54 protein-coding genes and 1 pseudogene (2 of these 55 only partly in view) are annotated in these 55,951 nt (G+C 73.2%); 35 read left to right on the plus strand and 20 right to left on the minus strand.

The genetic code is table 11. The features are described 5' to 3' along the window. Positions 1-415, minus strand: partial view of a hypothetical protein gene (locus JW613_RS01540; RefSeq protein WP_209208857.1) — the 5' portion only. The gene continues 257 nt to the left of window position 1, outside the view; only the first 415 of its 672 coding nucleotides appear in the window; its start codon is at positions 413-415; its stop codon lies off the left edge, out of view. An 842-nt stretch (positions 416-1,257) separates the two neighbouring features. On the opposite strand from JW613_RS01540, the gene JW613_RS01545 reads away from it, so the two are divergent. Both JW613_RS01545 and JW613_RS01550 read left to right on the plus strand, forming a co-directional pair. Then, positions 1,258-3,204, plus strand: a complete 1,947-nt coding sequence (locus JW613_RS01545) for an AMP-dependent synthetase/ligase (protein WP_209208858.1) — start codon at positions 1,258-1,260, stop codon at positions 3,202-3,204. 137 nt (positions 3,205-3,341) lie between these two features. Next, a complete protein-coding gene (locus tag JW613_RS01550) occupies positions 3,342-4,430 on the plus strand; it encodes an isoaspartyl peptidase/L-asparaginase family protein (protein ID WP_307865744.1) in 1,089 nt (362 codons plus the stop codon). Positions 4,431-4,448: 18 nt separating this feature from the next. On the opposite strand, the gene JW613_RS01555 is transcribed toward JW613_RS01550, so the two are convergent. Together JW613_RS01555 and JW613_RS01560 are read right to left on the minus strand one after the other, a co-directional pair. Next, positions 4,449-5,621 (minus strand): acyl-CoA dehydrogenase family protein, encoded by a 1,173-nt coding sequence (locus tag JW613_RS01555; RefSeq protein ID WP_209208860.1) that lies wholly within the window; start codon positions 5,619-5,621, stop codon positions 4,449-4,451. 47 nt (positions 5,622-5,668) lie between these two features. After that, positions 5,669-7,156, minus strand: a complete 1,488-nt coding sequence (locus JW613_RS01560; RefSeq protein ID WP_209208861.1) for a 3-hydroxyacyl-CoA dehydrogenase — start codon at positions 7,154-7,156, stop codon at positions 5,669-5,671. 145 nt (positions 7,157-7,301) lie between these two features. On the opposite strand from JW613_RS01560, the gene JW613_RS01565 reads away from it, so the two are divergent. Then, positions 7,302-8,228, plus strand: coding sequence for a LysR family transcriptional regulator (locus JW613_RS01565; protein ID WP_209208862.1), 927 nt, complete (start codon positions 7,302-7,304; stop codon positions 8,226-8,228). Positions 8,229-8,271: 43 nt separating this feature from the next. After that, the gene (locus JW613_RS01570; RefSeq protein ID WP_209208863.1) at positions 8,272-9,513 is read left to right on the plus strand and encodes an acetyl-CoA C-acetyltransferase; all 1,242 of its coding nucleotides are present in this window, start codon (positions 8,272-8,274) and stop codon (positions 9,511-9,513) included. A gap of 83 nt (positions 9,514-9,596) precedes the next feature. On the opposite strand, the gene JW613_RS01575 is transcribed toward JW613_RS01570, so the two are convergent. Next, complete coding sequence (locus JW613_RS01575; RefSeq protein WP_245224776.1) at positions 9,597-10,577, minus strand: Sco1979 family transcriptional regulator; 981 nt, start codon at positions 10,575-10,577, stop codon at positions 9,597-9,599. A gap of 427 nt (positions 10,578-11,004) precedes the next feature. Between JW613_RS01575 and JW613_RS01580 the strand changes: the two genes are divergently transcribed. Together JW613_RS01580 and JW613_RS01585 are read left to right on the plus strand one after the other, a co-directional pair. Next, complete coding sequence (locus tag JW613_RS01580; protein ID WP_307865774.1) at positions 11,005-12,330, plus strand: type I glutamate--ammonia ligase; 1,326 nt, start codon at positions 11,005-11,007, stop codon at positions 12,328-12,330. Beyond that, positions 12,331-13,485 (plus strand): amidohydrolase family protein, encoded by a 1,155-nt coding sequence (locus JW613_RS01585; RefSeq protein WP_209208865.1) that lies wholly within the window; start codon positions 12,331-12,333, stop codon positions 13,483-13,485. A 107-nt stretch (positions 13,486-13,592) separates the two neighbouring features. On the opposite strand, the gene JW613_RS01590 is transcribed toward JW613_RS01585, so the two are convergent. From JW613_RS01590 to JW613_RS01600, 3 genes are all read right to left on the minus strand, one after another. Further along, positions 13,593-14,108, minus strand: coding sequence for a lytic polysaccharide monooxygenase auxiliary activity family 9 protein (locus JW613_RS01590; RefSeq protein WP_209208866.1), 516 nt, complete (start codon positions 14,106-14,108; stop codon positions 13,593-13,595). Positions 14,109-14,281: 173 nt separating this feature from the next. Then, entirely contained in the window at positions 14,282-15,361 is a 1,080-nt protein-coding gene (locus tag JW613_RS01595; protein ID WP_209208867.1) for a PP2C family protein-serine/threonine phosphatase, read from the minus strand. A gap of 195 nt (positions 15,362-15,556) precedes the next feature. Then, positions 15,557-16,429, minus strand: coding sequence for an NmrA family NAD(P)-binding protein (locus JW613_RS01600; protein ID WP_209208868.1), 873 nt, complete (start codon positions 16,427-16,429; stop codon positions 15,557-15,559). A gap of 166 nt (positions 16,430-16,595) precedes the next feature. Here JW613_RS01600 and JW613_RS01605 point away from each other — a divergent pair, with 166 nt between their 5' ends. From JW613_RS01605 to JW613_RS01655, 11 genes are all read left to right on the plus strand, one after another. Continuing rightward, positions 16,596-18,377, plus strand: a complete 1,782-nt coding sequence (locus tag JW613_RS01605; protein WP_209208869.1) for an AMP-binding protein — start codon at positions 16,596-16,598, stop codon at positions 18,375-18,377. 28 nt (positions 18,378-18,405) lie between these two features. Further along, positions 18,406-19,374, plus strand: a complete 969-nt coding sequence (locus tag JW613_RS01610; protein ID WP_245224778.1) for a helix-turn-helix transcriptional regulator — start codon at positions 18,406-18,408, stop codon at positions 19,372-19,374. A 194-nt stretch (positions 19,375-19,568) separates the two neighbouring features. Then, positions 19,569-20,180: a helix-turn-helix transcriptional regulator gene (locus JW613_RS01615; protein WP_209208870.1), complete on the plus strand. Its 612-nt coding sequence runs from the start codon at positions 19,569-19,571 to the stop codon at positions 20,178-20,180. 85 nt (positions 20,181-20,265) lie between these two features. Next, entirely contained in the window at positions 20,266-20,892 is a 627-nt protein-coding gene (locus JW613_RS01620) for a hydrogenase maturation protease (RefSeq protein ID WP_209208871.1), read from the plus strand. A gap of 46 nt (positions 20,893-20,938) precedes the next feature. Then, positions 20,939-21,319, plus strand: a complete 381-nt coding sequence (gene hypA, locus JW613_RS01625) for a hydrogenase maturation nickel metallochaperone HypA (RefSeq protein WP_099885393.1) — start codon at positions 20,939-20,941, stop codon at positions 21,317-21,319. A gap of 4 nt (positions 21,320-21,323) precedes the next feature. Next, entirely contained in the window at positions 21,324-22,118 is a 795-nt protein-coding gene (gene hypB, locus JW613_RS01630) for a hydrogenase nickel incorporation protein HypB (protein WP_209208872.1), read from the plus strand. Beyond that, complete coding sequence (hypF, locus tag JW613_RS01635; protein ID WP_209208873.1) at positions 22,105-24,501, plus strand: carbamoyltransferase HypF; 2,397 nt, start codon at positions 22,105-22,107, stop codon at positions 24,499-24,501. The genes hypB and hypF overlap by 14 nt, the downstream gene beginning before the upstream one ends. A 24-nt stretch (positions 24,502-24,525) precedes the next feature. Next, positions 24,526-24,831 (plus strand): HypC/HybG/HupF family hydrogenase formation chaperone, encoded by a 306-nt coding sequence (locus JW613_RS01640; protein ID WP_209208874.1) that lies wholly within the window; start codon positions 24,526-24,528, stop codon positions 24,829-24,831. Next, a complete protein-coding gene (hypD, locus tag JW613_RS01645) occupies positions 24,828-25,952 on the plus strand; it encodes a hydrogenase formation protein HypD (RefSeq protein ID WP_209208875.1) in 1,125 nt (374 codons plus the stop codon). The genes JW613_RS01640 and hypD overlap by 4 nt, the downstream gene beginning before the upstream one ends. 113 nt (positions 25,953-26,065) lie before the next feature. Continuing rightward, on the plus strand, positions 26,066-27,106 hold the full coding sequence (gene hypE / locus JW613_RS01650; protein ID WP_209209196.1) for a hydrogenase expression/formation protein HypE: 1,041 nt from the start codon (positions 26,066-26,068) through the stop codon (positions 27,104-27,106). Positions 27,107-27,156: 50 nt separating this feature from the next. Continuing rightward, complete coding sequence (locus JW613_RS01655; RefSeq protein ID WP_209208876.1) at positions 27,157-28,839, plus strand: enoyl-CoA hydratase-related protein; 1,683 nt, start codon at positions 27,157-27,159, stop codon at positions 28,837-28,839. Between the two features lie 154 nt (positions 28,840-28,993). Here the strand turns inward: JW613_RS01655 and JW613_RS01660 are convergent, their stop codons facing one another. Then, complete coding sequence (locus tag JW613_RS01660) at positions 28,994-29,230, minus strand: chaplin (protein WP_209208877.1); 237 nt, start codon at positions 29,228-29,230, stop codon at positions 28,994-28,996. 407 nt (positions 29,231-29,637) lie between these two features. Here JW613_RS01660 and JW613_RS01665 point away from each other — a divergent pair, with 407 nt between their 5' ends. Continuing rightward, positions 29,638-29,841 carry a hypothetical protein gene (locus JW613_RS01665; RefSeq protein ID WP_209208878.1) on the plus strand — a complete coding sequence of 68 codons (204 nt, stop codon included), beginning with the start codon at positions 29,638-29,640 and terminating at the stop codon, positions 29,839-29,841. A 142-nt stretch (positions 29,842-29,983) separates the two neighbouring features. Here the strand turns inward: JW613_RS01665 and rpsN are convergent, their stop codons facing one another. Continuing rightward, complete coding sequence (gene rpsN, locus JW613_RS01670; RefSeq protein WP_209208879.1) at positions 29,984-30,289, minus strand: 30S ribosomal protein S14; 306 nt, start codon at positions 30,287-30,289, stop codon at positions 29,984-29,986. Beyond that, the gene (rpmB, locus tag JW613_RS01675; RefSeq protein WP_209208880.1) at positions 30,289-30,525 is read right to left on the minus strand and encodes a 50S ribosomal protein L28; all 237 of its coding nucleotides are present in this window, start codon (positions 30,523-30,525) and stop codon (positions 30,289-30,291) included. The genes rpsN and rpmB overlap by 1 nt, the downstream gene beginning before the upstream one ends. Positions 30,526-30,590: 65 nt before the next feature. Here rpmB and rpmG point away from each other — a divergent pair, with 65 nt between their 5' ends. The 4 genes and pseudogenes from rpmG (at position 30,591) to rpsR (ending at position 32,546) form a co-directional block, all read left to right on the plus strand. Further along, the gene (rpmG, locus tag JW613_RS01680) at positions 30,591-30,755 is read left to right on the plus strand and encodes a 50S ribosomal protein L33 (RefSeq protein ID WP_099885384.1); all 165 of its coding nucleotides are present in this window, start codon (positions 30,591-30,593) and stop codon (positions 30,753-30,755) included. A 55-nt stretch (positions 30,756-30,810) separates the two neighbouring features. After that, positions 30,811-31,056, plus strand: a pseudogene (locus JW613_RS01685) (type B 50S ribosomal protein L31); the annotation flags it as partial. Between the two features lie 71 nt (positions 31,057-31,127). Next, complete coding sequence (locus JW613_RS01690; protein ID WP_209208882.1) at positions 31,128-32,285, plus strand: CobW family GTP-binding protein; 1,158 nt, start codon at positions 31,128-31,130, stop codon at positions 32,283-32,285. A gap of 24 nt (positions 32,286-32,309) precedes the next feature. Further along, positions 32,310-32,546 (plus strand): 30S ribosomal protein S18, encoded by a 237-nt coding sequence (gene rpsR, locus JW613_RS01695; protein WP_209208883.1) that lies wholly within the window; start codon positions 32,310-32,312, stop codon positions 32,544-32,546. Between the two features lie 130 nt (positions 32,547-32,676). Here the strand turns inward: rpsR and JW613_RS01700 are convergent, their stop codons facing one another. Further along, entirely contained in the window at positions 32,677-34,488 is a 1,812-nt protein-coding gene (locus tag JW613_RS01700) for an IclR family transcriptional regulator domain-containing protein (RefSeq protein ID WP_209208884.1), read from the minus strand. Positions 34,489-34,695: 207 nt separating this feature from the next. On the opposite strand from JW613_RS01700, the gene JW613_RS01705 reads away from it, so the two are divergent. From JW613_RS01705 to JW613_RS01740, 8 genes are all read left to right on the plus strand, one after another. Then, on the plus strand, positions 34,696-35,514 hold the full coding sequence (locus JW613_RS01705; RefSeq protein WP_209208885.1) for a CoA transferase subunit A: 819 nt from the start codon (positions 34,696-34,698) through the stop codon (positions 35,512-35,514). Beyond that, a complete protein-coding gene (locus JW613_RS01710) occupies positions 35,514-36,158 on the plus strand; it encodes a CoA transferase subunit B (RefSeq protein WP_209208886.1) in 645 nt (214 codons plus the stop codon). The genes JW613_RS01705 and JW613_RS01710 overlap by 1 nt, the downstream gene beginning before the upstream one ends. Continuing rightward, positions 36,155-36,985 carry a protocatechuate 3,4-dioxygenase subunit beta gene (gene pcaH / locus JW613_RS01715; RefSeq protein WP_209208887.1) on the plus strand — a complete coding sequence of 277 codons (831 nt, stop codon included), beginning with the start codon at positions 36,155-36,157 and terminating at the stop codon, positions 36,983-36,985. Before JW613_RS01710 ends, pcaH begins: the two co-directional genes overlap by 4 nt. Next, complete coding sequence (pcaG, locus tag JW613_RS01720) at positions 36,982-37,641, plus strand: protocatechuate 3,4-dioxygenase subunit alpha (protein WP_372447883.1); 660 nt, start codon at positions 36,982-36,984, stop codon at positions 37,639-37,641. The genes pcaH and pcaG overlap by 4 nt, the downstream gene beginning before the upstream one ends. A gap of 61 nt (positions 37,642-37,702) precedes the next feature. Further along, on the plus strand, positions 37,703-39,097 hold the full coding sequence (pcaB, locus tag JW613_RS01725; protein WP_307865776.1) for a 3-carboxy-cis,cis-muconate cycloisomerase: 1,395 nt from the start codon (positions 37,703-37,705) through the stop codon (positions 39,095-39,097). Next, positions 39,094-39,906, plus strand: a complete 813-nt coding sequence (locus JW613_RS01730) for an alpha/beta fold hydrolase (RefSeq protein WP_307865747.1) — start codon at positions 39,094-39,096, stop codon at positions 39,904-39,906. The genes pcaB and JW613_RS01730 overlap by 4 nt, the downstream gene beginning before the upstream one ends. Then, entirely contained in the window at positions 39,903-41,099 is a 1,197-nt protein-coding gene (locus JW613_RS01735) for a 4-hydroxybenzoate 3-monooxygenase (protein WP_209208889.1), read from the plus strand. Before JW613_RS01730 ends, JW613_RS01735 begins: the two co-directional genes overlap by 4 nt. 64 nt (positions 41,100-41,163) lie before the next feature. Beyond that, entirely contained in the window at positions 41,164-41,556 is a 393-nt protein-coding gene (locus JW613_RS01740; protein WP_099885372.1) for a DUF2267 domain-containing protein, read from the plus strand. 114 nt (positions 41,557-41,670) lie between these two features. Here the strand turns inward: JW613_RS01740 and JW613_RS01745 are convergent, their stop codons facing one another. From JW613_RS01745 to JW613_RS01775, 7 genes are all read right to left on the minus strand, one after another. Continuing rightward, the gene (locus tag JW613_RS01745; RefSeq protein ID WP_209208890.1) at positions 41,671-41,958 is read right to left on the minus strand and encodes a hypothetical protein; all 288 of its coding nucleotides are present in this window, start codon (positions 41,956-41,958) and stop codon (positions 41,671-41,673) included. Positions 41,959-41,983: 25 nt separating this feature from the next. Further along, the gene (gene egtD, locus JW613_RS01750; RefSeq protein WP_209208891.1) at positions 41,984-42,967 is read right to left on the minus strand and encodes an L-histidine N(alpha)-methyltransferase; all 984 of its coding nucleotides are present in this window, start codon (positions 42,965-42,967) and stop codon (positions 41,984-41,986) included. Beyond that, positions 42,964-43,719: an ergothioneine biosynthesis protein EgtC gene (egtC, locus tag JW613_RS01755; RefSeq protein WP_209208892.1), complete on the minus strand. Its 756-nt coding sequence runs from the start codon at positions 43,717-43,719 to the stop codon at positions 42,964-42,966. The genes egtD and egtC overlap by 4 nt, the downstream gene beginning before the upstream one ends. Positions 43,720-43,759: 40 nt before the next feature. Further along, positions 43,760-45,094, minus strand: coding sequence for an ergothioneine biosynthesis protein EgtB (egtB, locus tag JW613_RS01760; protein ID WP_209208893.1), 1,335 nt, complete (start codon positions 45,092-45,094; stop codon positions 43,760-43,762). Then, a complete protein-coding gene (egtA, locus tag JW613_RS01765) occupies positions 45,088-46,605 on the minus strand; it encodes an ergothioneine biosynthesis glutamate--cysteine ligase EgtA (protein WP_209208894.1) in 1,518 nt (505 codons plus the stop codon). The genes egtB and egtA overlap by 7 nt, the downstream gene beginning before the upstream one ends. Positions 46,606-46,811: 206 nt before the next feature. Then, the gene (locus JW613_RS01770; RefSeq protein WP_209208895.1) at positions 46,812-48,206 is read right to left on the minus strand and encodes an MFS transporter; all 1,395 of its coding nucleotides are present in this window, start codon (positions 48,204-48,206) and stop codon (positions 46,812-46,814) included. 170 nt (positions 48,207-48,376) lie between these two features. Continuing rightward, entirely contained in the window at positions 48,377-49,273 is an 897-nt protein-coding gene (locus tag JW613_RS01775) for a LysR substrate-binding domain-containing protein (protein WP_209208896.1), read from the minus strand. A 173-nt stretch (positions 49,274-49,446) separates the two neighbouring features. Between JW613_RS01775 and JW613_RS01780 the strand changes: the two genes are divergently transcribed. The 3 genes from JW613_RS01780 (at position 49,447) to JW613_RS01790 (ending at position 52,311) form a co-directional block, all read left to right on the plus strand. Next, positions 49,447-50,640, plus strand: a complete 1,194-nt coding sequence (locus tag JW613_RS01780; protein WP_307865749.1) for an L-talarate/galactarate dehydratase — start codon at positions 49,447-49,449, stop codon at positions 50,638-50,640. Positions 50,641-50,748: 108 nt separating this feature from the next. Beyond that, positions 50,749-51,666: a 5-dehydro-4-deoxyglucarate dehydratase gene (gene kdgD / locus JW613_RS01785; RefSeq protein WP_209208898.1), complete on the plus strand. Its 918-nt coding sequence runs from the start codon at positions 50,749-50,751 to the stop codon at positions 51,664-51,666. Between the two features lie 108 nt (positions 51,667-51,774). Further along, positions 51,775-52,311, plus strand: coding sequence for an AAA family ATPase (locus JW613_RS01790; protein ID WP_307865750.1), 537 nt, complete (start codon positions 51,775-51,777; stop codon positions 52,309-52,311). A 31-nt stretch (positions 52,312-52,342) separates the two neighbouring features. Here JW613_RS01790 and JW613_RS01795 read toward each other — a convergent pair whose 3' ends face one another. Next, positions 52,343-53,218, minus strand: a complete 876-nt coding sequence (locus tag JW613_RS01795; RefSeq protein WP_209208899.1) for an endonuclease/exonuclease/phosphatase family protein — start codon at positions 53,216-53,218, stop codon at positions 52,343-52,345. A 192-nt stretch (positions 53,219-53,410) separates the two neighbouring features. Here JW613_RS01795 and trxA point away from each other — a divergent pair, with 192 nt between their 5' ends. After that, the gene (gene trxA / locus JW613_RS01800) at positions 53,411-53,800 is read left to right on the plus strand and encodes a thioredoxin (RefSeq protein ID WP_099885363.1); all 390 of its coding nucleotides are present in this window, start codon (positions 53,411-53,413) and stop codon (positions 53,798-53,800) included. Positions 53,801-53,940: 140 nt separating this feature from the next. On the opposite strand, the gene JW613_RS01805 is transcribed toward trxA, so the two are convergent. After that, on the minus strand, positions 53,941-55,368 hold the full coding sequence (locus JW613_RS01805) for a carboxypeptidase regulatory-like domain-containing protein (protein ID WP_209208900.1): 1,428 nt from the start codon (positions 55,366-55,368) through the stop codon (positions 53,941-53,943). Positions 55,369-55,536: 168 nt separating this feature from the next. Between JW613_RS01805 and JW613_RS01810 the strand changes: the two genes are divergently transcribed. After that, positions 55,537-55,951 carry the 5' portion of a TetR/AcrR family transcriptional regulator gene (locus tag JW613_RS01810; protein ID WP_209208901.1) on the plus strand. 239 nt of this gene lie beyond the right edge of the window, so the window shows 415 of its 654 coding nt (coding positions 1-415); the start codon lies at positions 55,537-55,539; its stop codon lies beyond the right edge, outside the window.

Consider the following 55,951-nt stretch of genomic DNA (forward strand, 5'->3'; position numbering starts at 1 on the left):
TCTTCAGCCGCAGCGTCAGATGCGAGGTGGTGCTGACGGCGCCGGTTCGCACGTCGAGGGTCCCGGTGGTCGGCTCCTCCTCGATGAACTCCGTGGTGACCGTGACGGGGATGCCGAGCGCTCTGAACGAGCCCGGCGCGTCCGGGAGTTGGGTGCGCGCGGTCAAAGCGCCGGTGGTCATGTCGGTCGAGGTCTTCAGGGTCCCGGGGCCCAGCGTCAGATCGCTGTCGGTACCGGCGAGGTGGGTGGTGCCGCTGAGCGGGTAGTCGAGCTGGACGGGTGCGGCGGCACCGGATTCCGCGTGCGCGGTACCGGCGGCCAGGGCGGGGGCCACACAGCCGAGCGCGGCGGCGACGGCCACACCGGCGCGGCGCGCGGCTTTGGAGCGCGGGGATGCGGACAGCGTGCGTCTCATATCAGCTCCTGAATGTCGAGGAACGCACTTACGCGCATGAGCGGACCCCGTGGCCGACACGGGCCGGGCCACGGGGTCCGGGCCGCGGATAGCGGCCAGGGATATGACTCGCGAGCCATGACGCCGACGGAATGGCGGCGCCCCGGTGAAAACGAACGCTACGGACGGGTAACCGGTCTTGCAACAGCCATTTCTTGATTTCTTCGCAGCCGTCGAAATGGACGGCGATTCTTGTCTGTGCCCGCGCAATGCGAGGGATTTCTTCATCGACCGCTGAGCAGCCGCGGCGGCCATACGGCCGCCGCGCCCCGCACCAACGGTGGCGGCCGCACCGACGCACACGAGTCAGCGCCGGTCGCACCGGCCGTGGCAGCAAGGGGCGACCGCATGGCATCGGTCCGCGTCGGCCCGCACCGGTCCGGGCCCGGGCGCCGTCATACGTCGACCGGTACCGGCCGCGTCGGCTCGCGCCGCGGCCCCCACCGGCACACATCCGCCGTGTCGGCCCGCATCGGTCCGCGTTCGCACACGTCAACCAGCGGCGGCCGCACCGCCGCTGTCGTCCCGCACCGACCCGCGTCGGCACGATTCCGGCGGTGTCGGCACGCACCGTCAGCCCGGGATGCGTCCGCGCGCACCTCGTCGGCCGCACCGGTGCGCAGTCGGCGGCGTCGACCCGCATCCGTCGGCAGCGGTCCGCCTCGACCCGCGTCGGCGGCGGCTCGCGGGACGGCTTGTGTCGGGGGCATTGATTTCTCCTTACGCGTGAGTAAGTTGACTCTCCCGTCACCAAGCGCACCACCCCAGGCACCACACCCGCACCCGCGAACAGGAGCCGAAAGATGGGCGTCTGGAAGGACCTCAGGACAGTGAAGCGCCGCAGCGAGTTGGCGAGCCGCGGCCCGGTGAAGGTGATCAAGGAGGGCGGCACGGTACGCGAGGCCCGCGCCGACCCGCTGGTCCCGCCCGCCACCTCCGGAAGCCTCGCCGATCTTCCCTTCACCAACGCCGCCGAGGCACCCGAGGCGATCGTCGTGCGCCGCAAGGTCGGGGACGAATGGCTTCCGGTGTCCGCCGCCGCCTTCGCCCGGGAGGTCGGCGAAACCGCGAAGGGGCTGGTCGCGGCCGGGTTGGAGCCCGGGGCCAGGGTCGGGCTGATGTGCCGTACGCGCTACGAGTGGTGCGTGCTGGACTTCGCCGTCTGGGCGGCCGGCGGCCAGACGGTGCCCATCTATGCCACCTCCTCCACCGAACAGGTCGAGTGGATCCTGCGCGACTCGCAGGCCGCCTTCCTGTTCGTGGAGACGGCCGAGCACGCCGCCACGGCCGAACCCGCGCTGGCGGCGCAGCCGAGGCGGCCACGGCTGTGGCAGATCGACCCGTCCGCCGGCAGTCGACCCGCGCTCGACCAACTCGCCGAGGAGGGGCGGCGGATATCCGACGAGGAGATCACCGAGCGCCGTTCGGCCCTCGGCCCCGACACCGTCGCCACCCTCTGCTACACCTCCGGCACCACCGGAAAGCCCAAGGGCTGTGTGCTCAGCCACGGCAATCTGCACGCCGAGGCCGCCAACACCGTGGAGTTGCTGCACCCGATCTTCAAAGAGGTCACCGGTCAGACGGCGTCCACCCTGCTCTTCCTGCCTCTCGCGCACATCCTCGGCCGCACCATCCAGATCGCCTGTCTGTTCGCCCGGATCGAGTTCGGGCACTGCCCCAGCATCAAACCGGCCGAGCTGCGGCCAGAACTTCGCTCCTACCGGCCGACGTTCGTCGTCGGTGTGCCCTATCTCTTCGAGAAGATCCACGACACCGGCCGGGAGACGGCGGAGAAGCTGGGGCGCGGCTCCTCCTTCGACCGCGCCGACCGGATCGCGGTGCGCTTCGGTGAGGCGTATCTGCACAAGTTCCTCGGCACCGGCAAGGGCCCCTCGCCGGGCCTGTATCTGGCCTGGGGCCTGTACGACCTGCTGGTCTACCGCCGCGTCCGCAAGGAGCTGGGCGGCAGGCTGCGCTACGCCATCAGCGGCGGCTCACCGCTCGACCGCCGCCTCAGCCTGTTCTTCCACGCGGCCGGCGTCGTCATCTACGAGGGCTACGGGCTCACCGAGACATCGGCCGCCGCCACGGTCACCCCACCGCTCGACCCGCGCCCCGGCACCGTCGGCCGCCCGATCCCCGGCACGGCCGTGCGCATCGCGGACGACGGCGAGGTCCTGATCAAGGGCGGCATCGTCTTCGGCTCGTACTGGAACCGGCCCCAAGAGAGTGCCGAGGTGCTGACCGACGGCTGGTTCGCCACCGGCGACCTCGGGACGCTGGACGAGGACGGGTATCTGACCATCGTCGGCCGCAAGAAGGACATCCTCATCACCAGCGGCGGCAAGAACGTCTCCCCGGCGCCGCTGGAGGACCGGCTGCGCAGCCGCCCACCGGTCGCGCAGTGCATGGTCGTCGGCGACGGCCGCCGCTATGTGGCGGCTCTCATCACCCTGGACCCGGAGGCGGTGGCGCACTGGCTCCAGGTGCGCAAGCGGCCCCTCGACACCCCGCTCGCCGAGCTGCGCGAGGACCCCGAGATGGTCGCCGGTGTGCAGCGGGCCGTCGACCATGCGAACGAAGCCGTCTCCAGGTCCGAGTCCATCCGCCGGTTCCGCATCGTCGACGGTGAGTTCACCGAGGAGAACGGGCTGCTGACCCCCTCGCTGAAGGTGAAGCGCCAGGCGGTGGCTGAGGCGTACGCGGACGAGATCGAGGCCCTCTACAGCGAACGGGGTGCTGAGCAGTAGGGTGCGCGCGTTCCCAGGTCACGGACCGAGGAGGGATGGGCATGCGTGCTCGGATACGGCTACGTCCACGCTCAGGTTCACATCCACGCTCAAGTCCACGTCCGCGCTCGGGTCCACTCCCTCGTCGCGGAGCACGGGTGTTCGCGGCGTTGGCGGGGGCGACCGCGCTCGCGGTGGTACTCGTCGCCGTGCCCCGGGACGGTGGCGGATCGCCGGGTGGCCCGCGCGGCGCCTCCGCCGGCTCCCCCGCGGCAGCCGCCGCGCCCGCGCCCGCCGGGAGGGCGAAGCCGGACGCGCGCGACGTGGTGCTCGCCGTGCACGGTGGCGCCGGGACCGCGCTGAAGCGGGAGGAGACGAGCCCCCAGAAGGAGAAGGCCTACCGGGACGGCCTCCGGCGTGCGCTGCGCGCCGGAGGCCGGGTGCTGGACGCGGGTGGCAGCAGCACCGAGGCCGTGGAGAAGGCGGTACGCGTCCTGGAGGACGACCCGCTGTTCAACGCGGGCAAGGGCGCGGTCTTCACCGCCGACGCCGGCCACGAGTTGGACGCCTCGATCATGCGCGGCTCGGACATGAAGGCCGGTGCGGTCGCCGGGGTGAAGCACGTACGCAACCCGATCACCGCGGCCCGGCTGGTCATGAAGGAGACCCGGCATGTGCTGCTCGCGGGGCAGGGCGCCGACGACTTCGCCGCCCAGCAGGGCCTCAAGCCGGTGACGCAGGACTACTTCTGGACCCAGCGGCGCTGGGACCAGCTGATGGAGGCCAAGGGCGACAAGTCCGTGAAGGACGTCACCAAGGGCACGGTGGGCGCGGTGGCCAGGGACAAGAAGCGGAACCTGGCCGCCGCCACCTCCACCGGCGGGCTCACCGACAAGATGGCGGGGCGCGTCGGTGACTCGCCCGTGGTCGGGGCCGGGACGTACGCGAAGAACAGCACGGTCGCCGCCAGCGCCACCGGGCAGGGGGAGGTGTTCATCCGCGGGGCCGCCACCGCGACGATCTCCGCCCTGATGGAGTTCGAGCGCAAGGACGTCGCCTCGGCAGCGTACGAGGTGCTGATCCGGCGGCTGCCGAAGCTGGGCGGCGACGGCGGGGTCATCGCGCTGGACCGCGACGGCACCTTCGACGCACCGCACAGCAGCGAGGGCATGCTGACCGGCCATCTCACCCGGGACGGCAAGCTCGTCACCCGTATCTTCGCCGACGAGTCGCCGCCCAACCGGTGAACGGCCCGCCCCGTGCGGTCACGTCAGGGCGTCGACCCCGGTCAGCGCCCTGCCGATGATCAGCTTCTGCACCTGGCTCGTGCCCTCGTAGAGCGTGAGCACGCGGGCGTCGCGCAGGTACTTGCCCGCCGGGTACTCGTCGATGAAGCCGTAGCCGCCGAAGGTCTGCAGGCAGTTGTTGCTGACCTTCACTGCCGTCTCGCTGGCGTGGTACTTGGCGATCGAGGCCTCGGTGGCGTACTGCCTCGGCGTGGCGCCCGCGTCCGCCATCCGCGCGACCTGGTAGGTGAGCAGCCGGGCGGCACGGATGTCCACCTCCGACTCGGCCAGCAGTTCCTGCACCAACTGGAAGGAGGCGACGGGCTTGCCGAACTGCTCGCGCTCGGTGGCATGGCGCACGGCCGCATCCAGCGCGCCCTGCGCGAGCCCCACCGAACCGGCCGCCACCGAGATCCGCCCCCGGGAGAGCGCACCCAGCGCGATGCCGAGCCCCTTGCCGACCTCACCGAGGCGTGCGGAGTCGGGCACCCGCACGCCGTCGTAGGTGAGTTCGGCGGTGGCCTGACCGCGCAGGCCGAGCTTGCCGTGGATCTCCGTCGCGGTGAAGCCCGGTGTGTCGGTCGGTACGAGGAAGGCGGTGATGCCGTCCTCGCCGGTGCGGGCGAAGGTGAGGGCCACGTCGGCGACGGTGCCGTTGGTGATGAACATCTTGGCGCCGTCGATGATCCAGTCCCCGGACTCCGCCCCGCCGTCCCGGCGGGCGCGGGTGCGCAGCGAGCCCGCGTCGGAGCCGGTCTCCGGCTCGGTCAGCCCGAAGCAGCCGAGGGCCGTACCGGCGGCGAGCCGTGGCAGCCACTGCTGCTTCTGTTCCCCGGTGCCGTGCGCGGCGATCGTCTTGGCCACGAGGCCGAGCGAGACGGAGACGATGCCGCGCACCGACGAGTCGCCACGGCCGAGCTCTTCGGTGACCACCGCGTAGGACAGCGTGTCGACCGGTACCCCGCCGTACTCCTCCGGCAGGGTCAGGCCGAGGAAGCCCAGCTCCCCCAGCCGCCTGGGGATCGCGGGGTCCACCGCCTCCTCGCGGTCCCACTCCCTGGCGTGCGGTATCACCTCCCGCTCCACGAAGTCGCGCGCCATGCCGCGCATGTCCCGCTGTGTCTCGCTCAGCCCGAAGTCCCGGTGATCCATGTGGCTCCAACTCTCCTGAGGGGGCGGAAGAAAGGGGGGGCCGGGTCTCATTCCGGCAGGCTCGCCATGGGCGTGCTCAGCGGGAGGCCCAGAGCGGCTCGATGGGTGAGCCAGGGGGTGGGGCGGTAGCGGGGGTCGCCGGTTTCCTGGGCGAGGGCCCGCAGCAGGGCGAGGATCCGGGCGGAGCCCACGGTGTCCGCCCAGGCCAGCGGGCCTCGCGGGTAGCCCAGGCCCAGGGTGACGGCGGTGTCGATGTCGTCGGGCGCGGCGATACCGCGCTCGGCGATCCCGGTGGCGACGTTCACCACGGAGGCCAGCAGCCGCTGCGCGACCGAGCCGGCGGTGTCCCGGACGACGGTGACCGGGTGGCCGTCCCTGGCGAGAACGGCGACGGCGTCGCGTACGGCGTCCTCGCGCGTGGCCGGGGTCACCGCCAGGACCCGGCGCGGCGTGCCCAACGACAGCGGGTCCACCCCCAGGGTGCGCTCAGCGGGCAGCCCTTCGTCGGCCACCGCGGCGGCGACCGAGGTGCCCCAGGTCGGCACCAGGACCAGGGCATCGTCCGGGGTGGCGCCGGACGTGGCGAGGCCGGCCAGTTCGCTGCCGGTGACCCGGACGGCCCGCTCGGCGTCTCCGCCCTCGATGCGGGGTTCGGGCAGCGAGGGCCCCGCCTCGCCGTCGCCGTACGCGTAGAAACCCCGCCGGGACTTGCGTCCGTACAGCCCGGCCGCGACCCGGTTGGCCGGCAGATAGGAGGGGCGCAGCCGGTCCGCGTGCCGGAAGCCGTCCCAGACGGTGTCCATCACGGAGGCCGTCACATCGAGCCCCGTCAGGTCCATCAGTTCGAACGGGCCCATCCGCAGGCCGAGCACGTCGCGGGCGATGCGGTCGATCGCCGGGTGCCCCGCGACGGACTCCTCCAGCAGGGCGAACGCCTCGGTCACCAGTCCGCGCCCGGCGTGGTTGACGAGGAAGCCGGGGGTGTCGGCCACCGTGACCGGGCGGTGTCCCGAGTTCGCCACCAGGGCGACCAGCAGTTCGACCAGACTCTCGCGGGTGGCGGCGCCGGGCACCACCTCGACGAGCCGCATCAGGGGGACGGGGTTGAAGAAGTGCAGCCCGGCCAGCCGTCCGGGGTCGGCGAGCCGGGCGCCGATCCGGGTGACGGACAGCGAGGAGGTGTTGGTCGCGAAGACGGTCGAGGCGGGCAGCGCCCGCTCCAGGCCGGTGAACAGCTCCGCCTTGACCTCCAGGTCCTCCAGCACCGCCTCGATCACCAGCTCGGGGGCCGCCCCGTCCCCGGGGGTGGCGTACGGCGAGTCGAGTGCCAGCAGGGCGGCCGTCGCGCGGTCGGCCTCGGCGCGGCTCGTCCGGCCCTTCTCCACCGCCCGCTCCAGCATGGCGCGTACGAAGGAGACCGCTTCGGCCACCGCCTCGGGCCGTGCGTCGGCGAGTTCCACCGTGTGTCCGGCCATGACGGCCCACTGAGCGATGCCACGGCCCATGGTGCCGGCTCCGACCACCCTGATCCGCATGTAGGGCTTCCTCTCCTCAAGTCCGCGCGGTCCCACGCTGTCAGTGACCATTGATCTGCGTCCAATACCAAATTAGAGTCTTTTTGAGACGAGCAACAGATCAGTGGCCTCTCTTGGGGCCGCCCCTCTCGGAAGTGAGCCCACCGTGGAGCTGCGCTACCTCGCCGCGTTCGTCGCCGTGGCGGAGGAACTGCACTTCGGCCGGGCCGCCAAGCGGCTGCACATGGCCCAGCCGCCGCTCAGCCAGCAGATCCGCCAGCTGGAGAAGGAGCTGGGGGTGCAGCTGTTCGAGCGCAGCACCCGTTCGGTGCGGCTGACCAGCGCGGGCGAGTCCTTCCTGGCACCGGTCCGCAAGGTGCTGGCCGATCTGGACGCCGCCACCCGGGTCGCCAAGGCCGCGGGGCGGGGCGAGTTCGGGCGGGTCAGCGTGGGCTTCGCGGGGGCCTCCAGCCACACCTCACTGCCCCTGCTGACCCGGGCGGTCCGCACCGCACATCCCGGCATCGAGCTGGTGATGCAGGGTCAGAACTACGCCGACCGGGCCCTCGCCCGAGTCGCCGAGGGCTCCCTCGACCTCGGCTTCGTGAGGCTGCCGGTGACCCGGCCGGGAGTGGAGACCCGGGTGATCGCCGAGGAGGAGCTGATCTGCGCCCTCGCCTCGGACCATCCGCTGGCCCGCCAGGAGCGGGTGGACGTCGCGGACCTGGCGGGCGAGCCGTTCGTCAGCTTCCCCGCCGACGCCGGCTCCAGCCTGCGCGATGCGACGTTCCGGACCTGCGAGCGCGCCGGGCACATCCCCCGTGTCGTACAGGAGGCACCGGACTCGTACACCATCCTGGCGCTGGTGGCGATGGGCGTCGGCGTCACCCTCACGCTCACCTCCTGCACCCACATCCAGCAGACGGGCCTGGTCTACCGCCCGTTGGCCGGGCCGCCCGTGGTGCTGCGTTCGGCACTCGCATGGCGCGCGGACAACCCGTCGGCCGCGCTGCGCAGCGTGCTGGACGTGGCCCGAGAGGTGCTGCCCGCCCCCTCACCGCCGGCGCCTCACCCCCGAGGGGGGACCGAGTGACCGGCACAGCCCGCCCCCGCCCGGAGAACCAGGAAGGCTTCCCATGTCCGACAGCCCCGGCAGCGCCGACATCGTCATCTGCGCACCCGTGCGCACCCCGATCGGCCGGTTCGGCGGCGCGCTGGCCGGGCAGCGCCCGCAGGCGCTGGCCGCGCAGGTGATCTCCGAGATCGTGTCGCGTACCGGCATCGACCCGGCACGGGTGGACGAGGTGATCCTCGGCCACGCCTACCCCACCTCGGAGGCGCCCGCCCTGGGGCGGGTGGCCGCCCTGGACGCGGGATTGCCCGAGTCGGTGACCGGCACCCAGATCGACCGGCGCTGCGGTTCCGGCCTGCAGGCTGTGCTGGATGCCGCGATGCAGATACGGGCCGGGTTCAGCGAGGTGGTCATCGCGGGCGGCGCCGAGGTGATGAGCGCTGCTCCGTACTACACCCACGAGGGCCGCTGGGGCATCAGGGGGCCCGGCCTGACGCTGCACGACTCCCTGGCCCGCGGCCGGGTCACCGCGGGCGGCGAGAACCATCCGGTACCCGGCGGGATGATCGAGACCGCCGAGAACCTGCGCCGGGAGTTCTCCGTCAGCCGCGCGGACCAGGACGCGCTGGCGCTCCGCTCCCAGCGGCGGGCCGCACGGGCGCTGGCCGAGGGCAGGTTCGAGGCGGAGACGGTCGCGGTGACCGTACGCAGCCGCAAGGGCGACACGCGGGTCGACACGGACGAGCACCCCCGTCCGGAGACCACCGCCGAACAGCTCGCCGGGCTGCGCCCCGTCCGGCTCAAGGAGGACCCGGAGGCCACCGTGACCGCAGGCAACGCCAGCGGCCAGAACGACGCGGCGGCCGGCTGCCTGGTCACCAGCGCGGCGACCGCCGAGCGGCTGGGACTGCGGCCGCTGGTGCGGCTGGTCTCCTTCGCCCGGGCAGGCGTGCCCGCACGGACGATGGGCCTCGGCCCGGTGCAGGCCACCCGGGACGCCCTCGCCAAGGCCGGGCTCGAACTGGCGGACCTGGACCTCATCGAGCTGAACGAGGCGTTCGCCGCGCAGGTCCTCGCCTGCACCCGGGCCCTCGGCCTGACCGAGCGGGACCACGAGCAGCGGATCAACGTCAACGGCTCCGGCATCTCGCTGGGCCACCCGGTGGGCGCGACGGGCGCGCGCATCCTGACCACGCTGGCCCACGAGATGCGGCGCGGTGGCGCCCGCTTCGGCCTGGAGACGATGTGCATCGGCGGCGGCCAGGGGCTGGCTGCCGTCTTCGAACGCGTGCCCGACGCGGGCTGATCCGCGGGGCGGGGCTGCTCTCCTGCTGGAAGCCGGGCCGCGGAATCCGGGCCGTCGCACGCGCCGGCCGGGAACCCGGGCGGCTAGGAGCGGGAGAAGCGCCCCGCCAGCGGCTCGGCGGGCTCGGCGGGCTCCGCGTCGGGCAGCTCGTCGGCGATCTGCCGGAGCATCTCCCGGGTCTGGGACGGCGGCATCGAGCGGGTCACCAGCCGGTCGGTGACGCGGCGGTACGCCTCGATGTCGGCGTCGTCCTCGAGGTAGGTGGCGCTGTGCAGCTGCTCCAGATACACGATGTCGGGCAGCTCGCTCTCCGGCAGCCGCAGCAGCGTGACGGGGCCGCCCGCTGCCGCGTGCCCGCCCGCGCTGAAGGGCATGATCTGCACCGTCACATGCGGCAGTTCACTCATCGCGCTCAGATGCCGCAGCTGGGCCCGCATGGTGGCCGTCCCGCCGACGGGGCGGCGCAGCGCGGCCTCGTCGATGACGGCCCATACGTGCGGGGCGCGCGGCCCGTAGAGGATCTGCTGGCGCCGCATCCGCAGGTCCACCCGCCGCTGGATGCCCGCCTCGGGCTCCTCGTCGTGGAGCAGTTCGATCACGGCGCGCGCGTACTCGCCGGTCTGCAGGAGGCCGGGAACGAACTGCACCTCGTAGGTGCGGATGACGCTGGCCGCCTGCTCCAGGCCCAGATAGGTGTGCAGCCAGCGGGGGACGACGCCTTGGAAGGACTGCCACCAGCCGGGCGTGTTGGCCTGCTCGGCCAGCGCGGTCAGTACCGCCCGTTCGCTCTCGTCCGTGACGCCGTAGATGGTGAGCAGGTCCGCGACGTCCCGCAGGGCGCAGCCGGTGCGGCCCTGCTCCAGATCCCGGATCCGCTGATGGGTGACCCGGATGGCCTCCGCGGCCTCCCGGCGGGATATGTACTGCGCCTCGCGCAGCCTCCGCAGCCGGATCCCCAGCACCATCCGGGGCACGGCCGGAGACGCACCACCTCCATCCGTCGAACCGTTCTGCACGGCGTCTCTGGCGGCCGCTTCACCGCCAGTGACGTCAGTGATGCGCATACCGCTGCTCCCGTACCGTAGCCGCATTGGTCTCGCCACCTTCCAAGTTTCCCTCCCCGCTCCGATGTGGCCTCATTGGGGTACCTGCCCAACTAGCCCCGCAGTCAGGCACGTCGTACCCAGGCTTCTTGCCGTTGGCACATCCCGCGGCACACCAGGGGGCCGATCGGGGCGGCCCCGGGGGCGGACCGGGACGGTTTCCGTACCGGATCGGTTGCCCCGTCGCACGCCGCCTTGCCCTGATCGCGAAGGGGGAGTAAACGCCTCGTGCATGGGAACCACACGGCGGACGCCGGCATCCGGGGCGGGCCCCGCGACGCGGACGACAGCGGAGACGACGGAGCACCACGGGCACCGGCCGGAGCGGGAACCCGGACCCGACCAGGAGCGGGCCCGTGCGGCGGCGGCGCGACTGGCCCACGCCGGGGTGCACGGTACCGCGCTCACCTGGGTGGACAACGCGGGGCTCACCCGTGTCAAGGCCGTACCGGTCGACCGGCTGCCGCAGGCCGTCGGCTCGGGTGTCGGTATGTCCCCGTGCTTCGACGTCTATCTCGTCGACGACTCGATGACCGCCGGTGAGTACATCGGCGGCCCGGACGGGGATCTGCGGCTGGTGCCGGACCTGGACCGGCTGACGACGCTGGCGGCACAGCCCGGCTGGGCGTGGGCGCCGGTGGACCGCTACGAGCAGGACGGCACCGCGTACGCCGCCTGCCAGCGCGGTTTCGCGCGGCGGATGGCCGAGCGGGCGCGGGCCGAGCACGGTGTCGAGCTGCGGATGGGGTTCGAGACCGAATGGGTGGTCACACGCGGCCCGCTGTCGGCCGTCGGGGCCGCCGACGCGCCGGAGTACCCGACGGCCGGTCCGGCGTACGGCATGACCCGGCTGGTGGAGACCTCGGACTATCTGCGCGACATCCTCGCGGCACTGACCGCGCAGGGCGTCGAGGTGCTGCAGCTCCACCCCGAGTACGCGGCCGGGCAGTTCGAGGTTTCGGTCGCGCCGTCCGACCCGGTGGGCGCGGCCGACCTGGCGGTACTGGTACGGGAGACCGTGCGCGCGGTCTCGCTGCGGCACGGGCTGACGGCCTCGTTCGCGCCGGTGGTCGACCCGGGCGGGGTGGGCAGCGGAGGGCATCTGCATCTGAGTCTGTGGCGGGAGGGACGCAACCTGTGCGCGGGCGGCGAGGGGCCGTTCGGTATGACGCCGGAGTGCGAGGCGTTCCTGGCCGGGGTGCTGCGGGAACTGCCCGCGCTGCTCGCGCTGGGCGCCCCCTCCCCCGCCAGCTATCTGCGGCTGCGCCCCTCCCGTTGGGCAGGTGCCTTCCACTGCTGGGGGCTGGAGAACCGGGAGGCGGCGCTCCGCTTCATCGCGGGCCGCGGCGCCACCGCCGACGGTGCGAACGCCGAGGTCAAGTGTGTGGACTCGGCGGCCAACCCGTATCTGCTGGTGGGCGGCGTCATCGCGGCGGGGCTGGCCGGTCTCGGTGAGCCGGCCGGCACCGAGCGGGCCGGTGCCCGGTTGCCCGCGCCCGTCGCGGGCGATCCGGCGCACAGCGACCCCGGGCCCGATCCGCTGCCCGGCTCGCTCGCCCACGCGCTGGCACGTTTCGAGGCCTCGCCTGTGCTGCGCGCGGCCCTGGGCGAACCGCTGTTCGATGCGATCCGTGCGGTGCGGGCGGGCGAGATCGAGCTGTTCGAGGGGGCGAGCGATCGGGAGATCGCCGCCGCGACCCGGGGGAGGTACTGAATGCCCGCATCCACGCCGACGTTCCCGCCACTGGTCGACCAGCACTGCCATGGAGTGCTCAGGGCCGGACCCGACCCGGTCGCGTTCGAGGGGTATCTGACCGAGGCCCATGTGCCGCAGCGCCCCGCTCCCTCGCCGGGCTCCGCTCCCGGGGACACCGGCCCCGCGTTCAGCTACTTCGACACCCAGCTGGGGTTCGCCGTACGGCGATGGTGTGCTCCCGTGCTCGGCCTGGAGCCGCACTGTGCGCCGGGCGACTATCTGGAGCGGCGCGCCGAGCTGGGCACCGCCGAGGTGACGGGCAGGCTGCTGCGCTCCGCTGGCATCTCCGCCTTCCTCGTGGACACCGGGCTGCCCGGCCCGCTGCTCACCCCCGGCGAACTGGCCGAGACGGCAGCGGCCGAAGCGCACGAGATCGTGCGCCTCGAACGGCTGGCCGAGCGGGCGGCCGACACCGCACGGGACACCCACGCCTTCCTGGCCGAGCTCTCCGACGCCGTACGCGAATCGGCCCGTACGGCGCGCGGTTTCAAGTCGGTGGTCGCCTACCGCTGCGGCCTGGACCTGGACCCCGTACCGCCCGGCACCTCGGCGATCTACGCGGCGGCCGACCGCTGGCTGGCCTCCCGGGTGCAGGGCGGCAAGCTCTCCGACCCGGTACTGGAGCGGCATCTGCTGTGGTCGGCCGTACGCACGGGGCTGCCGCTGCAGCTGCACACCGGCTTCGGGGACCCGGACCTGCGCCTGGATCGCTGCGACCCGCTGCTGCTGACCGACTTCATCCGCGCGACGGCCCCCTACGGAGCTCCGCTGATCCTGCTGCACTGCTACCCCTACCACCGCGGCGCGGGCTATCTGGCCGCCGTCTTCCCCCATGTGTACGCCGACTTCGGCCTCACCCTGACCCACACCGGGGCCCGTGCCGGCCAGGTGCTGGCGGAACTGCTGGAACTCACCCCGTTCGGCAAACTCCTCTTCTCCACCGACGCCTACGGCATCCCGGAGCTCTATCTGGTCGGTGCCCGCCTCTTCCGCGAGGCGATCACCGGCCTGACGCGGCAGTGGGTGGAGCGGGGCCAGTGGTCCCGCGGCGACGCGGACAGGGTGACAGAAATGATCGCGGGCGGCACGGCGAGGCGGCTGTACGGGCTCTAGGGCCCGACGTAAGCGGGCGCGGCGGTGCCACGCCCGCGGCGGCCGTGCGGCAAAAGGTCCCCCTCGCCACCGTGCGGCGGCGAGGGGGTGGCCCGTGACGAGCGGGGTCAGCCGATGTTCACATCGACGCACGCGTAGAACGCGTTGGCGGTGTCCGCGACGTTCCACACCGCCAGCACGGTCTGCCGTCCGGAGAAGTCGCCGAAGTCGACGTCGTGCGACAGTTGCGACGGCGGCTGCTGCCCGCCCTGGTCGAACTCGGCGATCTTCTGGCCGTCGATGTAGTACTGCCAGGTGGTGGTGCGGTGTGCGGCCGTCAGCGTCCAGTTGAAGGTCGCCGACCTGCCGACGTTCGCCACGTTCCAGCCGTGGTTGTCGTCGCGCAGCTCGGCCCACTCGTCGTGGCCGCCGGCGCAGTCCTGGAGGCCCTTGGGGCCTTCGACGCTCTGCGGCTCGTACTTGATGGAACCGCATTCGACGACTCCGGCGGCGCACTGGGCCTGTCGGCTGGCCGGGTCGCTGATGTAGCCGTGGGCACTGGCGGGCGTCACCGACAGGCCGAGGACGAGCAAGGGGGAGAGTCCGGCACCGATGAGCGCGGCCAGCTTCCTCTTTTTGTGCATGTCAACTCCTTCGGCGGCAGGACCGGCACGCCGGAGCGCACGCCGGGGCCGGTCCCGGTGGGGGGTCATCCGATTGGTCTAGACTTTAACCACTGTCTGTCCACGGTCAAGACATCGGACATCATCGACGGCTGACCGACCCTCACCCGGCGAACCGCGCACCACGGAACCGCTCAGCGGCCCCGGGTGAGCACGAGCACCGCCATGTCGTCCTGCCGCTGGCCCCCCGTCCACTCGGTGACGGCCTCCACCAGCGCGTCCGCCAGCGCACCCGGGCCGCGCGACGCCAACCCGCCGAGCCCGCGCTCCACGTCGAAGAAGGTGCCCTCGGCGTTGCGGGCCTCGGTGACCCCGTCGGTGACCAGGACCAGCGAGTCGTCCGGCGCGAACGGGAAGGTCTCCTCGACCGGCTCTCCGTTCGGGGAGTCGAGCCCGGTCGACAGCGGCAGTTCGGGGTGGGTCGGCTCCAGGCAGACGACGTTGCCCTCGTGCAGGAGATAGGGCGGCGGATGGCCCCGGTTGAGCACGGTGACCGTGTCGCCGGTGACCGGGATCTGGACGAGCAGCGCGGTGACGAACCCCTCGATGTCGTCCGCCGTGTCCCTGCGCCGTTCACCCTCCCGGTCGAGGGCACGATCGAGCCGGTCGGCCAGGTCGTGCAGGGTCGGCGCGTGTTCGGCCGCCTCCCGGAAGGCGCCGACGGCGACCGAGACGGCCGAGACGGCGGGCAGCCCCTTGCCGCGCACATCGCCGATCATCGCGCGGATGCCGAACGGCGACTCCTGGAGCGCGTACAGATCGCCGCCGATCGCGGCCCCGATCTGCGCCGCCACATAGCGGTCCGCGACCTTCAGCGGCCCGATGTCGGTGGGCGGCGCGGGCAGGACGGCGCGCTGCGCCGCCTCCGCGACGGTCAGCGCCAGGGCCAGATTGCGGCCCTGCCGGTCGACGAGCCATTTGATCCACAGCCCCACCAGGCTGACGACCAGCACCGCGATCACATCGATCAGCAGTGCTGCCCCCTCGCGCCCCGCGTACCCGGCCGCGCCCGCCGCCGCCACGCTCGCCACGAAGGCGAACAGCGCGGTGGACCGGAAGGAGTAGCTCATGCCCGCCACCATCGAGGTGCAGGCCAGCAGCGGCAGCCCGTAGTACGGCTTCGGGGAGAACACTCCCGCAGCCACACCCGAGAGCAGCAGCAGTGGCGGCGCCACGTACGGCACTCTGCCCAGTCCATCCGCGGGGCCGCCCACCCAGCTCTCCTCGTCCGTATCCGTCCGACGCCACCCAGAGCCGACGCCCTGTCGTGGTGATTCTCCCATTTGCCGATATTTCCGCACGATTCGACGGGACGGGATGGCGGGAAAGGACGGCAGCGGCTCTCCCGCCCCCCGGCTGCCAGGGGGCGGGGGCCGGGATTCACCCGTTCGGCGTGCGAGCCGCCCCGGTCACAGCAGGGGGCGCAGCCGCTCCCAGGCCCAGGAGCCCAGCGTGGTGGGCGTGGTGGTCAGCAGCGTCCGGGCGTCCGCGGACCGGAAGCCGTCCCGCATCCACACCGACATCCCGACGAAGCCCTCCACCTGCTTGTCCGACAGCCCCGCCGCCCGCAGCGTCGCGCGCAGCTCCTCGTCGCTGATGCGCTCGGCCCGTACCGGGCGGCCGAGCGCCTCGCTGAGAATGGCGGCCGCCTGCGCGTAGGTCAGGTCCTCGGGACCGTGCACCGCCTGCACCCGCTGCCCCGTCCAGGCGTCCGACAGCAGCCGGGCGACGGCCACATCGCCGATGTCGCGCGGGTCGACCCAGGGCATCGGATGGTCCAGCGGCAGGGTCGTGCGCAGCACGCCCTCGTGGCGCAGCGCGTCCACCTCGCCCCACAGGTTGCTGTAGAAGAACCCGCAGCGCAGATGGAGCACCGCCGCTCCGGTCGCCTCCAGCAACTCCTCCGTACGGCCGAGCCCGTCGATCTCCCCCGCCCCCGACCGCAGCTCGGCGCCGGTGCTGCTGAGGAAGACGGTGCGCCCGATGCCGTTCTCGCGTACGGCCCGTGCCGCGTTCGCACCCATCCTGGCGTACCCCGCCACCGGATCGTCGTCGGCGGTCGGCGGGTCGACCCAGAACAGCGCCCCGGCGCCCCGAGTGGCCCGTACGACCGCGTCCCCGTCGCCCTGGTCGCAGCGGACGACATCGGCCCGCTCGCGCACCTCCGCCGCCAGCCGGGCCGGATCGCGAGCCAGCAGGGTGGGGCGCACTCCGGCCTGGAGCAGCAGGTGGACGACGCGTGAGCCGACATGGCCGGTGGGGGTGGTCACCACGATCTTCATGGTTGTGCCAACTGTGACGCGCCGCCCGGCGTCACGGCGGCGGACCCCGCCGCCGCCCGGCACGCACCCAGCGGGTGACCGCTACCCCCGACAAGGGGTAGCGGGCCGGTCGGTACGGCAGGTATGTGTGACGCACGACACCCGACGGAGCCTGTGGAGGTCGCCCATGTCCGCATCCGCACCGCGCGGTGCGCACACCGCCGAGCGCAGCTACGCCTCAGGGGCGTCGACGACCCCGCTGCTGGGCGACACCATCGGGGAGAACCTGGACCGGACCGTCGCCGTCCACGGCGACCGGGACGCCCTGGTCGACGTGGAGGGCGGGCGACGCTGGAGCTACCGGGAGTTCGCCGCCGACGTCGAAGCCGTCGCCATGGGCCTGCACGCGCGAGGCATCCGCAATGGCGACCGGGTGGGCATCTGGGCTCCCAACTGCCCCGAGTGGACGCTGATCCAGTACGCGACGGCGAAGCTGGGCGCGATCCTGGTCAACATCAACCCCGCCTACCGGGCACACGAACTGGCGTACGTCCTCGGCCAGGCGGGCGTCCGCATGCTGGTGGCCGCCCGCAGCCACAAGGGCTCCGACTACGCGGCGATGATCCGGCAGATACGCGGCGAGTGCCCGGCGCTGTCCGAGGTGGTGCTGATCGGCGCGGGCGAGATCGGGGAGACCTCCCCGCGGGGGCCGGAGGAGGAGTGGGCCCGGCTGCTGGAGTCGGGCCGGGCACAGGACCCCGCGCGGGCCCGGGCCGTGCTGGACGGTATCGCCGCCACGCTCTCCGCCGACGACCCCGTCAACCTGCAGTACACGTCCGGCACCACGGGTTTCCCCAAAGGCGCCACCCTCTCGCACCACAACATCCTCAACAACGGCTTCTTCGTCGGCGAGCTGTGCCGCTACACGGAGGCGGACCGCATCTGCCTGCCGGTGCCCTTCTACCACTGCTTCGGCATGGTGATGGGCAACCTGGCGGCCACCAGCCACGGCGCCTGCATGGTCATCCCCTCCCCCGCCTTCGAGCCGAAGGCGGCGCTGCGCGCGGTGCAGGAGGAGCGCTGCACCTCGCTGTACGGGGTGCCGACGATGTTCATCGCCGAGCTGGCCGAACCCGACTTCGACTCCTACGACCTCACCAGCCTGCGGACCGGCATCATGGCCGGATCCCCGTGCCCGGTCGAGGTGATGAAGCAGGTCATCGAGCGGATGGGGATGGCCGAGGTGTCGATCTGCTACGGCATGACGGAGACCTCGCCCGTCTCCACCCAGACCCGCGCCGACGACACGATCGAGCGGCGGGTCTCGACCGTGGGCCGGGTGGGGCCGCACCTGGAGGTCAAGGTCGTCGACCCGGCCACCGGCCGGTGCCTGCCGCGCGGGGAGCCGGGCGAACTGTGCACCCGCGGCTACTCGGTGATGCTCGGCTACTGGGAACAGCCCGAGGCCACCGCCCAGGCCATCGACGCGGCGCGCTGGATGCACACCGGGGATCTGGCGGTGATGGACGACGACGGGTACGTCAAGGTCACCGGCCGGATCAAGGATGTGGTCATCCGGGGCGGGGAGAACATCTATCCGAGGGAGATCGAGGAGTTCCTGTACACCCACCCCCACATCCTCGACGCGCAGGTCGTCGGGGTGCCCGACGAGCGCTACGGTGAGGAACTGATGGCGTGGATACGAATGCGGGAGGGTGCGGCACCACTCACGGCGGACGGCGTACGCGAGTTCTGCGAGGGCAAGCTCGCCCACTACAAGATCCCGCGCTATGTGCACACGGTCGACGCGTTCCCGATGACCGTCACCGGCAAGGTGCGCAAGGTCGAGATCCGTGAGAAGTCGATCGAACTGCTGGGCCTGACACCGCCCACCGGAACCGGGACCGTCGCCGATCGGGCCGCACCCGGTTCCGGGCCCGGCCCGCGCCCGGCCACCCCGTCGAACTGACCACTGTTGTGCAGCGGAGGAGTCGAGGTTGCCTTCACCCGACCGTTCCCGTACCCGTCCCCACTCCCCGGGCGGCCCGGTGCCCTTCCCCCGGTCCCCGCTGCGGCCGGACGATGCCGACGCGTTCCGCCACGCCCTGCGACTGGCGCGGCAACGCACAGGTGTGCGTACGGTCTTCGGCGGCGAGGTGGCCGACGGTGCCCTGCGGCTGACGGAGTTCACCGGCACCCTCACCGACTCCATGCGGGGCCTGCGCGTGGTGCCGGGCCGAGGGCTGGGCGGCTACGTCCTCGCACATCAGCGCCCGTACGCGGTCAACGACTACGTACCGGCCACGACGATCACCCACGACTACGACAGCCCCGTGCGGCGCGAGGGCATACGCGCGATCGTGGCCGCACCGGTCACCGTGCAGGGCGGGGTGCGGGGCGTGCTCTACGCCGCCACCCGCGACACCACGCCGCTGGGGGACCGCGCCACCGCCGCGCTGATGGACGCCGCGCGGCGGCTGGCCGGTGAGATCGCCGTCCGCGAGGAGGTCGACCGGCGCGTCCGGCTGCTGGAGACCGCCGTCGAGGTGCCGCCCGCCCAGCCCCCGGCGCCCGGCCTCGACGCGCTGCGGGACCTGCACGCCGAACTGCGCGGCATCGCCCAGCAGATCGAGGACACAAAGCTGCGGGACAGGCTGCGGCAGGCCTGCGACCGGTTCCTGCGCGCCGGGATCGAGGGCGAAGGGGGCGACACCGGCCCGGAGGGGGGCGACTCCGGCGCCGGCCCGCACGCCGACCGGACCGAGGACCGCCCGCGCCTCTCCCCGCGCGAGCTCGACGTCCTCTCGTACGTCGCACTCGGGTGCACCAACGCGGAGGCCGCCCAGTACCTGGGCCTGGAACCGGAGACGGTCAAGGCCTATCTGCGCAGCGCCACCCGCAAGCTGGGCGTCCACAGTCGCCACCACGCGGTGGCGGCAGCCCGGCGGCACGGCCTGCTGCCGTGACCCGGACGACGGCCCGGACGACCACCCGGACGGCGGCGCGGACTGCGACACGGACGGCCTGCCGGTTCCGGCTAGCCCCGATCGGCGGATCGACGCGGAGCCGGGTCGTTCGTTAACCCCCACATGATCACTGCACAACGACACCCCCTTCCGTTCCTGGCGACACCGCAGCACCACGGAGAGGCGGGCGCGCGATGAGCAAGCGGCAGAAGGGACGCAAGCACCGCGCGGTCAACCGCACCCCCCGCCCGGTCGGTTCCGCCGCACCGGCGAGGGCCACCCGGGCGACGGCCACCCGGGCCATGGCGACCGGCCCGGCGGCAACCGGCCCGACAGCGACAGACCCCGCGGCAGTCACCGGAGCCCCGGCTGCCCGCGCCGAGGCGCCCGCGCCCGGGACCGCGCCCGCACCTCGACCGGCACCCGCGCCCAAGACCGAGACCGAGACCAAGACCGAGACCGAAACCAAGACCGGGACCGGGACCGCGCCGCCGGAGAGCGCGCCGGCCGCCGTGTCCACCCCGGAGGCGGTGAGTGAGCTCTTCCGGACACCCGCCCGCGACGGAGGGCTCGGGCAGAGCGCGGGCCGTACCTGGGAGCGGGTACGAGCGGCGGGCGCGGCCGGGACCGCGGTCGAGGAGCTTGCCGCCGAGGTGGGTTACCAGGAGCGCACCGTGCTCAAGCACCTGCTGGGCCTGGCCGCACACGGGCTGGTCGAACAGTACGGCCCCGGCCGCTGGCGCCCCGTACCGGACGGTGCCGCGGAGACCGGCGCGGACGAGGCCCGGGTGCCGCAGCGCGCCTGAGGCTCCGTCTCCTTCCGTTCCGCGCGGTCCGGTACGGCGCCGCAGGCCGTACCGGACCGCCCCACCCGCCCCACCCGGAGTCCGTATGACCGCCTCCCCCTCCCCCGAGCCGGCCGGCCGCGTCCTCGTCGCCGGGATCGGCAACATCTTCCTGGGCGACGACGGCTTCGGCGTCGAGGTCGTACAACAGCTGGCGCGGCACCCGCTGCCCGAGCACGCCCAGGCCCTGGACATCGGTGTACGAGGCGTCCATCTGGCCTATCAGGTGCTGGACGGCTGCGACACGCTGATCATGGTGGACGCCGTGCAGCGCGGCGGCGCCCCCGGCACGGTGCGGCTGATCGAGGTGTCCGAACAGGACCGTGCGGCACCGGAGGGGGTGCCGGTGGTCGACGGGCACCACATGTCGCCACAGGCCGTGCTCGCCCTGCTGGAGACACTGCGCGAGGGCATGGGCGGAAGCGCCCCTGGGCGGGTGTTCGTCGTCGGCTGCGAGCCCGCCGAGCTGGCGGAGGGCATCGGGCTGAGTCCGCCGGTGGCCGCCGCCGTGGACGAGGCGGTGGAGTTGGTGCTGCGGCTGCTGGCGGACGCCCCCGCGCACCCCTCCCCCGAGGAGGCGGCCGACGCCGCGCCGGACGGGGCGGCCGAACGGCGGACGGCCGCCCGGGACAGCGGCGTGGCGGCGAAGGGGCGGCCCTCGGCGCCCCTGTAATGGTGCGAGCCGCAGCCTGGTCCATACCGCGCAGGGGAAGTGACCGATGCACGAGATGTCCATCGCCATGGCAGTGGTCTGCCAGGTCGAGGAGGCGGCGCGGACCCACCACGCCGTGGGCGTCGAGGCCGTCACCCTGCGGGTGGGCGAGCTGGCCGGCGTCGTCCCCGAGGCGCTGCGCTTCTCGTTCGGTCTCGCCTGCGAAGGGACCGTACTGGCCGGCGCCGAGCTGGTGACCGAGCAGGTGCCGGGGCGTGCGCGGTGCACGTCCTGCGCCCGTGAGTGGGCCACGGGTATGCCCCCGCGGCTGTGCTGCGAGCAGTGCGGAGACTCCCGTACCGAGCTGCGATCCGGCCGCGAGCTGCAGATCGCCACCGTGCGGTGGGCCGAGAACCCGCAGCGCGCCCTAGCCCTTGAGGAGCTGTGAAGCCATGTGCCGTGTCGCCGATCTGCAACAGGCCGTGCTGGCGCGGAACGACAGCCGTGCCGAGCGGCTGCGCGCCGAGCTGACCGCGCGCGGGACCGCCGTGGTCAATCTGCTCTCCAGTCCGGGCAGCGGCAAGACGGCCCTGCTGGAGGCGGAGTTGCGGCTGGCGCGGGAGCGCGGCGTACCGACGGCCGCGCTGACCGCCGACCTGGCCACCGAGAACGACGCGCGGCGGCTGGCGCGCTCCGGGGTGCCGGTCAAGCAGGTGCTGACGGACGGGCTGTGCCATCTGGAGGCGGACATGCTCGCCGGGCACCTGGCCGACTGGCTGCCCGCCGACACCCGGCTGCTGTTCGTCGAGAACGTGGGCAATCTGGTCTGCCCCGCCTCCTACGACCTCGGTGAGTCGCTGCGCGTGGTCCTCGCCTCGGTCACCGAGGGCGAGGACAAGCCGTTGAAGTACCCCACGGCGTTCGGGCTGGCGCAGTTGGTCGTCGTCACCAAGCAGGACCTCGCGCAGGCGGCCGGCTTCGATCAGGAGGCCTTCCACGCCAATGTGCGGCAGGTCAATCCGGGGGTCGAGGTCGTCGACACCTCGGTGCGCACTGGCCTGAACCTCGGCGTGCTGCTGGAGCGGGCGCTGGCGGCGGGCGACGGTACCGCCGTGCACCGCCCGGTGATGGCCCGCCGGGCAGCTGCCGGCCCGCACACCGAAGCGCACCCGCACAGTCACCCCTACGCCCACGCGGACACCGACCCGCACGCACCCGCCGAACCCCACGCGCATGTCCAAGGCTGACGTCGCCGGGGCCGAGCGCAGCCGGGTCCTGATCCGGGGCGTGGTGCAGGGGGTGGGGTTCCGCCCGTACGTGTACGCGCTCGCCGACCGGCTGGGGCTCTCCGGCCATGTCACCAACACCGGCGAGGGGGTGGTGGCCGAGGTGGAGGGCGCCTGGGAGGCCGTCGCCGCCTTCCGGGAGCGGATCGGCGCCGAGGCCCCGCCGCTGGCCGTCGTCGAGTCGGTCACGCACCAGCCGCTGCCTCCGGTGGGTGCCACGGGCTTCCGTATCGTCGCCTCCCGCTCCGGTGGGGCGCGGCGCACCCTGGTCGCGCCGGACACGGCCACCTGCGAGGCCTGCCTGCGGGAGCTGACCGACCCGGCGGACCGCCGCTACCGGCACCCCTTCGTCACCTGCACCGACTGCGGGCCGCGTTTCACCATCGTCACCGGCCTGCCCTACGACCGGGCCAACACCACGATGCGCCGGTTCGCGATGTGCGAGCGGTGCGCCCGCGAGTACGACGACCCCGCCGACCGGCGCTTCCACGCCCAGCCCGTCTCCTGCCACGAATGCGGACCCCGCGCCCGGCTGCTGGTGCCCGCGGCGCCGGAGCCGGGCTGGACACAGGCGCCCGGCGAACCGGTGGCCGGGGCCCGGCGGTTGCTGAGGGACGGCGCGGTGGTCGCCGTCAAGGGGCTGGGCGGCTACCACCTGGCGTGCGACGCGGGCAACGAGGAGGCGGTGCGGCTGCTGCGCCGTCGCAAGGCGCGCGGGGACAAGCCGTTCGCGGTGCTGGCCCGCGAGGTGGCCGACGTCGCGCGGCTGGCCGTCGTGGGCCCGGCCGAACGCGCGCTGCTGACGGGCAGCCGACGCCCCGTCGTACTGCTGCGCAAGCGCGCCGACGCGGCTGCGTCGGACGGTCCGCCGCTGGCCGCCGCCGTCGCCCCCAAGAGCCCCGATCTGGGCGTCATGCTCCCCTACACTCCGCTGCACCACCTGCTCCTCGGTCTGCCGGGCGACCCTCCCGGACCCCGGCTCCTGGTACTGACCAGCGGCAACCTCGGCGGCGAGCCCATCGTCACCGGCGAGGAGGAGGCGCTGGAGCGGCTGGCGCACCTCGCGGACGCCTTCCTCGTCCACGACCGGCCCGTCCATGTGCCGTGCGACGACTCGGTGGTGCGGGTGTGCGCGGGCGAAGAACTGCCGGTGCGCCGCTCGCGCGGGTACGCGCCGCTGCCGCTCACGCTGCCGGTGCCGGTACGGCCGGCGCTCGCGGTCGGCGGGGACGTGAAGAACGCCTTCTGCCTGGGCGAGGGGCGGCACGCCTGGCTGTCGGCGCACATCGGGGACATGGACGACCTGGCCACGCTGGGTGCCTTCGAGCGCGCCGAGAAGCAGCTGGAGGACATCACCGCCGTCTCCCCCGGGCTGCTGGTCGCCGACCGGCACCCCGCCTACCGCTCGGCGCGCTGGGCCGAACGGAACGCGGACGGCCGACCGCTGCGCCGCGTCCAGCACCACCACGCCCACATCGCCTCCGTCATGGCCGAGCACGGGCTGGACGGCTCCCGGGCCGTGCTCGGCGTCGCCTTCGACGGGACCGGGTACGGCGACGACGGCGCGGTGTGGGGCGGCGAGTTCCTGCTGACGGACTACGACGGCTTCACCCGGTTCGCGCACCTGCGGTACGCGCCGCTGCCCGGCGGTGACGCCGCGGTACGGCACCCCTACCGGACGGCCCTGGCCCACCTGTGGGCCGCCGGGCTCGGCTGGGACCCGGACCTGCCGTGCACCGCCTGCTGCCCGCCGACCGAACTCCAGGTGCTCGCACGTCAGTTGGAGCGCGGGCTGCAGTGCGTACCGACCTCCAGCATGGGGCGGCTGTTCGACGCCGTGTCCTCGCTGACGGGTATCTGCCACCGCTCGGGATACGAGGCGCAGGCGGCGATGGAGCTGGAGGCGGCCGCCGCGGCCTGCGCCGAGGCGCAGGTGCACGACTACGACTTCCCGCTGCTGCCCGCGGATGCCGACGGCGTGCGGGTGGCCGATCCCGGCCCGCTGCTGGCCGCCGTGGTCGGCGAGTTGCGCGCGGGTGTCGCGCGGGAGGTGATCGCGGGGCGTTTCCACGCGGCCGTCGCGGCGCTGGTCCGTCGTACCTGTGCGGCGGCGCGCGAGCGGTACGGGGTGGAGACGGTGGCGCTGAGCGGCGGTGTGTTCGCCAACGCCGTGCTGTCCGAGGCCTGTGTGAGCGGTCTGCGCGCGGACGGCTTCTCGGTGCTGCGGCACCGGCTCGTACCGCCCGGGGACGGCGGGCTGGCCCTGGGGCAGCTCGTGGTCGCGGCGCGTGTACCGCGGACCGAGGCAACTTCCCCGCCGCCGACCTGTTCCGCGGCGCACTGACCCACCGTCCAACGAGGAGAGGCCATGTGTCTGGCGGTACCCGGCAAGGTCCTGCGGATCGAGGAGCGTGACGGCACCCGGATGGCGTCCGTCGACTTCGGCGGGGTGGTCAAGGAGGTGTGCCTGGAGTACGTGCCCGACCTGCGGGTCGGCGAGTACACGATCGTCCACGTCGGTTTCGCCCTGCAACGGCTGGACGAGGAGTCGGCCCGGCAGACCCTCGAACTGTTCGAGAACCTCGGGCTGCTGGAGGAGGAGTTCGGCGACCCGTGGCAGGCCGCCGAGGACGCGCAGCGCGCCGACGACGCACAACAGGAGGTGCGGCTGTGAAGTACATCGAGGAGTTCCAGGACCCGCTGCTGGCCGAGCGGCTGCTGGAGGACATCCACGCCACCGTCACCCGGCCCTGGGCACTGATGGAGGTGTGCGGCGGGCAGACGCACTCCATCATCCGGCACGGCATCGACCAGTTGCTGCCCGAGGAGGTCGAGCTGATCCACGGCCCCGGGTGCCCGGTGTGTGTGACCCCGCTGGAACTGATCGACAAGGCGCTGGAGATCGCGTCCCGGCCCGAGGTGATCTTCTGCTCGTTCGGCGACATGCTGCGGGTACCGGGAACCGGGCGTGACCTCTTCCAGGTCCGCTCGGAGGGCGGTGACGTGCGCGTCGTCTACTCGCCGCTGGACGCGCTCACCCTGGCCCGGGAGAACCCCGACCGGGAGGTCGTCTTCTTCGGCATCGGCTTCGAGACCACGGCCCCGCCCAACGCCATGGCCGTGCACCAGGCGGCGAGGCTGGGGCTGCGCAACTTCAGCCTGCTCGTCTCCCATGTGCGGGTCCCACCGGCCATCGAGGCCATCATGCGCTCGCCGGACTGCCGGGTACGCGCCTTCCTGGCGGCCGGGCACGTGTGCAGTGTGATGGGGACCGAGGAGTACCCGGCGCTGGCGGAGCGCCACGAGGTGCCCATCGTCGTCACCGGATTCGAACCGCTGGACATCCTGGAAGGGGTGCGCCGGGCGGTACGGCAGCTGGAGGCGGGCCGCCACACGGTCGAGAACGCCTACCCGCGCGCGGTCGTGGCGCAGGGCAACCCGGCGGCCAGGGCGATGCTGGACGAGGTGTTCAGCACCACCGACCGCGGCTGGCGCGGCATCGGCGTCATCCCGGACAGCGGCTGGCGGCTGGCACCCCGCTACCGGGAGTACGACGCGGAGCACCGCTTCAGCGTCGAAGGCATCACCACCCGGGAGCCCGCGGCCTGCCGCAGCGGCGAGGTGCTGCAAGGGCTGCTGAAGCCGCACGAGTGCGAGGCGTTCGGCACCACCTGCACGCCACGCACCCCGCTCGGCGCCACGATGGTCTCCAGCGAGGGTGCCTGCGCCGCCTACTACCTCTACCGCCGGCTCGGCGGAACGACCGACGCACCACTGGAGGCGAGCATCCGTTGACCAGCACCGAGGCCGTCGAGCCGACGGCGGGCGTGGGCACCGAGGACGAGGCGGGCGCCGCCGGGGCGGACGTGGGCGCCCGAGCGGACGCCGAAGTCCCTCCCGCGCCGGACCTGTCCGGCTGGAGCTGCCCGGCACCGCTGCGCGGCCGGGAGCGGATCGTCCTGGGGCACGGCGGGGGCGGCGCGCTCTCCGCCGAGCTGATGGAGCACGTCTTCGCCCCCGCCTACGGCGGTCGGGCACTCTCGACGCTCGCCGACTCGGCCGCGCTGGAGGTCGACGGCGCCCGGCTGGCGTTCTCCACCGACTCCTTCGTGGTGCGACCGCTGTTCTTCCCCGGCGGCAGCATCGGCGACCTGGCCGTCAACGGCACCGTCAACGACCTGGCGATGAGCGGGGCGAGGCCCGCCTACCTCTCCTGCGGATTCATCCTGGAGGAGGGCGTGGAGCTCGACGTCGTGGCGCGGGTCGCCGAGGCGGTGGGAGCGGCGGCCCGCACGGCCGGGGTCGAGATCGCCACCGGGGACACCAAGGTGGTGGAGGCGGGACGCGGCGACGGCGTCTATCTGAACACCGCCGGGATCGGTGTGATCCCCCACGGCGTCGACATCCGGCCCCGGCGGGCCGCGCCCGGCGATGTCGTCATCGTCAGCGGAGCGATCGGTGTGCACGGCGTCGCGGTGCTGAGCCGGCGCGAAGGGCTGGAGTTCGAGGCCGCCGTCGAGAGCGACTGCGCGGCCCTCGGCTCCCTGGTGGCGGACATGCTGGCCGTCACCAGGGACCTGCACGTCCTGCGCGACCCGACGCGCGGCGGTGTCGCCGCCGCGCTCAACGAGATCGCGACGGCCGCCTCGGTCGGCGTCGTTCTCCAGGAGCGGGCGATCCCGGTACCCGAACAGGTGGCGAGCGCCTGCTCGATGCTGGGGCTCGACCCGATGTACGTGGCGAACGAGGGCAAGCTGCTGGCCTTCGTACCGCGCACGGAGGCCGACGCCGTGCTCGCCGCGATGCGCGCCCATCCGCTGGGGGCCGAGGCCGCCGTGATCGGCGAGTGCGTCACCGACCATCCGGGCATGGTCGTCGCCCGTACCGGGCTGGGCGGCACCCGGGTCGTGGACCTGCCGCTGGGTGAACAACTGCCCCGAATCTGCTGAGCCGGCACCGACCGGCCGGCACACCGACGAGCCATCACCAGGAGGTCGTGGTGCGGATCCTGCTCATCGCGAGCGCCTTCAACAGTCTGACCCAACGCGTCCAGGCCGAACTGCGGGACGCCCGCCACACCGTCGCGACCGAGGTGGTCCGCGACGGCGAGGAGGTGCGGCGCGCGGTGGACCGGCACGGCCCGGAGCTGGTGGTCGCGCCGATGCTGCGGACACCCGTGCCCGCGGACGTGTGGTCGCGGCTCACCTGCCTGATCGTGCACCCCGGCCCACCCGGGGACCGGGGCCCCTCCTCGCTCGACCGGGCCGTGCACGAGGGCCGCACCCACTGGGGGGTGACGGTGCTGCAGGCCGAGGCGGAGCTGGACGCGGGCGCCGTCTGGGCCTCGGCGGAGTGCACCCTGCCGGAAGGGACGAGCAAGAGCGACCTGTACCGGGGCGAGGTGGCCGACGCGGCGCTCGAAGCGGTCAGGAACGCCGTGGCCCGGTTCGCCGCCGGCGGCTACCGGCCCCGCTCCCAGGACGGGCCCGAGCCCTCCGTCAGACCGCGGCTGCGCCAGGCCGAGCGCCGGATCGACTGGCAGACCTTCCGGACGCTGGACGTACTGCGTACCCTGCGCGCCGCCGACTCGCAGCCGGGGGTGCTGGACGAACTGCTGGGCGAGGAGTGGTTCCTGCACGGCGGGCACGCCGAGGACCAGCTGTACGGCACCCCGGGAGAGATCCTCGCCACCCGCGCGGGCGCGATTTGCCGGGCGACGGTCGACGGCGCCGTGTGGATCCCCCAGCTGCGGCCACGCCGCTCCCCCGACGGCCGCCGGACGTTCAAGCTCCCCGCCACGCTGGCGCTGGGCAGCCGGCTCCCGGACGTCCCGGAACGGCCCGCCCCGCTCGAACTCGCACCCGAGCGGCTGACCCACACCGAGATCCGGTACCAGGAGCGCAACGGCGTCGGCTTCGTGCGCTTCTCCTTCCCCGGCGGGGCGATGAGCACGGTGCAGTGCCGGCGGCTGCTGGCCGCCTACCGGTATGCGTGCACCCGGCCGACCCGTGTCGTGGTGCTGGGCGGGGCACGGGACTTCTTCTCCAACGGCATCCATCTGGGCGTCATCGAGGCGGCCCGGGACTCGGCGGCCGAGGGCTGGGCCAACATCCAGGCCATCGACGACGTGGTCGAGGCGGTACTGACCACCACCGACCGGCTGGTGGTGGCCGCGCTGGGCGGCAACGCGGCAGCGGGCGGCGCGATGCTGGCCGCCGCCGCCGACGAGGTGTGGTGCAGGGCGGGCGCGGTCCTCAACCCGCACTACCGGCTCATGGGCCTGCCGGGCTCGGAGTTTTGGACGTACACCCTGCCGCGCCGTGTCGGACCGGAGATCACCGAGGCGCTGATGCGGGACGCCGAGCCGATGAGCGCCGCCACCGCGCGCCGGATCGGGCTGGTCGACCGGGTCCTGCCGACCTCGCCGACGGGCTTCGCGCCACGGGTCGCCGAGCTGGCGGCGGCGCTGGCCGAGGACCCGGCCACCCACCAGCGGCTCGCGGTGAAGAAGACCAACCGCGCCCGCGACGAGGCCACCGAACCGCTGGCCGCCTACCGGGACCGGGAGCTGGCCGCGATGCACCGCGTCCTGTTCGACCCGGCGGCCCCGCACCACGCGCTCCGCGCGGCGTTCCTGCGCAAGGAGCCCGCGCCGACCTGCGGCCCGGCCCTGCGGGGGTAGGTCCGCGCGCGGGGGCACGCCGACCACGGTGCCGCCGTGCGCACACGAACGCCCCGCCGGGAGGCGGGGCGTTCGTGTGGCAACGAGATGAATCCGCGCCCGGAGGCGGGCGGCGGGTCGCGGCCCGCCTCCGGGCGCAGCGGTGGAAGCCGTGTCAGTCGGCGACGCAGGCGTTGCCGAACGCGGGGTTGACGAGCCCGACGATGTTGATGGTGTTGCCGCACAGCTGGACCGGTACGTGCAGCGGGACCTGTACGACATTGCCGGAGATCGCCCCCGGCGAGTGCGACGCGCCGCCCTGGGCCCCCGAGTCGGCGGCCGCTGCCGTGGCCCCGCCGAGAACGGCGGTGGCGGCAAGACCAGAGGCGGCAACCGCGGTACGGATGCGCATGATGATCCTCCCTTGTTCTATGTGCCAGACCCGCACAAGAGTGCACCTGCCCATGAACCGGGCATTCCGTCGCCACGCCCAACTCCGGGGCCGCCCACCCGATCGGGCGAGCCGCGGGCCAACGCCGCACCACCGCACCGCCCGTGAACGAGGCGTCGGCGCAGCCACCGGGCACCCGGCACCGGCATCGGTGGTCCGGCGGAGAGGACAGCGACGGGAGCGGCACCCGGGCCCGGGCGTCGGCCGCCGGGCCCCGGCCGACCGTTGGGCGGCGGCGCGGAAGTGGCGAGGCGCGTCTGAGCCATTCGGGTCCGTTATGCCGTGTCCTTCATATATTGCTCTGTGATGCCCGGCCGGGTGGTGACGATGGAGCGGTCCTCGTTCTTCGGACCTTCACGGAGGTTTTCATGCGCACCCTCACGCGCTCCCTTGCCATCGGCCTGGTGACGCTCGGTCTGGCCGCGGCCGGCACGGCCTCGGCGGTGGCCGGCGGCCACGGCAAGGTACACAAGGAGATCCACAACAAGAAGGTCGTCGTCAAGATCTCGGACGACGACAACATCATCAACGACTCCGCCTTCTTCATGTTCGGCGGCATGCAGAACGGCTGACGGCCGCAGGCCGGCCCAGGCCGGCCGACCGCACCCGTGACGGGCGTGGAGAGGCTCACTCCGAACCTCCAAGGACGAGCCTCTCCACGCCGTTTTTCACGCCTTCGAAGCCGCCGCTCCCCGCTCCTCGCTCAGCAGGACGTCACCAGGAGGACTTGGTGACTCCCGGCAGATGACCGGCGTGCGCCTGTTCGCGGAAGCGGACGCGGGAGAGCCCGAAAGTACGCAGATGGCCGCGGGGGCGGCCGTCCACACTGTCCCGGTTGCGCACCCTCGTGGGGCTGGCGTCGCGCGGCTGACGCCGCAACTCCGCCAGCGCCGCGCGCCGTTCGGCGTCCGTCGACGAGGGAGCGCGCAGAATCTCCTTGAGCTCGGCACGGCGGGCCGCGTAGCGCGCCACCGTCGCCCGGCGCTGCTCATTCTTCGCGATCTTGCTCTTCTTCGCCATCAGACCCTCCCGCCCCGCGAGCGGATCCGGGCCACGGCCCGCTCGACGCCGATCGCGTCCACGGTCTTGATGCCCTTGGTGCTCAACCTCAGCCGCACGTAGCGGCCTTCGCTCGGCAGCCAGTAGCGCTTGCGCTGCACATTGGGGTCGAAGCGGCGGGACGTGCGCCGGTGGGAGTGGGAGACGGTCTTGCCGAAGCGCGGTTGCGCCCCGGTGAGCTGGCAGTGGGCCGACACGGGTGTTACCTACCTCTCGTGGGACTCAATTGGAAATGATTTCCATTAGCAATATAGTGGCTGCCATGGCTCGCAACGAACTACGCCCCCTCGTCAAGCTCCGCTCCACCGCGGGCACCGGCTACACCTACGTGACCCGCAAGAACCGGCGGAACGACCCCGACCGGCTGACCCTGCGCAAGTACGACCCGCGCGCCCGCCGCCACGTCGACTTCCGCGAAGAGCGCTGAGACAGCCCGGCAGACGCTGAGACAGCCCCAGAGACCCGAGGGAGAGGCACCCGAGATGAAGCCTGGAACCCACCCCGCGTACGGCCCGGTGGTCTTCCGCGACAAGAGCGCCGACTACGCCTTCCTGACCCGCTCGACGCTCACCAGCGAGCGGACCGTCCAGTGGGAGGACGGCAACACCTACCCCGTCGTCGACGTGGAGATCTCCTCGCGCAGCCACCCCTTCTACACCGGCACCGCCCGCGTCGTGGACAGCGCCGGACGCGTCGAGCGGTTCGAGCGCCGCTACGGCCGCTCCGGCACCGAGCGCCGCGCCGGGCGGGACGGAGACGCCGGACGGGACGGACGCGACGGGCGGGACGGAGCGGAACGATGACGCCCGAAAAGGAGCGCCCCCAGCTGCCCGTCGTCCTCGTCGCGGGCATGCACGCCGACGCGCGCCGCCGCGCCGTCGACCGGCTCCTGGCCGACGTGCCCGGCAGCGTGGCACTCCACCACGACCTGGGATCCGCTGCCGACGGTACCGTGACACGTACCGTGCGCGACGCCACGGGCGAGGTCTCGCGCGGTGCGGCGCCCCTGGTCAACGACTGCGCCTGCTGCGCGCTGCGCGAGGACCTGATGCCGGAGCTGCTCCGGCTGGCCGGGAGCGCGCGGCTCGCCGTCGTCGAACTGTGGGATTCCGTCGAGCCCATGGCGATGGCCGAGGCCGTCGCCGCGCACGGCGGGCACACGGTCGGACCGACCAATGTGATCACCGCGGTCGACCCGGCGCTGGTGCTGCCCTGCCTGGCCAACGGTGACGACCTCACAGAGGCCGGACTCGCCGCGGCCGCCACCGACCAGCGCACCGTCGCGGACACCCTGGCCCGGCAACTGGAGTACGCGCCCGTGCTCGCCCTCGTCGACGAGGACGAGGCCGACGACGAGGACCGGGCACTGCTCACCCAACTCCACCCCACGGCACGGCAGGTGCCGCTCGACTCGCCGGAGCTGGCCCAGCTCGCCTTCGCGGGCTTCGACGTCGAGACCGCCGCGGCGGCCCAGCACCCCTCGTGCGCGCTGCTGCCCCAAGAGGCCGACGAGGCGGGCGTGGCCACCCTCGTCTGGCGCGGCCACCGGCCCTTCCACCCGGGCCGGCTCTACCAGGCCCTGGAGGACCTGACCTGCGCGGCGGCGCGCAGCCGCGGCAGATTCTGGCTCGCCGACCGGCCCGACACCCTGCTGGGCTGGGACGCCGCCGGAGGCGCCCTGAGCGTGGAGACCGCGGGGCCGTGGCTGGCCTCCCTCCCGGACGCCGCCTGGGATCTGGTGCCGCCCATGCGCCGGGCCGCCGCCTCCCTGGACTGGCACCCCCGGCACGGCGACCGCTGCCAGCACCTGGTCTTCATCTCGCCCGGCCTCGACCGCGAGGGACTCACCCAGTTGCTGGAGAGCTGTCTGCTCACCGACGCGGAGTACGCCGCCGGACGCGAGGCCTGGAAGCGCTTCCCGGCCGCCTTCGACGACCTCCTCTCCCCCGTCTCCTGACACCCACCACACCAAGGAGCACCCATGCCCCGCCGCAACTCCGACCGCAAACAGCAGCGCCCCCGTCCCAACCCGCTGGACGTGGCAGGCGTCACCTACATCGACTACAAGGACACCGATCTGCTGCGCAAGTTCATCTCCGACCGCGGCAAGATCCGCAGCCGCCGCGTCACCCGCGTCACCTCCCAGCAGCAGCGCCAACTCGCCACCGCCATCAAGAACGCCCGCGAGATGGCCCTCCTCCCCTACGCGAGCCGCTGACCGACACCTCCACCGCCCTACGCTGCCGCTGTGCTCCCTCCGCCGCCGGCTGGGGGGCCGACCCGCGCGGACCACCGGGCAGTTGCCCGCCGGTTCCTGTGGTCGAGGCCGTCGGGCGGGCGGGGGCGTGTCAGGGGGCGGCCGTCGGGTGGTGTTCGGTGGCGGCTGTCAGGTCGGTTTCGATGCGGCCGGCCGTGGCGCGGAGTTCGGGGAGCACCGTGTGGCGGAGGTCCTCCCGGGTGCGGTGGGCGGCGTGGGCGGCGACGTTGAGGGCGGCGACCACGCGGCCGGCGCGGTCGCGCAGCGGTACGGCGACGGAGCGCAGTCCGTCCTCCAGCTCCTGGTCGACCAGGGCGTACCCGTCACGCCGTACGGCGTCCACGGCGGCGGTCAACTCGGGCAGGCCGGTGAGGGTGCGGCGGGTCAGCGGGGCCGGGGCGGAGTGCGCCAGCCGGTCCGCGGCCCGGGCCGGCGGCAGGCCCGCCAGCAGGACACGGCCCATCGCGGCGGCGTACGCGGGCAGCCGGGTGCCCACCCCGAGGTCCACGCCCATGACGCGGGTGGCGGCGACCCGGGCCACATAGCGGATGTCCGTGCCGTCGAGCACGGCGATCGAGGCGGAGTCGTGCACTCGGCGTACCAGGTCGGCCAGGTGCGGGGTCGCCAGCCGTTCGAAGGTGAGCCCCGCCTGTGCGGCATGCCCCAGCTCCAGCACGCGCGGCAGCGGTATGAAGCGGCTCTCCTCGCTCCCCGTACCGACGTAGCCCAGATCCCGCAGCGCGTGCAGCAGGCGCCGCGCGGTCGCCCGCGACAATCCGGTGGCCGCCGCGACCTGGGAGAGCGTCATGCCGCCGGGCACGCGCAGTGCGGCCAGGACGGCGAGGCCCCGGGCCAGCGACTGGAGGAAGTCCGGGCCCAGTTCGTCCTTGGCGGCACGCAGCGCCGCGGCGTCGGTGAGGGGCTGCGCGGCAGTCGCGGGTGACGGCGGCGTCGGCGGTGGCGGCCCCTGCGCGGCGGGCGGTGCGGCGGGGGCGGCCAACCGTTCGCTCATGGCCGCGGCGCAGGCCCGCAGCCGGGGGAGGGCGTGCGCGGTGAGGCTGTCGGCCGTATGGCGGCTGGTGTGGCTGACGACGCTCACGGCACAGACCACCGTGCCGTGCGGTCCGTGAACGGGCAGCGCGACGGCCACCAGCCCCGGCTCGACGAGTTGGTCGTCCACGGCCACCCCGGTCCGGCGTGCATCGGCGACGCGCGCTGCGAAGTCGGCCTCGGTCCCAGGGTTGGGCGCGGTGCGGCGGGCGCGGTGCGGCCGGGCGGGCGGAAGGGCGAGGAATCCGGTGGCGTGCGGGTCGACTTCGAGGCGACGGCGCCAGCGCTCCCACGCCTCCTCGTCCCAGTCGGCGGCGAACAGGGCGCCGGGGGCGCAGCGCTCGGCGGGCAGCAGATCCCCGATGTGGAAGGTGACGGCCATCGCCCGGCGTCTGGGGCACTGGACGACGAAGCGGGCACCGTCCCGGTCGGGTACGGCGACCGAGACCGACTCGTCCAGTTCGTCGGCGAGTCGGTGGGCCGGCTCTCCCAGCGCCTCGGTCAGCCCGCTCGCCGTCAGACAGGCGTTGCCGAACTCCAGTGTGCGCGGGGCCAGCTGGAGGTCCTGTGCCTCCGCGCGCAGATGGCCGAGGTGGGTGAGGGTCGCGGCGATCCGGTCCAGTGTCGCGCGGGCCGTACCGCAGGTGCGGGCCAGTTCGGCGCGGCTGAGCCGTCCGCCGGGCTGCTCCGCCAGTACCCGGATCACCGCCAGTCCTCGTTCCAGCGTCGCCACGGACTGGCCACCTCGTGCGGGCTGCGCGCCGTCTGCGTGCCCGCGTCGTCCGGTACCGGGTTCCGCCACCGCGGCGCTCCGGGTGCGCTGTTGGTGCGGGGGCGGAGGGGTGGGGGGCATGGGAGCTCCGGGTGGGTGCGGGGCGGGTGCGGCGGGGTGTCGGGCGGTTTCCTCGGCGGCGTCGCTGCGGCTGCGGCTGCGGCTGCGGCTGCGGCTGACGCACGGTATCGGGCATTGACAAGGGTGGTCGGCGGGACGAGACTCACCGGGCGCTCGGGAATGAACCATAGTTCACTCTGCGAACACCGAGGGAGGGGCCGGAACCGCATGGACAAAGTGGTGGCCACGGCCGCGGAGGCGGTGGCGGACGTCCGGGACGGCTCGACGCTCGCCGTCGGAGGGTTCGGCCTCAGCGGGGTGCCGGCGGTGCTGATCGAGGCCGTCCGCGCACGAGGAGTACGCGCTCTCGGCGTCGTCTCCAACAACTGCGGGGCGATGGGCACCGGCCTGGCCCGGCTGCTGGCCGACGGCGCCATCGCCCGCGTGACCGGCAGCTACATCGGCGGCAACAAGGAGTTCGCCCGCCAGTACCTGGACGGTGAGATCGAGCTCGAACTCATCCCGCAGGGCACTCTGGCCGAGCGGCTGCGCGCGGGAGGTGCGGGCATCCCCGCCTTCTACACACCCGCCGGCGTGGGCACGCTGGTCGCCGAGGGCGGGTTGCCCTGGCGGTACGACGGGCACGGCGGGGTCGCCGTGGCCTCACCGGCCAAGGAGGTCCGCGAGTTCGACGGCGTCCCCCATGTGCTGGAGCGCGCCATCAGGACCGACTTCGCGCTGGTCCGGGCCGCGCGCGGGGACCGGCACGGCAATCTGGTCTTCGCCAAGTCCGCCCGCAACTTCAACCCGCCGGCGGCCATGGCGGGCCGGATCACCGTCGCGGAGGTCGAGGAACTGGTCGAGCCGGGCGACATCGACCCGGACCATGTGCAGCTGCCCGGGATCTTCGTGCAGCGCGTCGTGGCCCTCACTCCCGGGCAGGCCGCCGACAAGAGCGTGGAGAAGCGCACCGTACGGAACGAAGCGAAGCAGTACGAGGCGAAGGACACCGCGAAGGACGCCGCGAAGCGGAAGGCGGAGCGCTGATGGCCTGGACCCGTGAGCAGATGGCGGCGCGCGCAGCCGCCGAGTTGCGCGACGGCGAGTACGTCAACCTGGGCATCGGCCTGCCGACCCTGATACCCGGCCGGCTGCCGACCGGTGTGCAGGTGACCCTCGAATCGGAGAACGGCATCCTCGGCACCGGTCCCTACCCAGCCGAGGAAGAGATCGACCCGGACCTGATCAACGCGGGCAAGGAGACCGTCACGGTGCTGCCGGGCGCGTCGTACTTCGACTCGGCGCTCTCCTTCGCGATGATCCGCGGCGGCCACATCGACACCGCCGTGCTCGGCGCCATGCAGGTCTCCGCGCGGGGTGACCTCGCCAACTGGGCCGTTCCCGGCACGCTGGTCACCGGCATCGGCGGAGCCATGGATCTGGTGCACGGCGCCCGGCGCGTCCTGGTCATCATGACGCACACCGCCAAGGACGGCAGCCCCAAGCTGGTGGCGGAGTGCTCGCTGCCGCTCACCGGGCGCGGCTGTGTGGACCGGGTCGTCACCGACCTGGCCGTCCTCGATGTCACCGGCGACGGTCTCGTGCTCGTCGAGCGTGCGCCCGGGGTCGCCGTGGCCGATGTGCTGGAGAACACCGCGGCCGAGGTGCACGTCCCGGAGGGAGTCCGATGAGCACCCCGCCCACCCAGACGGACATCGACGCGGAGATCGCCACCGCCCACGCCCGGGCGCAGGAAGGTACGCGGCCCCAGGGACGCACCCGGGCGCAGACACCGGCGCAGTCGCCGATTCGCACGCGGGTCGCCGGGCCCGAAGCGCGCCACCACCCGCCCCGCGACTTCCCGCCGTACCGCAGCAGCGCCCTGCGCTTCCCCCGGCAGCGGCCGGTGCCGTTGAGCGACCCGGAGGCCGTGGAGCTGACCGGACCGGTCTTCGGCGTCACCGACGTCACGGCGCTGGACAGCGATCTGACGCGGCACCACCAGGGCGCGCCGCTCGGGGAGCGCATCACCGTCAGCGGGCGGGTGCTCGACCGGCTCGGCCGCCCCGTACGCGGACAGCTGGTGGAGGTGTGGCAGGCCAACGCGTCCGGCCGCTACGCCCACCAGCTCGACCAGCACCCGGCGCCGCTCGACCCCAACTTCACCGGTTTCGGCCGGTGTCTGACCGACGACGAGGGCCGGTACGCCTTCACCACCGTCAAGCCCGGCGCCTACCCGTGGCGCAACCACACCAACGCCTGGCGGCCCGCGCACATCCACTTCTCCGTCTTCGGTGAGGCCTTCGCCCAGCGGCTGGTGACGCAGATGTACTTCCCGGGGGACCCGCTCTTCCCGTACGACCCGATCCTGCAGTCCGTCACCGACCAGGCGGCACGCGACCGCCTGGTCGCCGCCTGGGACCACACGCTGACGGTGCCCGAGTGGTCGCTGGGCTACCGCTGGGACATCGTTCTGGACGGCCCGGCCGCCACCTGGTTCGAGGAAGGGCGGGAATGATGACCGAACTGCCGCACGCGCGCGACGAACTGCCGCGCACGCGAGGACCACAGCCGCACACGCGCGACGCGCTCTTGCCGCCCACCCCCTCGCAGACCGTCGGCCCGTTCTACGGCTACGCGCTGCCCTTCCCCGGCGGCGGCGACCTCGCACCCGCCGGAGCCCCTGCGACGCTCACCGTCCACGGGCAGGTGTACGACGGTGCCGGGGTTCCCGTACCGGACGCGCTGATCGAGATATGGCAGACCGACCCGGCGGGCTCCACCGCGGGAGCACCCGGCTCGCTGCGCCACGACCCGGTCACCGGGAACGTCGTGGGCCGCGACGGGGTGCGCTTCACCGGATTCGGCCGGGTGCCGACCGACGCCGACGGCCACTGGACGGTCCGCACCCTGGCGCCCGGCGCGCCCCGGCCCGGCGCCGTGCCGTACCTGTCGGTGCTGGTCTTCGCGCGCGGGCTGCTCCACCATCTGCACACCCGTATCCACCTGCCGGAGCACGCCGAGGCGTTGGCGGCGGACCCGGTGCTCGGTGCCCTGCCGCCCGAGCGCCTCGGCACCCTGCTCGCCACCCGGGAGCGGGAACGGCTCTACCGGTTCGACATCCGCCTCCAGGGCGAGAAGGAGACGGTCTTTCTTGACTTCCCCGTCGGCTGACCGCACACCCACCGACGCCGCCGGCCGCGTCCCCGGTCAGGGCGCCGACGACGGCGCCGACGTGGGACTGCTCTCCCCGGTGCGGGCCGGCTCACCCGCCGAGGCCGCCACCGGTGACGCCGCCTTCCTCCAGGCGCTGCTGGACGCGGAGGCAGCACTCACCCGGGCCCAGGCCCGGCTCCGACTGGCGCCCGCGGCAGCAGCGACGGCCGTCACCGAGGCGGCCGAAGCGGCGCGGTACGACGTGCGGGAGCTGGCGCTGCGGGCCCGCGCGGGCGGCAACCCGGTCATCCCGCTGGTCGCCGAGCTGACGGCGGCGGCCGGTCCTCGGGCGGACGGTCACATCCACCGGGGCGCCACCAGCCAGGACATCATGGACACCGCGGCGATGCTGGTCGCGCACCGTACGCTCGGGCTGCTGCTGGTGGACCTGGACCGCACCGCGGCGGCCCTCGCCGAACTGGCGGCCACCCACCGGGACAGCGCGCTGCCGGGCCGCACCCTGACCCAGCACGCGGTACCCACCACCTTCGGGCTGAAGGCCGCGGGATGGCGGTCGCTCGCCCTCGACGCATGGCGGCGCCTGTCGGCCGTGCGGGAGACGCTGCCCGCGCAGCTGGGCGGAGCGGCCGGCACGCTGGCCGCTTTCGAGGGTTACGCCCGAAGCTGCGCGGGGCAGCAGGCCCCCTCCGGCACGGCACTGCGGCTGCCGGGCGTCTTCGCCGAGGAGACCGGCCTGGCCGAGCCGTCACTGCCCTGGCACACCTTGCGCACTCCCGTCGCCGACCTGGCCGCCGCGCTGGCGCACACCACCGGGGCGCTGGGCAAGTTCGCCGCCGATGTACTGGTGTTGGGCCGTACCGAGGTGGGTGAGGTGGCGGAGGGCGGCGGCAGCGGCGCCGGCGGCTCGTCAGCCATGCCGCACAAGGCCAACCCGGTGCGCGCCACCCTGGTCACGGCAGCGGCCCGGCAGCTCCCCGCCCTCGCCGGGACGCTGTTCGGCGCGCTCGTGGCGGAGGACGAACGGCCGGCCGGAGCCTGGCACAGCGAGTGGCAGTGCCTCCGCGAAGCCCTCCGTCTGACCGGTGGAGCCGCCCGGTGCGCCGCCGAACTCGCCGAGGAGTTGCGGGTGCGGCCCGAGCGGATGCGGGAGAACCTCGCGCTGACGCACGGCCGGATCCTCTCCGAGCACGCCGCGGTCGCGCTGGCCGCGTACGTGGGAAGAGAGCGGGCGAAGTCCCTGGTCGGCGACGCGGCGGCCCGCTCCGCCGCGTCGCGGGTGCCGCTGGTCGACGTACTGCGCGAGCTGCCGGAGCTGGCGGACGTGGCGGAGGACGTCTGGCAGGAGCTGAGCGATCCGACCCGCGCCACGGGGTGCGCGGCACAGCTGGCGGACCGTGCGTCGGCCCGGCCCCCGGTCCCGTGGGCCGAGCAGGCTCCCGGGGAGGAACCGTGACCCTGCTCCACCACCGTCTCGACGGCCCGGCCGACGGAGTGCCGCTGATCCTCGGGCCCTCCCTCGGCACCTCGCTCGCCGTCTGGGAGCCGCAGCTGCCCGCGCTGGCACGCCACCACCGCGTGCTGCGCTACGACCTGCCCGGGCACGGCGGCTCCCCCACCGATGTCCTGGCCGACCCGGCGCCCGGCCGAACCACCGTGGCCGAGCTGGCCGCTCATGTGCTCGCACTCGCCGACCACCACGGCTGGGGCGGTTTCCGCTACGCGGGCATCTCCCTCGGCGGCGCCCTCGGCACCCAGCTCGCCGTGCACCGCCCCGGGCGCGTCGACTCGCTGGCGCTGGTGTGCTCCTCAGCCCGGTTCGGCGAGCCGGACGGCTGGCGGGAGCGGGCAGCGCTGGTGCGCGCCGCGGGCACCCGGGCGCTGTTCGGCGCCACTCCGGGGCGCTGGTTCGCCGACCCGGCCACCGCCGCCACCGGTATCGGCAGTCGGCTGCTGGCCGATCTCGCGGCGGCCGACTCCGCCGGCTACGCCGCCTGCTGCGACGCGCTGGGCGCCTTCGACCTGCGCGCCAAGCTGCACCGGGTGGCCGCGCCCACGCTGGTCGTCGCCGGCAGCCGCGACCCGGCGACCCCGCCCGCGCACGCCCGCGAGCTGGCCGAGGGCATCCCCGGCGCCTCTCTCGTCGAGATCGAGGGGGCCGCGCATCTGGCCGGTGTCGAGCGGAGCGACGCGGTCACTGCGGCTCTGCTGGACCACTGGGGGCCGGCCGACGGCCGCACCGACGAAGGAGCTGTGCGCATATGAACCCTCCCCGTCATACACAGGTGGCCGTGGTCGGCGCGGGCCCGGCGGGGCTGCTGCTGGCCCTGCTGCTCCGGCGGAGCGGTGTCGACTGCGTCGTACTGGAGAGCCGGGACCGCTCGTACGTCGAGCAGCGGCAGCGGGCCGGGATCCTGGAGCAGAGCACCGTGGACACCCTGCGCCGGGCGGGCGCAGCAGCGCGGCTCGACCGCGAGGGGCTGCCGCACGACGGGATCGAACTCCGCTTCGGCGTGCGCCGTCACCGCATCGACTTCCCCGCCCTCACCGGGGGCCGACGGGTATGGGTCTACGCACAGACCGAGGTCGTCAAGGACCTGGTGGCGCTCCAGTTGCAGGAGGGCGGTCCGCTGCTGTTCGAGGCACCGGTGCGGGCCGTCACCGGCGCCGCGGCGGACGCCGACCACTGCACCGTCCACTACCTGCACCGGGGCCAGGAGACGACGCTGACCTGCGACTACGTCGTCGGCTGCGACGGGCACCACGGCGTGGTGCGGCGTGCCGCACCCCAGGGTGCGCGCAGCGTCCACGAGCGCACCTTTCCGTACTCGTGGCTGGGCATCCTCGCCGAGGCACCGCCCTGCTACGACGAGCTCGTCTACGCCCATTCCGAGCGGGGCTTCGCACTGGCCAGCATGCGCTCTCCCGCGGTCAGCCGGCTCTACCTCCAGGTGCCGAACGGCACGGAGCCGGACGCGTGGCCTCACGAGCGGATCTGGGAGGAGCTGGACGCCCGCTTCGGCGCCGACCGGACGTGGCGGCTCAACCGCGGCCCGATCACCCGGAAATCGGTGCTGCCGATGCGCAGTTCGGTGACCGAGCCGATGCGGTTCGGCCGGGTGCTGCTCGCCGGGGACGCCGCGCACATCGTCCCGCCGACCGGCGCCAAGGGGCTCAACCTGGCCGCCTCCGACGTGACGGTCCTCGCCCGTGCTTTCGTACATTTGTACGAAACGGGCTCGGCGCAGCTGCTCGACAGCTACTCGGACACCTGTCTGCGGCGGGTGTGGCGGGCCGAGCACTTCTCGCACTTCATGACCACGACCCTGCACATCGCACCGGGTCAGTCCTCCTTCGACACCCGCCTGCAGCTGTCCCAGCTGGACCGGATCGCCACCTCACCGCACGCCGCCGCGGAACTGGCGGAGAACTACACCGGGCTGCCGACCGGCCCATAGATGCGCCGGAAGGGGGTACCGCGTGACGGGAGAGCACCGGTCCAGCGGTACGAAGGAGCTGACCATGAGGTACGACGAGTTCCTGGCCCAGGTCCGCGAGCGAGGCGAGTACCAGAACCGGGCGGAGGCCGAAGAGGTCACCCGGGCGGTACTGAGCGTCCTCGCCTCCCGGATCACTCCCGTCAAGGCGCAGGAGTTGGCGGCCCAGCTGCCCGGTCCGCTGGGTCCGGTCGTGGCGGAGGCCGGGGAGGACCCGGCGGAGACGTACGGCGTCGAGCAGTTCTGCGCCCATGTCGCCGAGCGCACCAACGCGCGGCCCCGCACCGCCGAGTGGGACGCCAGTGCGGTGCTGTCGACACTCGCCGAAGCCGTCTCCGGTGGCGAGCTCAACCAACTGCTCAGCCAGCTGCCCAGCGGTTACGCCGCGCTGTTCGGCAAGGTCGAGCTGAGCCGGTGACCGGGCGCCGAAGGAGCAGGGCGCGCCATGGGGTGTGCCCGTCGCCCCTTCCGCCCGGCCGCTGACCTCGCGGCTGCCCGCCGGCCGGCGGACGGACGGAGACCGGCCCCCGCCTCAGGCGTCGCCGGGAAGGGCGGCGAGAGCCCGGTCGATCCCGGCCAGGATGCGGACCGCGTCGGCGGCGTCCGTCTCGACACCGACCGTGACACGCGCGCCGGGCAGCCGCGCGTCGGTGACGTACAGCTGCCCGGCGCAGCCGCTGCCGGGCCCGGAGGCCCACACCGCGGTGCGGCTGTCCCGGTCCACCTCGGCCGGCAGCCCCCGTCGGCGCAGCTCCTCGGTGACCTGGGCGAAGACCGCGTCGGCGTCCCCGGCAACGGTCGTGGTCTGCTCGTACCTCACCCCCACAGGATGCGCACGGCGGCCCTCACGACGCGACCGGAGCGGGCACGGCGAGGCTGAGGGCGAAGCGGTGTGCGGGGTCGGTCCACCAGCGGTGCAGTCGCAGCCCCGCGGCGGCGAGCTCGGCGCGCACGCCCTGCCTGCGGAACTTCGCCGACACCTCGGTACGCAGTTCCTCCCCGGCCCGGAAGTCGACGCTCAGGTCGAGGGCGGGCAGCTTCGCACTGAGGGCCCGGCGGGCCCGCAGCCGCATCTCGATCCACTCGTTGTCGCTGTCCCAGGCGGCGACGTGGGCGAAGTCGTCCGGGTCGAAGTCGGCGCCCAGCCGGCCGTTGAGGACGTGCAGGACGTTCTTGTTGAAGGCGGCGGTGACGCCGTCCGGATCGTCGTACGCGGCGACCAGCGTCGCGGGGTCCTTGACCAGGTCCGTGCCCAGCAGCAGGGCGTCGTGCGGACCCAGGCGGGCCCGCAGCGAGGCGAGGAACCGGGCCCGTTCGGCGGGCAGCAGATTGCCCACGGTGCCGCCGAGGAAGGCGAGCAGCTTGGGCTCCGGGCACGGCGGCAGCGGCAGCCGCTGCTGGAAGTCCGCGACCAGGGCGTGCACCGTCACCCCGGGGTGGTCGGCGAGCAGCGCGTGCCCGGCCTCGGCCAGCGCGGACTCGCTGACGTCGACGGGCACATAGGTCAGCGGGGGGCCGAGCGCGCTCAGCAGCAGCCGGGTCTTGTACGAGGACCCCGAGCCCAGTTCGACCAGGGTGCGCGCCTCGGTGAGCCGGGCGATCTCGGGTGCGGACTCCCGGAGTATGTGAGCCTCGGTGCGGGTGGGGTAGTAGACGGGGAGCTCGGTGATCTGTTCGAACAGCTCGCTGCCGCGTGCGTCGTAGAACCACTTGGGCGGCAGCGTCTTGGGGAAGCGGGTCAGCCCCTGGGTGACGTCCGAGGCCAGTGCGGCGTCAGTGGCGTTCGCGGGCAGGGTGCGGGTGAGGGTGAACCGGGAGTTCGAGGTCACGCGTGAGACTCCTTCAGGGCGGTCAGCTCGATGCCGCCCGGATCGCCGGTGAGCAGATGTGCGTCGGGGACCGGCCGCCAGCCCGGGTCCGCGTCGTGCGGTTCGGACGCGACGGTCAGGGACGTACCGGCCCTCAGCAGGTACCAGAGGGTGTCGCCGCAGGCGGTGGCGGCGAGCGTACGGCCGTCGGTCAGCAGGAAGTTGCAGCGTGAGCCGGGGGCGGCCGCGGTCAGCTGGGCGGCTGCCTCGGCCAGCGCGGGGCCGGGTCCGGCGCCCGCCCGCAGCAGGTGCCCCACCAGCGCCCAGGCCAGCGCCGAGTCGCAGCGCGCCTCCAGACCCAGCAGCTCGTCCGGCGGCAGCGCGGCCGCGATCCGGGCGACGGACGCGGGCCAGCCGGACAGGGCACCGTTGTGGCTGAAGAGCCACGGCCCCGCGGTGTAGGGGGCCGCTGCCGCCTCGCCTGCCGCACAGCCGGTCGTCGCGTCCCGTACGGCGGCCACCAGTGCCGACGACCGTACGACCCGGCACAGATCGGGGAAGAAGCCGTCCGCCCAGATCGGCCCGGCCCGCCGGTAGCGGGCGGGCAGCGGATCGCCGTCGGCGTACCAACCCACCCCGAAACCGTCGGCGTTGACGGTGCCGTGCCGCTGTCGGCGCGGGGCCCACGACTGGCGGTGGAGCGAGTGGGGCGGCGCCAGCAGCAGCTCCCCCAAGGGCCGGGCGGGGCCCAGATGGGCCAGATGGCGGCACATCAGCGGCTGCCCGTCGCTCGGTTCGGCGTACCCGGGGCGCTCACGCCGACTCCTCCGGCGCGGGGGTGCGCGCGGTGCGGAACCCGGCGAAGATCTGCCGGCGCACCGGATGGTCCCAGTTGCGGAACGTCGCCCGGGCGACCACCGGGTCCGTGCCGAAGCAGCCGCCGCGCAGCACCTTGTAGGAGGGGCCGAAGAAGACTTCCGAGTACTCCCGGTAGGGGAAGGCGGTGAAGCCCGGGTAGGGCGCGAAGTCGCTGGACGTCCACTCCCACACCTCCCCCATCAACTGCCGCACCCCCAGCGCGGAGGCGCCGTCGGGGTAACCGCCCACGGGGGCGGGGCTCAGGTGCCGCTGGCCCAGGTTGGCGTGGTGGGGTTCCGGGTCGGCACCGCCCCAGGGGAAGCGGCGGCTGCGCCCGGTGTCCGGGTCGAGACGGGCCGCCTTCTCCCACTCGGCCTCGGTGGGCAGCCGCCGCCCCGCCCACCGCGCGTAGGCGTCGGCCTCGTACCAGCTGACGTGCATCACCGGCTCCGCCTCCGGTACGGGTTCGCGCACCCCGAAGCGGCGGCGCCACCAGCCGCCCTGCTCCTGCCGCCAGAACAGCGGCGCCCGCAGCCCGTTGCGGCACACATGGTCCCAGCCCGCGGGCGTCCACCAGCGGGAGTCGGCGTAGCCGCCGTCCTCGATGAAGCGCAGATAGGCTCCGTTGCTGACCGGGAGGGTGTCGATGCAGAAGGCCGGCAGCTCCCGGCGGTGGGCGGGCCGTTCGTTGTCCAGCGCCCACGGCTCGTCGTCGGTGCCCATGGTGAAGGGCCCGCCCGGGACGAGCACTTCCCGCGGCAGCGCCGCCGTCCCGGTGGGCGCCGCGGGCGGTGGCGGCGCGGTCAGCGCTGCCGGGCCGCGCCGCAGCTGGTGGGTGATGAGCATGGTCTCGGCGTGCTGCTGCTCGTGCTGGGCGATCATGCCGAACGCGAAGCCGTCCGCCACCAGCGGGCGTCCTTCCAGCTGTGCGCGCTCCAGCACCCGGAAGGCGTCCCCGCGCACCTTCGCCAGATAGGCGCGGGCCTCGTTGGGCGGCAGCAGCGGCAGCGAGGGGCGCTCGGCGCGCGGGTGCTCGAAGGCGTCGTAGAGCGAGTCGATCTCGGGCCGTAGCGGCGCCCGGCCGCCCACGGCCCGCAGCAGCCACTGCTCCTCCTGGTTGCCGATGTGGGCCATGTCCCACACCAGCGGGGACATCAACGGGGAGTGCTGCGCGGTGAGTTCGGCGTCCTCCACACAGTCGGAGAGCGCCAGTGTGCGGGTACGGGCGCGGGTGAGGGCATCGAAGGCGTGGGCGCGCAGCGCGGCGCGCCCGTGGGCAGCGGTCACCACGGTTCTCCCTGCTGTCCGGGGGCGGTCTCGGGCGGTCCTGGTGCGGGACCGCCGTCAGGCGGGGCGGGCCCGGCCGGCGTGGCCCCGAGCGGGTCGGGCCGGCCGGCGGTGGCCGTCCGGTCGTCGGCGTCGGGCCGGTCGTCGGCCGGGCAGCGGCCGGGTACGACATAGCGCGCGGTGAACTCCTCGACGGCGGCCCGCACCCGGCGGCCCGCACCCAGCCGGGGCAGTGCCCGGCGGGCGAGGTCGAAGCAGTCGCGGGCCGCGGCGTGCAGCTCGGGGTCGGTCAGTGCGTCCCGGGCGGCGCGCTGCCACAGGGAGTTGCGCGGGGCCGGCCCCACGGTGGCGAGGTCGGCCAGCGGCTTGACGACGCGATAGGCGCTCTCGCTGGCCTGGGCGTCGTCGAACAGCGCCGTGGTCACCGCGAGGGGCACGATCCAGCCGTCCTCACCGGGCTGGGCGTCGATCATCCGCAGCTCCAGGTGTCCCCGGGGGCGTACGGGTGGGAAGAGGGTGGTCAGGTGGTAGACGAGGTCGTCCAGCCGGGGCGGCCGGAGCCGGTTGTGGCCGGGTCCGGTGCGGGCGCTGCGCCGGATCCACTGCCGGAACGTCATCCCGTCGCGGGGCACCGTCCACGGGCCCTGTGCCGAGCGGACGCACAGCAGCGGCGCGTCCAGCGCGTACCGCGCCCACGCCGCACGCGGGTCGCCGTCGCTACCGGGCGGTGCGAGGTTGCGGTAGCCGTCGAGCGCGGCCCATACGCCCTGCCGCGCCGAGCGCCATCCGGACCAGGGCCCCTCGACGGCCGGTGAGTTGGCGAACGCCGCCGTGAGCACGGCGCCCAGCAGATGCGCCAGCAGCCAGCGGCGGCCCAGGCCGAACGGTCCCGGCTCGGCCGTACCCGCGTCGAGGCAGATCTGGACGGAGGCGGAGGAGCACATCATCGCCCGCCCTGCCGGGCCGGTGCGGTCGAAGTACGTCTCCATGGCGCGATAGCGCCGGTCCTCCAGCAGCCGGAGGGGAGGGCGGGTGTCGAGCCCGTGGCCCAGGAGTGCGATGCCGTGCCGGCGCAACTGTTCGCGGGCGGCGGCGAGATCCGCTGAGACGGCCCGTACGCAGGCGGCGAGGGAGGTGGCCGGCTGGGAGCTGAACTCCAGTTGCCCGCCGGGTTCGAGGGAGATCGCTGAGGTGAGCGGTACGCCGCGGAGCGCGGCGGCGGCTGTGCGCAGGGTGCCCGCCCCGACCCGGGCCCCGGCCCGGTCCTGGTGGGAGGGCTGCGGCGCTGCGGTTCCGGTGGGCCAGGGAGACGGTGTCGGGGCCCCGGTGGGCGGAGGGTGCGGTGCGGTGTGCGGGGGTCCACCGTGCGGTGGCGGCAGCGGGCGGACCAGCCATTCGAGTTCGACGCCGACGCGGCGCGGTGGTCCCGTCTTGAAACAGATGCCGTGTACGTACGCGAGTGCTGCCGCCTCACTCAGCGGTTCGACCGCGTGTTCGTCTCCGGTGCCGGTCATCGTCCGCCGCCCCTTCGCCGAGCCGTTGCTGTCCCTGCTGTCCGGCTGTCCCTGGTGTCTCCCGGGCGGAACGCGGGCTGCCGCTCCACCCACCCAAGCCGCTCCCCATTCCCGCCCGGGAGAACACCTCATCGGCTGCCGCACCGTAAGAATTCAGCCGCCGCACAATCGCCCGCGGCACAGGCCTCCGGGCGGTGCGGGCGGGGTCACAGCTCGGTGAGTTCCATCCGGCGGATGTCCTTGACGATGACCAGATAGCTGACCACGGCCATGGCGGCGCAGGCGCTGACGAAGACGAGGGCCAGGTCGAAGGAGCCGGTGGCGTCGATGAGGTAGCCGATGACCAGCGGGGTCAGGATGCCGGCGAGGGCGCCGAAGGTGTTGAAGACACCGCCCGCGAGGCCGGCGATCTGTTTGGGCGAGACGTCGGACATCACGGCCCAGCCCAGGGCGCCCAGGCCCTTGCCGAAGAAGGCGAGGGACATGATGAGCACGACCAGCCAGGAGGCGGACACGTAGTTGCAGATCAGGATGGTGGTGGACAGCAGCAGTCCGGTGATGACGGGTATCTTGCGGGCCGTGGTGAGGCTGAGGCCGCGCCGGGCGAGCTGGTCGGAGAGGAAGCCGCCGAGGACGCCGCCGGTGAAGCCGCACAGTGCGGGCAGCGAGGAGACGAAACCCGCCTCCAGGATGGTCATGCCGCGATCCTGCACCAGGTAGACGGGGAACCAGGTCAGGAAGAACCAGGTGATGGTGTTGATGAAGTACTGACCGACGAAGACGCCGAACATGGTGCGGTTGCGCAGCATCGCCTTGATGTGGGCGAGGTTCTGCCTGCCGGTCGTTGCGGCCTCGGCCCGGGTCGTCTCCCGGGGTGTCGGCGCGTCCATGTCGACGACGGCGCCGCCCGCCGCGATGTGTTCGAGTTCGGTGCGCTTGAGGCGCGGGTGGCTGCGCGGCGGGTGGATGACCCTGGTCCACACCAGCGCCAGCACCACGCCCAGTCCGCCGATGACGGTGAAGACGTGCTCCCACCCCATGGTGACGACGAGCCAGCCCATCAGCGGGGCGAAGGCGACGGTGGCGAAGTACTGGGCCGAGTTGAACAGCGCGGCGGCGAGTCCCCGCTCCTTGGTGGGGAACCAGGCGGCGACGATACGGGAGTTGCCGGGAAAGGACGGGGCCTCGGCGAGGCCCACCACGAAGCGCAGGATGAACAGCAGCACCACGGCGGCTCCGGCGAAGAAGCCGATGGCGCCCTGGGCCATCGTGAACACCGACCAGAGGAAGATCGCCGCTCCGTAGACCTTCTTCGATCCGTAGCGGTCCAGCAGCCAGCCGCCGGGTATCTGGGCGATGAGGTAGGACCAGGAGAAGGCCGAGAAGAGCACGCCCAACTCGCCCGAGCTGATGTGCAGATCCTTCTGCATCGAGTCGCCGGCGATCGAAAGGGTGGAGCGGTCGGCGTAGTTGATGGTGGTGACCGTGAACAGCATCGCCAGGATCAGATATCTCAGGCGGCCTGCCGTGCGGGGGGCCGCGGAGGTCGCGGCGGCGGGGGCGGGGGTCACCGGCTCGTCCTGGCGGTCGAGAGCGGGCATGGGTCAGTCTCCTAGACCGTGGGATTGCGGCTGCGCTGCCGCGGGTGGTCCTGCCGTGCGTGTGGTCCAAGCCACAGGTCCGGCGGCTGAGGACTGACCGTAGGTTCGGTCTCCATTCCCGTCCATTGTGAATTTTGTTGTCTGCGATACCTTCCTTGAAGGATCGGGTGCTACGGCTGTGACTCCTGGGGTCCCAGTTGTCGCAACAGCGAGTGCAGCGCCGGGTTGTCGTTCTTCTCGTGCCACACCAGGTTCAGCTGGACCGGCTCGGGGTTCGGCAGCGCCAGCGGCTTGAAGGTGATGCCCGCATGCCGCATCCGGGCCGCCGTCTGCGGCACCAGGGCGATGCCCCAGCCCACATCCACCAGGGCCAGGATGCTGTGGATCTGACTGAGGTACTGGGTGAAGACGGGGGTGACCTGTGCCGCCCGGAAGATGCTGATCAGCAGCTCGTGGAAGTAGCGGGCCTCGATCGGCGAGTACATCAGGAAGTCCTGGCCGTCGAAGTCGCCCACCTCCAGGTCCCCTTCCTTGGCGGCCAGCGGGTGGCCGGTCGGCAGCGCGGCCAGCAGGCCCTCGCGCCCGGCGGGCCGCAGCCTCAGTTCGGGGCCGACCGCGGCCGGCCGGATCAACCCCAGATCGAGCGACCCCTCGGTGAGCGCCTCCAACTGGTCGCGGGTGACCAACTCGCGCAGGACGACCTCGACGCCGGGCATGGCACTACGGGCCACGTCCAGCAGCGAACCGAGGGCCGAGTGGGCGCTGGCGGCGGTGAAGCCGATGGCCAGCGCGCCCGCCTCACCCGTCGAGGCCTGCCGTACGGCGAGCGTGGCGTGCTCGGCCTGCCGCACGATGCGGCGGGCCTCGTGGAGGAAGGAGCGCCCGGCGGGCGTCAGCCGTACGGACCGGTTGGTGCGGTCGAGCAGTTGGACGCGCAGCTCGTTCTCCAGCAGTTGGATCTGCCGGCTCAGCGGCGGCTGGGTCATCCGCAACCGCTCCGCGGCCCGCGTGAAGTGGAGCTCTTCGGCCACCGCGATGAAGCTCGTGAGTTGTGCCAGGGTGAACAACGATGCCGTCCCGGTATGGTCGTATCCAAAACTTATGTTGGACGTGGATCAATCGCCGACCCTAGCTTCGGAGGCGGTCGACGGCGAGCCCCGGCTCCGCGCACAGCAGCGGCAGCGCTGCCCGCCACCGGCCCGCAAGCCCGAACCACCTCACACCCCAGGGACACACAGTGGTGACCACGACGCCCCTCTCGACCTCCGATACGGCAGGCCACGCGGCGCAGCGCGCCGACGCGGCGACCGGGGACAGGATTTCCTGGGTCCGACTCTCCTCGGTGCTCCTTCCGCTGGCCACCCCGGTCAGCGACGCCAAGGTCCTCACCGGGCGGCAGCGGCCCATGACGGAGGTGGCGTTCCTGTTCGCGGAGATCGCCACCGAGGAAGGCCACCAGGGCATCGGCTTCAGCTATTCGAAGCGGGCCGGTGGCCCGGGACAGTTCGCGCACGCCAGTCAGATCGCCGACCAACTGCTGGATGAGGACCCCAGCGACATCGGCCGGATCTGGACGAAGCTGGTGTGGGCCGGCGCCTCGGTGGGCCGCAGCGGACTGGCCACCCAGGCCGTCGCCGCCTTCGACGTCGCCCTGTGGGATCTGAAGGCCAAGCGGGCCGGACTGCCGCTGGCCAAGCTGCTGGGCGCCCATCGCGATTCCGTACGCTGCTACAACACCTCCGGCGGATTTCTGCACACGCCCACCGAAGAGGTACTGGCCAACGCCACCGCGTCCCTGGAGGCCGGGATCGGCGGGCTCAAGATCAAGGTCGGGCACCCGGACAGCAAGCGGGATCTGGAGCGGGTGCGGGCGGTCCGCGAACACGTCGGCGACGACGTCCCGCTCATGGTCGACGCCAACCAGCAGTGGGACCGGCCCACCGCCCGGCGGATGGGCCGCGCGCTGGAACCGTTCGACCTGGTGTGGATCGAGGAGCCGCTCGACGCCTACGACGCCCAGGGCCACGCGGCGCTCGCCGCCGCGCTGGACACCCCGGTGGCGACCGGTGAGATGCTCGCCAGCGTCGCCGAACACTGGGAGCTGATCCGCCAGGGGGCGGCCGATGTCATCCAGCCCGACGCCCCGCGCATCGGCGGTATCACCCAGTTCCTGAAGCTCGCGGCGCTCGCCGAGCACCAGCAGCTGCAGCTGGCCCCGCACTTCGCCATGGAGATCCACCTCCACCTGGCCGCCGCCTACCCCATCGAGCCGTGGGTCGAGCACTTCGACTGGCTGGAACCGCTGTTCAACGAGCGGCTGGAGACCGGCGCCGGCCGGATGCACATACCCGCCCGCCCGGGTCTCGGCATCACCCTCAGCGACCAGGCCCGCGCCTGGACGCAGGCCGAGCACGAGGTCGGCAAGCGTCCCTGACCCACACGCGCCCCGACCCGGGCGCCCGCCCCACACGCGCGCCTGACCCACGCGCGCCTCCCCCGCGTCCGCCCCTCCCCGCCCCTCCGACACAGGAGCACCCCGTCCATGACGTCCTTCACCCCTCCGGAACTCGGCCGCCGGCTCGGCTCCGGGCTGCTGTCCTTCCCGGTGACGCACTTCCGGCCCGACCTCTCCTTCGACGAGGACGCCTATCGGGAGCACATCGCCCGGCTGGCCCGCCACCAGGTCGGCGGGCTCTTCGCGGCCGGCGGGACCGGCGAGTTCTTCTCGCTGACGAGTGCGGAGGTCGCCCGCGTGGTGGCGGCGGCCGTACGCACGGCACCGCAGGACACGCCGATCCTCGCCCCGGCTGGGTACGGCACCAAGGCGGCCGTCGAGTTCGCCGTGGCCGCCGAGCGGGCCGGCGCGGACGGAGTGCTGCTCTTCCCGCCCTACCTCACCGAAGCCGGCCAGGAAGGGCTGGCCCAGCACGTGGCGGAGGTCTGCCGGGCCACCTCGCTGGGCGTCGTCGTCTACAGCCGCGCCAACGCCGTCTACACCGCCGACACCCTCGTCCGGCTCGCCGACGCCTGCCCCAACCTCATCGGCTACAAGGACGGGGTCGGCGACATCGAGACCGCCACCCGCGTCCATGCCCGGCTCGGCGACCGCCTCACCCTCATCGGCGGTCTGCCCACCGCGGAGACGTACGCGCGGCCCTATCTGGAGCTGGGTGTGACCACCTACTCCTCGGCCCTGTTCAACTTCGTCCCCGAACTCGCCCTGGAGTTCTACGGCGCCGTACGCGACCGCCGCCACGAGGTCGTCTCCAAGCTGCTCACCGACTTCGTCCTCCCCTACACCGCACTCCGCGACCGGCGGCCCGGGTACGCCGTGAGCATCGTCAAGGCCGGGATGACCGCCACCGGCCACAGCGCCGGACCCGTCCGCCCGCCGCTGACCGACCTGACCGCCGACGAACTGGCGGAGCTCACCGCGCTGATCGGTCACACGAAGTGCTGATCGGCCACCTGGGGTAGGTCCGAGGGCCGGGCTGCTGAGCCAACGCGCCGGCCGGCCGCCGCCCCCTCCCGTTTGTCCGCACGGCCCCGGGGCCACCCGGAGGAGGTGGTGGAGCGGAACGCGCCGGAGAGGGGCGGCCCGGAGCTGGCCGTGCTGGTCGGGCTGCAAGCCGCCGGGAAGTCCTCCTTCCATCGGCAGCACCTCTCCGGCGAACACACCGGCGCCCGCACCGATGGGCGCACCAGCGGGCCCGTCGGCGGCCATCTGCTGGTCAGCAAGGACCTGTTCCCCCGTTCGGCCCGGAACAAGCAGCGGCGTCAGCTGCGACTGATCGACCAGGCGCTGGCGGCCGGGCAGCCCGTCGCGGTGGACAACACCAATCCCTCACCGGAGGAATGGGCGCCCCTGATCGCCCTGGGCCACGCGCACGGCGCCCGGGTGACCGCCTACTGGTTCCCGCCCGACCTCGCGGCCTCGCTGAGCCGCAACGCCGCCCGGGTCGGCCGCGCCCGGGTGCCGGACGTCGGCCTGCGGGCCACCCACCGGCGCCTGCGCAGGCCGTCCCCGGCAGACGGCTTCGACGCCGTACGAGAGGTCCGGTTCGACGGCCGTGGCGGCTTCGAGGTGCGGAACGCCGAGGGATGACCTCCCGGCCGCGCTCCGGTGCACGCGGCACTCAGCGCTGCAGGGCCCACCGGCCCGGAGGGTGGTCCGGCAGCGTGAGGTCGGCGAGCAGCCCGTAGTGGTCGCTGGCCTGCACCCCGTCCACCGGCTGCACCAGCACCCGCTCGCAGCCGGAGACCCGCAGGGTGGGGCCGTGCGAGCCGCAGCGCACCAGGATGTGGTCGATACGGCGGTCCGCCACCGCCGGCATGTCACCCTGCCGGACGAGGGGGTTGCCGGGGCCGAAGGTGGGTCCGGGTTCGCCGGGGTGCACCGCCGACCAGGCGTCCTGGAAGCAGACCCCGACACCGTCCAGCGTCTGAAGACCCCGCAGGAACCGGAGGCTCGCGGCGTCCGGCGTGGCGTCGAGGTCCCCGAGCAGGACGGTGTGACGCACGGGACGGGCGGCGGCGGCCTGCTCGGCGAGGCGGGTGGCGGCGAGGGCCTGCAGCTCCCGTTCGTGCTCGTAGTCGTAGGGCCAGCTCGGCTTGTGGTGGACCACCAGCAGCGTGCCGAACGGCTCGGGGAGCGGCAGCTCGGCGGCGACGGCTCCGCACCACTCGGTGCGCGCCGTGCGCCCGGTCACCTGGAGCGGGTCGGCCGTGACGGGGCCGAACGGCCGTCGGGAGGCCAGCACGGCACCCACGCCGTCGGCCGACCACCGAGGGTGCGGGGCGAGGTGCCAACCGTCCCCGGCGAGGGCCGGCAGCTCGTCGCGGCCCACCTCCTGCAGGGCGAGCACATCGGGGCGCAGCCGGTGCAGTTCCCGGGCCAGTACCGCCCGCCGGGCCGCCGGGTCGGCGTACTGGGGCGCCAGCACGTTCATGGTCATCACCCGAGTGCTGTGGACCCCTCCGCCCGCTGTTTCGGCCACCGCTTCTGCAGCCACTTTCGGCCACTCCCTCCGGCATCGCGTGGACAGGACCCCGTACGGGACGTGTACCCGGCGGTGCCGTCCCGGGTCCGGGTGTGTTGCCATGGCCTGTGCCGGGAACCGGCTCGGGGAATGTGGACCCCGGCACAGTTTGTTCCCCGGCGCCAGGGCGCGGCCCGCCCTGATGCCCCCATGGCAGGAGACAGCATGAGCACGATCGAGCTGACCAAGGAAAACTTCGAGGAGACGGTCTCGGAAAACGACTTCGTCCTGATCGATTTCTGGGCCTCGTGGTGCGGCCCTTGTCGCAGCTTCGCCCCGGTGTACGAGGCCGCCGCCGAACGGCACTCGGACCTGACCTTCGCCAAGGTCGACACGGAGGCCCAGCAGGAGCTCGCAGCCGCCTTCGAGGTGCAGTCCATCCCGACGCTCGCGATCATCAGGGACCGCACCCTGGTGTTCTCACAGCCCGGCGCGCTGCCCGAGGCAGCACTGGAGGACCTCATCGGTCAGGCCCGGCAGCTGGACATGGACGAGGTGCGGCGCGCCGCCGAGGCGCAGGCCGCCGCCGACGGCGCGGAGGGCGCCGGCGCCTGAGACCCCGCGCCCGCGCACACCGACGACGGCCGCCCGGCAGTGCCGGGCGGCCGTCGCGCTGTTCGGGGCCGGAGCTTCGGCCGACGTCGGGGGCGCCTGCCGCCGAACCCGCCACCCCCTCTCCCGAGGGGGCGGCCCCGCTACACCGGTACCGGCCTGGGGGCCAGCCGGAAGTCGTGACGGATCGGGTGGCCGTCGCGGATCTGGAGGCGGGCGACGGCGGCGAGGCGGTCGGGGCTGGAGGCGATCACATTGACGAACTGGTCGGGCAGGCCCGCCGCCGCGTATTCGCCGTGCTGGTCCGTGATGGCGCGCACCAGCTCCCTGCCGTGGGTGCCGGTGACCGTGATGGCGACACCGGGCAGCGGCCGGCCGTGTTCGTCGGTGACCCGTCCTGTCAGGTCGGGCTCGTGCAGGCCCGCGCGGCGGCTGTGCGGGGCCACGGCGCTGGGCCGTGGCAGCTCGAAGGAGGGGTCCTCGACCGGCGGCTCGGCGGACAGCTCGGCGGCTGCGGCCGTCTCCTCGGCGCGTGCTTCCTTGCGGGCGGCGCGCCGCTCCTTCCAGGCGCCGAGCGCGATGAGGGCGACACCGGCGAGGACCCAGGCGCAGATGACGAGGGTGTGCTGCCAGACGTCCTTGCCGTCGAAGTAGAACAGCCCGCGCAGCGCCTCGATGAGGTTGCCCATCGGCATGATCGGGTGCAGCGCCCGGAAGAATCCGGGCACCATCTGGACGGGTATCGCGCCGCCGCTGGACGGCATGCTCAGCAGGACGAACAGCCCCATGGCCACGCCCGGGAAGAACTGCTTGCAGAAGGGGACGAGTCCGTAGGAGGTCAGTGCGACCGCCTGGGTCATCAGGAAGATCAGCGGGATGGCCAGCGGCTCGTTCGGGACCACCTCCATCGAGCGCGCCACCAGGAAGGCGACGACGCTCTCCACGACGCCGATGGACACCAGGGTGACGACCTTCTTGCGCCGCCCGAGGGTGGTGGCCCGCAGCAGCATCATCACGCTGACGTAGGAGGGGATGGTGCAGGCGAGGACGAGGTAGAACAGCCCGGTGCCCATGCCGTCGCCGGGCGCCGTGGGGGCCGCCTCGTGGACCTGCAGCCGGCCGCCGCTTTGCTGTGCGACGCCGGTGAAGGTCTTCTGGAGGACGGATTCGAGCGAGTAGCCGTCGGCCTTGGCGACGTAGAGCTTCGGGTGCTCGGCGTCGGGCACATAGGCGGCGGTGGCCTCGCGGTCGGTGACCGCGTCCTGTGCGGCCCGTGCGTCGGCGACCTGGTGGATGTCGAAGGCACCGGGGCTCTTGTGTTCGAGGGCCTGTTCCAGCTGGGCGGCCGACGGTCCCGCGACGGCCACCTCCACGTGGTGCGGCACCGGGTTGTGGAAGGGCAGCAGATAGCAGACGAGGAAGCCGGTGAAGAAGAACGCCGGGAACCACAGCGTCTCCGCCAGGGTGCGTACGGTCGCGCGGAGCGTGGAGGTACCGCCTCCCGTGCTCTCCGGGTCCGCCTTGCCTTTCGCGTGTGCCGTGTTTCCGGCGTTTTCCGCGTTTTCCGCCATGGACAGGGTCCGCCTCCTCGACATGTGCAGCAGCCGGTCCGGTCTCCGCCGCGATGCATGGCATAGCCAATGATTAGAGACGCTAACAGAAAAATGCAGTGCTGCAAAAATGCACTACTGTAGGAACCCTGCGAAGAGGCAGCGCACGGGACAGCACAGGAGCTGCAGATGGCCGACCCGACCTCCGAGACCGCCCAGGGGCTGCGGGAGCGCAAGAAACTGGAGACCCGGTCGGCGCTGCGTGCCGCCGCCGTCCGGATGTATCTGGAGCGCGGCCCCTCCGCCGTCACCGTGCAGGACATCTGCGAAGCCGCCGGGGTCTCCGCACGCACCTTCTTCAACTACTTCGAGACCAAGGACGACGCGGTATTCGACTGGGACCGCCGGCTCACCGGCCAGCTCGTCGACCTGCTCACCGCGCGCCCCGCGAGCGAGCCGCCGCTCCAGGCGCTGCACCGGACGCTGCGTACCGCCATTCCGGCGCTGGTCGCCGACGCCGGCTGGCGGGAGCGCCGACGGCTGCTGGGCGCCTATCCCGAACTGGTCCCCAAACTGCTGCACAGCAACAGCCACATGGCCGAAG

Origin of the sequence: Streptomyces smyrnaeus (genome assembly GCF_017676345.1) — a bacterium.
GTDB classification, from domain to species: domain Bacteria; phylum Actinomycetota; class Actinomycetes; order Streptomycetales; family Streptomycetaceae; genus Streptomyces; species Streptomyces smyrnaeus.

What these genes read in the sequence shown, in the direction of transcription:
- JW613_RS01545 (WP_209208858.1), top strand. Translation starts at nt 1,258, where the DNA reads ATGGGCGTCTGGAAGGACCTCAGGACAGTGAAGCGCCGCAGCGAGTTG.
- JW613_RS01555 (WP_209208860.1), bottom strand. Translation starts at nt 5,621, where the DNA reads ATGGATCACCGGGACTTCGGGCTGAGCGAGACACAGCGGGACATGCGC.
- JW613_RS01560 (WP_209208861.1), bottom strand. Translation starts at nt 7,156, where the DNA reads ATGCGGATCAGGGTGGTCGGAGCCGGCACCATGGGCCGTGGCATCGCT.
- JW613_RS01570 (WP_209208863.1), top strand. Translation starts at nt 8,272, where the DNA reads ATGTCCGACAGCCCCGGCAGCGCCGACATCGTCATCTGCGCACCCGTG.
- JW613_RS01575 (WP_245224776.1), bottom strand. Translation starts at nt 10,577, where the DNA reads ATGCGCATCACTGACGTCACTGGCGGTGAAGCGGCCGCCAGAGACGCC.
- JW613_RS01585 (WP_209208865.1), top strand. Translation starts at nt 12,331, where the DNA reads ATGCCCGCATCCACGCCGACGTTCCCGCCACTGGTCGACCAGCACTGC.
- JW613_RS01590 (WP_209208866.1), bottom strand. Translation starts at nt 14,108, where the DNA reads ATGCACAAAAAGAGGAAGCTGGCCGCGCTCATCGGTGCCGGACTCTCC.
- JW613_RS01600 (WP_209208868.1), bottom strand. Translation starts at nt 16,429, where the DNA reads ATGAAGATCGTGGTGACCACCCCCACCGGCCATGTCGGCTCACGCGTC.
- JW613_RS01605 (WP_209208869.1), top strand. Translation starts at nt 16,596, where the DNA reads ATGTCCGCATCCGCACCGCGCGGTGCGCACACCGCCGAGCGCAGCTAC.
- JW613_RS01615 (WP_209208870.1), top strand. Translation starts at nt 19,569, where the DNA reads ATGAGCAAGCGGCAGAAGGGACGCAAGCACCGCGCGGTCAACCGCACC.
- JW613_RS01620 (WP_209208871.1), top strand. Translation starts at nt 20,266, where the DNA reads ATGACCGCCTCCCCCTCCCCCGAGCCGGCCGGCCGCGTCCTCGTCGCC.
- hypA (WP_099885393.1), top strand. Translation starts at nt 20,939, where the DNA reads ATGCACGAGATGTCCATCGCCATGGCAGTGGTCTGCCAGGTCGAGGAG.
- hypB (WP_209208872.1), top strand. Translation starts at nt 21,324, where the DNA reads ATGTGCCGTGTCGCCGATCTGCAACAGGCCGTGCTGGCGCGGAACGAC.
- hypF (WP_209208873.1), top strand. Translation starts at nt 22,105, where the DNA reads ATGTCCAAGGCTGACGTCGCCGGGGCCGAGCGCAGCCGGGTCCTGATC.
- JW613_RS01640 (WP_209208874.1), top strand. Translation starts at nt 24,526, where the DNA reads ATGTGTCTGGCGGTACCCGGCAAGGTCCTGCGGATCGAGGAGCGTGAC.
- JW613_RS01660 (WP_209208877.1), bottom strand. Translation starts at nt 29,230, where the DNA reads ATGCGCATCCGTACCGCGGTTGCCGCCTCTGGTCTTGCCGCCACCGCC.
- JW613_RS01665 (WP_209208878.1), top strand. Translation starts at nt 29,638, where the DNA reads ATGCGCACCCTCACGCGCTCCCTTGCCATCGGCCTGGTGACGCTCGGT.
- rpsN (WP_209208879.1), bottom strand. Translation starts at nt 30,289, where the DNA reads ATGGCGAAGAAGAGCAAGATCGCGAAGAATGAGCAGCGCCGGGCGACG.
- rpmG (WP_099885384.1), top strand. Translation starts at nt 30,591, where the DNA reads ATGGCTCGCAACGAACTACGCCCCCTCGTCAAGCTCCGCTCCACCGCG.
- JW613_RS01690 (WP_209208882.1), top strand. Translation starts at nt 31,128, where the DNA reads ATGACGCCCGAAAAGGAGCGCCCCCAGCTGCCCGTCGTCCTCGTCGCG.
- rpsR (WP_209208883.1), top strand. Translation starts at nt 32,310, where the DNA reads ATGCCCCGCCGCAACTCCGACCGCAAACAGCAGCGCCCCCGTCCCAAC.
- JW613_RS01700 (WP_209208884.1), bottom strand. Translation starts at nt 34,488, where the DNA reads ATGCCCCCCACCCCTCCGCCCCCGCACCAACAGCGCACCCGGAGCGCC.
- JW613_RS01705 (WP_209208885.1), top strand. Translation starts at nt 34,696, where the DNA reads ATGGACAAAGTGGTGGCCACGGCCGCGGAGGCGGTGGCGGACGTCCGG.
- JW613_RS01710 (WP_209208886.1), top strand. Translation starts at nt 35,514, where the DNA reads ATGGCCTGGACCCGTGAGCAGATGGCGGCGCGCGCAGCCGCCGAGTTG.
- pcaH (WP_209208887.1), top strand. Translation starts at nt 36,155, where the DNA reads ATGAGCACCCCGCCCACCCAGACGGACATCGACGCGGAGATCGCCACC.
- pcaG (WP_372447883.1), top strand. Translation starts at nt 36,982, where the DNA reads ATGATGACCGAACTGCCGCACGCGCGCGACGAACTGCCGCGCACGCGA.
- JW613_RS01735 (WP_209208889.1), top strand. Translation starts at nt 39,903, where the DNA reads ATGAACCCTCCCCGTCATACACAGGTGGCCGTGGTCGGCGCGGGCCCG.
- JW613_RS01740 (WP_099885372.1), top strand. Translation starts at nt 41,164, where the DNA reads ATGAGGTACGACGAGTTCCTGGCCCAGGTCCGCGAGCGAGGCGAGTAC.
- egtC (WP_209208892.1), bottom strand. Translation starts at nt 43,719, where the DNA reads ATGTGCCGCCATCTGGCCCATCTGGGCCCCGCCCGGCCCTTGGGGGAG.
- egtA (WP_209208894.1), bottom strand. Translation starts at nt 46,605, where the DNA reads ATGACCGGCACCGGAGACGAACACGCGGTCGAACCGCTGAGTGAGGCG.
- JW613_RS01770 (WP_209208895.1), bottom strand. Translation starts at nt 48,206, where the DNA reads ATGCCCGCTCTCGACCGCCAGGACGAGCCGGTGACCCCCGCCCCCGCC.
- kdgD (WP_209208898.1), top strand. Translation starts at nt 50,749, where the DNA reads ATGACGTCCTTCACCCCTCCGGAACTCGGCCGCCGGCTCGGCTCCGGG.
- trxA (WP_099885363.1), top strand. Translation starts at nt 53,411, where the DNA reads ATGAGCACGATCGAGCTGACCAAGGAAAACTTCGAGGAGACGGTCTCG.
- JW613_RS01805 (WP_209208900.1), bottom strand. Translation starts at nt 55,368, where the DNA reads ATGGCGGAAAACGCGGAAAACGCCGGAAACACGGCACACGCGAAAGGC.